Source organism: Streptomyces sp. 7R007, from assembly GCF_054850255.1.
Map to the genome: position 1 here is coordinate 1 of NZ_JBTWMV010000018.1, position 57,671 is coordinate 57,671.

At 71.1% G+C, this 57,671-nt stretch carries 49 protein-coding genes and 1 tRNA gene (1 of these 50 running past the window's edge); 38 read left to right on the forward strand and 12 right to left on the reverse strand.

Going from position 1 to position 57,671, the window contains the following annotated elements:
* Positions 1-717 precede the first annotated feature (717 nt).
* The 5 genes from ACYF6T_RS23485 (at position 718) to ACYF6T_RS23505 (ending at position 7,321) form a co-directional block, all read left to right on the forward strand.
* Positions 718-2,007 (forward strand): ABC transporter substrate-binding protein, encoded by a 1,290-nt coding sequence (locus ACYF6T_RS23485; protein WP_461698786.1) that lies wholly within the window; start codon positions 718-720, stop codon positions 2,005-2,007.
* A 26-nt stretch (positions 2,008-2,033) separates the two neighbouring features.
* Positions 2,034-2,990 (forward strand): carbohydrate ABC transporter permease, encoded by a 957-nt coding sequence (locus tag ACYF6T_RS23490; RefSeq protein WP_461698787.1) that lies wholly within the window; start codon positions 2,034-2,036, stop codon positions 2,988-2,990.
* Positions 2,987-3,874: a carbohydrate ABC transporter permease gene (locus ACYF6T_RS23495; RefSeq protein ID WP_461698788.1), complete on the forward strand. Its 888-nt coding sequence runs from the start codon at positions 2,987-2,989 to the stop codon at positions 3,872-3,874. The genes ACYF6T_RS23490 and ACYF6T_RS23495 overlap by 4 nt, the downstream gene beginning before the upstream one ends.
* A gap of 10 nt (positions 3,875-3,884) precedes the next feature.
* Entirely contained in the window at positions 3,885-4,475 is a 591-nt protein-coding gene (locus tag ACYF6T_RS23500; RefSeq protein ID WP_461698789.1) for a hypothetical protein, read from the forward strand.
* A 110-nt stretch (positions 4,476-4,585) separates the two neighbouring features.
* The gene (locus ACYF6T_RS23505; protein ID WP_461698790.1) at positions 4,586-7,321 is read left to right on the forward strand and encodes an exo-rhamnogalacturonan lyase family protein; all 2,736 of its coding nucleotides are present in this window, start codon (positions 4,586-4,588) and stop codon (positions 7,319-7,321) included.
* A gap of 89 nt (positions 7,322-7,410) precedes the next feature.
* Here the strand turns inward: ACYF6T_RS23505 and ACYF6T_RS23510 are convergent, their stop codons facing one another.
* Entirely contained in the window at positions 7,411-9,789 is a 2,379-nt protein-coding gene (locus ACYF6T_RS23510; protein WP_461698791.1) for an SCO7613 C-terminal domain-containing membrane protein, read from the reverse strand.
* 83 nt (positions 9,790-9,872) lie between these two features.
* On the opposite strand from ACYF6T_RS23510, the gene ACYF6T_RS23515 reads away from it, so the two are divergent.
* Together ACYF6T_RS23515 and ACYF6T_RS23520 are read left to right on the forward strand one after the other, a co-directional pair.
* Positions 9,873-10,319: an SRPBCC family protein gene (locus ACYF6T_RS23515; RefSeq protein ID WP_461698792.1), complete on the forward strand. Its 447-nt coding sequence runs from the start codon at positions 9,873-9,875 to the stop codon at positions 10,317-10,319.
* Positions 10,320-10,358: 39 nt separating this feature from the next.
* Positions 10,359-10,430: transfer RNA gene (locus ACYF6T_RS23520), tRNA-Val, on the forward strand.
* A 39-nt stretch (positions 10,431-10,469) separates the two neighbouring features.
* Here the strand turns inward: ACYF6T_RS23520 and ACYF6T_RS23525 are convergent.
* Positions 10,470-11,195 (reverse strand): exonuclease domain-containing protein, encoded by a 726-nt coding sequence (locus ACYF6T_RS23525; protein WP_461698793.1) that lies wholly within the window; start codon positions 11,193-11,195, stop codon positions 10,470-10,472.
* Between the two features lie 169 nt (positions 11,196-11,364).
* Between ACYF6T_RS23525 and ACYF6T_RS23530 the strand changes: the two genes are divergently transcribed.
* From ACYF6T_RS23530 to thrS, 3 genes are all read left to right on the forward strand, one after another.
* Positions 11,365-11,931, forward strand: coding sequence for a DUF4365 domain-containing protein (locus tag ACYF6T_RS23530; protein ID WP_461698794.1), 567 nt, complete (start codon positions 11,365-11,367; stop codon positions 11,929-11,931).
* Entirely contained in the window at positions 11,928-13,145 is a 1,218-nt protein-coding gene (locus tag ACYF6T_RS23535) for a hypothetical protein (RefSeq protein WP_461698795.1), read from the forward strand. The genes ACYF6T_RS23530 and ACYF6T_RS23535 overlap by 4 nt, the downstream gene beginning before the upstream one ends.
* 102 nt (positions 13,146-13,247) lie before the next feature.
* On the forward strand, positions 13,248-15,224 hold the full coding sequence (thrS, locus tag ACYF6T_RS23540; RefSeq protein ID WP_461698796.1) for a threonine--tRNA ligase: 1,977 nt from the start codon (positions 13,248-13,250) through the stop codon (positions 15,222-15,224).
* A gap of 29 nt (positions 15,225-15,253) precedes the next feature.
* On the opposite strand, the gene ACYF6T_RS23545 is transcribed toward thrS, so the two are convergent.
* Complete coding sequence (locus ACYF6T_RS23545) at positions 15,254-15,910, reverse strand: potassium channel family protein (RefSeq protein ID WP_461698797.1); 657 nt, start codon at positions 15,908-15,910, stop codon at positions 15,254-15,256.
* Between the two features lie 67 nt (positions 15,911-15,977).
* Between ACYF6T_RS23545 and ACYF6T_RS23550 the strand changes: the two genes are divergently transcribed.
* Entirely contained in the window at positions 15,978-16,538 is a 561-nt protein-coding gene (locus ACYF6T_RS23550; protein ID WP_461698798.1) for an HIT family protein, read from the forward strand.
* Between the two features lie 103 nt (positions 16,539-16,641).
* Here ACYF6T_RS23550 and ACYF6T_RS23555 read toward each other — a convergent pair whose 3' ends face one another.
* Positions 16,642-18,303, reverse strand: coding sequence for a hypothetical protein (locus ACYF6T_RS23555; protein ID WP_461698799.1), 1,662 nt, complete (start codon positions 18,301-18,303; stop codon positions 16,642-16,644).
* A gap of 285 nt (positions 18,304-18,588) precedes the next feature.
* A complete protein-coding gene (locus tag ACYF6T_RS23560; RefSeq protein WP_461698800.1) occupies positions 18,589-20,787 on the reverse strand; it encodes an elongation factor G-like protein EF-G2 in 2,199 nt (732 codons plus the stop codon).
* 272 nt (positions 20,788-21,059) lie between these two features.
* Here ACYF6T_RS23560 and pgsA point away from each other — a divergent pair, with 272 nt between their 5' ends.
* From pgsA to relA, 15 genes are all read left to right on the forward strand, one after another.
* On the forward strand, positions 21,060-21,788 hold the full coding sequence (gene pgsA, locus ACYF6T_RS23565; protein ID WP_461698931.1) for a phosphatidylinositol phosphate synthase: 729 nt from the start codon (positions 21,060-21,062) through the stop codon (positions 21,786-21,788).
* Entirely contained in the window at positions 21,785-22,705 is a 921-nt protein-coding gene (locus tag ACYF6T_RS23570; RefSeq protein ID WP_461698801.1) for a phosphatidylinositol mannoside acyltransferase, read from the forward strand. Before pgsA ends, ACYF6T_RS23570 begins: the two co-directional genes overlap by 4 nt.
* On the forward strand, positions 22,702-23,871 hold the full coding sequence (locus ACYF6T_RS23575) for a glycosyltransferase family 4 protein (RefSeq protein WP_461698802.1): 1,170 nt from the start codon (positions 22,702-22,704) through the stop codon (positions 23,869-23,871). Before ACYF6T_RS23570 ends, ACYF6T_RS23575 begins: the two co-directional genes overlap by 4 nt.
* Before the next feature lie 450 nt (positions 23,872-24,321).
* Complete coding sequence (locus tag ACYF6T_RS23580) at positions 24,322-24,864, forward strand: LemA family protein (RefSeq protein ID WP_461698803.1); 543 nt, start codon at positions 24,322-24,324, stop codon at positions 24,862-24,864.
* A gap of 149 nt (positions 24,865-25,013) precedes the next feature.
* Positions 25,014-25,925, forward strand: a complete 912-nt coding sequence (pdxS, locus tag ACYF6T_RS23585) for a pyridoxal 5'-phosphate synthase lyase subunit PdxS (protein WP_461698804.1) — start codon at positions 25,014-25,016, stop codon at positions 25,923-25,925.
* Positions 25,926-25,932: 7 nt separating this feature from the next.
* Positions 25,933-26,532 carry a pyridoxal 5'-phosphate synthase glutaminase subunit PdxT gene (gene pdxT / locus ACYF6T_RS23590; protein WP_461698805.1) on the forward strand — a complete coding sequence of 200 codons (600 nt, stop codon included), beginning with the start codon at positions 25,933-25,935 and terminating at the stop codon, positions 26,530-26,532.
* Positions 26,533-26,588: 56 nt separating this feature from the next.
* Entirely contained in the window at positions 26,589-27,341 is a 753-nt protein-coding gene (locus tag ACYF6T_RS23595) for a YebC/PmpR family DNA-binding transcriptional regulator (protein WP_461698806.1), read from the forward strand.
* Positions 27,342-27,465: 124 nt separating this feature from the next.
* Positions 27,466-28,017 (forward strand): crossover junction endodeoxyribonuclease RuvC, encoded by a 552-nt coding sequence (gene ruvC / locus ACYF6T_RS23600; RefSeq protein WP_461698807.1) that lies wholly within the window; start codon positions 27,466-27,468, stop codon positions 28,015-28,017.
* 3 nt (positions 28,018-28,020) lie between these two features.
* Positions 28,021-28,629, forward strand: coding sequence for a Holliday junction branch migration protein RuvA (gene ruvA, locus ACYF6T_RS23605; protein ID WP_461698808.1), 609 nt, complete (start codon positions 28,021-28,023; stop codon positions 28,627-28,629).
* Positions 28,630-28,639: 10 nt separating this feature from the next.
* Positions 28,640-29,710, forward strand: a complete 1,071-nt coding sequence (gene ruvB / locus ACYF6T_RS23610) for a Holliday junction branch migration DNA helicase RuvB (RefSeq protein WP_461698809.1) — start codon at positions 28,640-28,642, stop codon at positions 29,708-29,710.
* 189 nt (positions 29,711-29,899) lie between these two features.
* A complete protein-coding gene (yajC, locus tag ACYF6T_RS23615) occupies positions 29,900-30,406 on the forward strand; it encodes a preprotein translocase subunit YajC (RefSeq protein WP_461698932.1) in 507 nt (168 codons plus the stop codon).
* Positions 30,407-30,541: 135 nt separating this feature from the next.
* The gene (gene secD / locus ACYF6T_RS23620; RefSeq protein WP_461698810.1) at positions 30,542-32,308 is read left to right on the forward strand and encodes a protein translocase subunit SecD; all 1,767 of its coding nucleotides are present in this window, start codon (positions 30,542-30,544) and stop codon (positions 32,306-32,308) included.
* A 1-nt stretch (position 32,309) separates the two neighbouring features.
* Positions 32,310-33,446 carry a protein translocase subunit SecF gene (gene secF, locus ACYF6T_RS23625; RefSeq protein WP_461698811.1) on the forward strand — a complete coding sequence of 379 codons (1,137 nt, stop codon included), beginning with the start codon at positions 32,310-32,312 and terminating at the stop codon, positions 33,444-33,446.
* Positions 33,443-33,982 carry an adenine phosphoribosyltransferase gene (locus tag ACYF6T_RS23630; RefSeq protein WP_461698812.1) on the forward strand — a complete coding sequence of 180 codons (540 nt, stop codon included), beginning with the start codon at positions 33,443-33,445 and terminating at the stop codon, positions 33,980-33,982. The genes secF and ACYF6T_RS23630 overlap by 4 nt, the downstream gene beginning before the upstream one ends.
* A 231-nt stretch (positions 33,983-34,213) precedes the next feature.
* Complete coding sequence (gene relA, locus ACYF6T_RS23635) at positions 34,214-36,748, forward strand: GTP pyrophosphokinase (protein WP_461698813.1); 2,535 nt, start codon at positions 34,214-34,216, stop codon at positions 36,746-36,748.
* Positions 36,749-36,828: 80 nt separating this feature from the next.
* Here the strand turns inward: relA and ACYF6T_RS23640 are convergent, their stop codons facing one another.
* Both ACYF6T_RS23640 and ACYF6T_RS23645 read right to left on the reverse strand, forming a co-directional pair.
* Positions 36,829-38,058, reverse strand: a complete 1,230-nt coding sequence (locus tag ACYF6T_RS23640; RefSeq protein WP_461698814.1) for a DUF349 domain-containing protein — start codon at positions 38,056-38,058, stop codon at positions 36,829-36,831.
* A gap of 157 nt (positions 38,059-38,215) precedes the next feature.
* Positions 38,216-39,034, reverse strand: coding sequence for a peptidylprolyl isomerase (locus tag ACYF6T_RS23645; RefSeq protein ID WP_461698815.1), 819 nt, complete (start codon positions 39,032-39,034; stop codon positions 38,216-38,218).
* 166 nt (positions 39,035-39,200) lie between these two features.
* On the opposite strand from ACYF6T_RS23645, the gene ACYF6T_RS23650 reads away from it, so the two are divergent.
* Entirely contained in the window at positions 39,201-39,908 is a 708-nt protein-coding gene (locus ACYF6T_RS23650; RefSeq protein ID WP_461698816.1) for an MBL fold metallo-hydrolase, read from the forward strand.
* Between the two features lie 11 nt (positions 39,909-39,919).
* The gene (hisS, locus tag ACYF6T_RS23655; protein WP_461698817.1) at positions 39,920-41,182 is read left to right on the forward strand and encodes a histidine--tRNA ligase; all 1,263 of its coding nucleotides are present in this window, start codon (positions 39,920-39,922) and stop codon (positions 41,180-41,182) included.
* A gap of 43 nt (positions 41,183-41,225) precedes the next feature.
* On the opposite strand, the gene ACYF6T_RS23660 is transcribed toward hisS, so the two are convergent.
* The 4 genes from ACYF6T_RS23660 to ACYF6T_RS23675 are packed head-to-tail and all read right to left on the reverse strand — an operon-like array spanning position 41,226 to position 44,753.
* Positions 41,226-41,852: a response regulator gene (locus tag ACYF6T_RS23660; RefSeq protein WP_461698818.1), complete on the reverse strand. Its 627-nt coding sequence runs from the start codon at positions 41,850-41,852 to the stop codon at positions 41,226-41,228.
* A complete protein-coding gene (locus tag ACYF6T_RS23665; RefSeq protein ID WP_461698819.1) occupies positions 41,849-43,087 on the reverse strand; it encodes a sensor histidine kinase in 1,239 nt (412 codons plus the stop codon). Before ACYF6T_RS23665 ends, ACYF6T_RS23660 begins: the two co-directional genes overlap by 4 nt.
* The gene (locus ACYF6T_RS23670) at positions 43,045-43,890 is read right to left on the reverse strand and encodes an ABC transporter permease (RefSeq protein WP_461698820.1); all 846 of its coding nucleotides are present in this window, start codon (positions 43,888-43,890) and stop codon (positions 43,045-43,047) included. The genes ACYF6T_RS23665 and ACYF6T_RS23670 overlap by 43 nt, the downstream gene beginning before the upstream one ends.
* A complete protein-coding gene (locus tag ACYF6T_RS23675; protein ID WP_461698821.1) occupies positions 43,887-44,753 on the reverse strand; it encodes an ABC transporter ATP-binding protein in 867 nt (288 codons plus the stop codon). The genes ACYF6T_RS23670 and ACYF6T_RS23675 overlap by 4 nt, the downstream gene beginning before the upstream one ends.
* Before the next feature lie 146 nt (positions 44,754-44,899).
* Between ACYF6T_RS23675 and ACYF6T_RS23680 the strand changes: the two genes are divergently transcribed.
* The 3 genes from ACYF6T_RS23680 to rpsD all read left to right on the forward strand — a co-directional run bounded on the left by ACYF6T_RS23680 (position 44,900) and on the right by rpsD (position 47,865).
* Positions 44,900-45,556: a vitamin K epoxide reductase family protein gene (locus ACYF6T_RS23680; RefSeq protein WP_461698822.1), complete on the forward strand. Its 657-nt coding sequence runs from the start codon at positions 44,900-44,902 to the stop codon at positions 45,554-45,556.
* Between the two features lie 43 nt (positions 45,557-45,599).
* Complete coding sequence (locus tag ACYF6T_RS23685; protein WP_461698823.1) at positions 45,600-46,955, forward strand: replication-associated recombination protein A; 1,356 nt, start codon at positions 45,600-45,602, stop codon at positions 46,953-46,955.
* A gap of 295 nt (positions 46,956-47,250) precedes the next feature.
* Positions 47,251-47,865 carry a 30S ribosomal protein S4 gene (gene rpsD / locus ACYF6T_RS23690; RefSeq protein ID WP_461698824.1) on the forward strand — a complete coding sequence of 205 codons (615 nt, stop codon included), beginning with the start codon at positions 47,251-47,253 and terminating at the stop codon, positions 47,863-47,865.
* Between the two features lie 24 nt (positions 47,866-47,889).
* Here the strand turns inward: rpsD and ACYF6T_RS23695 are convergent, their stop codons facing one another.
* Positions 47,890-50,028 (reverse strand): ATP-binding protein, encoded by a 2,139-nt coding sequence (locus ACYF6T_RS23695; RefSeq protein WP_461698825.1) that lies wholly within the window; start codon positions 50,026-50,028, stop codon positions 47,890-47,892.
* Positions 50,029-50,180: 152 nt separating this feature from the next.
* Here ACYF6T_RS23695 and ACYF6T_RS23700 point away from each other — a divergent pair, with 152 nt between their 5' ends.
* The 7 genes from ACYF6T_RS23700 to aroC all read left to right on the forward strand — a co-directional run.
* Positions 50,181-50,615, forward strand: a complete 435-nt coding sequence (locus tag ACYF6T_RS23700) for a DUF948 domain-containing protein (protein WP_461698826.1) — start codon at positions 50,181-50,183, stop codon at positions 50,613-50,615.
* A 16-nt stretch (positions 50,616-50,631) separates the two neighbouring features.
* Positions 50,632-50,985 carry a hypothetical protein gene (locus ACYF6T_RS23705; protein WP_461698827.1) on the forward strand — a complete coding sequence of 118 codons (354 nt, stop codon included), beginning with the start codon at positions 50,632-50,634 and terminating at the stop codon, positions 50,983-50,985.
* Complete coding sequence (gene alaS / locus ACYF6T_RS23710; protein WP_461698828.1) at positions 50,985-53,657, forward strand: alanine--tRNA ligase; 2,673 nt, start codon at positions 50,985-50,987, stop codon at positions 53,655-53,657. The genes ACYF6T_RS23705 and alaS overlap by 1 nt, the downstream gene beginning before the upstream one ends.
* 2 nt (positions 53,658-53,659) lie before the next feature.
* On the forward strand, positions 53,660-54,124 hold the full coding sequence (gene ruvX, locus ACYF6T_RS23715) for a Holliday junction resolvase RuvX (protein WP_461698933.1): 465 nt from the start codon (positions 53,660-53,662) through the stop codon (positions 54,122-54,124).
* A 123-nt stretch (positions 54,125-54,247) separates the two neighbouring features.
* Positions 54,248-55,909, forward strand: a complete 1,662-nt coding sequence (gene mltG, locus ACYF6T_RS23720) for an endolytic transglycosylase MltG (RefSeq protein ID WP_461698829.1) — start codon at positions 54,248-54,250, stop codon at positions 55,907-55,909.
* A complete protein-coding gene (locus ACYF6T_RS23725; RefSeq protein ID WP_461698830.1) occupies positions 55,890-56,729 on the forward strand; it encodes a shikimate dehydrogenase in 840 nt (279 codons plus the stop codon). Before mltG ends, ACYF6T_RS23725 begins: the two co-directional genes overlap by 20 nt.
* A gap of 664 nt (positions 56,730-57,393) precedes the next feature.
* Positions 57,394-57,671: the 5' portion of a chorismate synthase gene (gene aroC, locus ACYF6T_RS23730; RefSeq protein WP_461698831.1), read on the forward strand. Its footprint extends 907 nt past the window's final position; the window shows 278 of its 1,185 coding nt (coding positions 1-278); the start codon lies at positions 57,394-57,396; its stop codon lies beyond the right edge, outside the window.

The following is a 57,671-nucleotide window of genomic DNA, read 5'->3' on the forward strand; positions in this document are numbered from 1 at the left end:
GCATCACAGCAGGTGGGCCGCCGTCGTGTACGCGGACCGTGTTCGCCGGCGCAGGCTCCCTGAGATGCCGGCGGACCCCGGCCATCCGCACCGCCCGCGACCGCACCCTTCGCCGTCCGCCACCGCGACCGTCACCGCGCGCGACAGCGACTCCCGCCGTTTCCCACCTCGCCCTTCACTGTCCGCCACCCCGACCCTCACCGTCCGCGACAGCGACCCTGGGCGTCTCCCGCCGCGCCCCTCACCGTCCGCGACAGCGACCCTGGCCGTCTCCCGCCGCGCCCCTTACCGGGCGCGACAGCGACCCCGGCCGTCTCCCGCCGCGCCCCTTACCGGGCGCGACAGCGACCCTGGCCGTTTCCCGCCGCGCCCCTTACCGGGCGCGACAGCGACCCCGGCCGTTTCCCGCCGCGCCCCTCACCGTCCGCGACCACGTCCAGCGGCGACCTGCCGCACCGCGACAACTTTCGGCCGAAAGTCGCTCGTGACCGGTCGGCCACCTCCCGTTCGGCCAGCCGGTCGGACGCCTCCCACCTGCACGGTCGCCTCGACGATCGCGACGGCGTGTCCGTCGGCCCGGCCCGGGCGCCGGACCCGTCCGCAAGAAATTCCTGTCCGAATCATTGACGCACCCCGAGCCCCTCCGTAACTTGTGCCAGCAAGCGCTTACTTGAAACGATTCATGCATGCGGCGAAGAAGCCGGGGAGGGCCCGACTGTGGGAACCAGCAGGAATGTTGAGAGGCGTACGATCCTCAAGGCGGCGGGGGCGACGGCGGCCACGCTGGGGCTCGCCGCCACCACCGGGTGCGGGGGTGACAGCGGAACGTCGGCCGACGGGACGGTGACGATCCGTTACTCCTGGTGGGGTGCCGACGAGCGAGCCAAGAAGATCAACCAGACCATCAAGCTCTTCGAGAAGAAGTATCCGAAGATCAAGGTCAAGACGGACTTCCAGGACTATGTGTCTTTCTGGGAGAAGTTCCAGACGCAGGCCTCCGGCGGAAATCCCCCGGACGTTTTCCAAAACGCCGTCACATTCCTTAGGAAGTACGACAAGAGAGGTGTTCTGCTCGATCTCAAGTCGCAGATCGACGCGGGCAACCTGAGCCTCGACAACTTCCGCGCCGGGGTCACCAAGGTCGGCGAGGTCGACGGCAAGCAGCTCGGCGTCCCGGTCGGCTCCAACACCATGGCGCTGGTCATCGACAAGAAGGTCTTCCAGAAGGCGGGCGTCGAGCCGCAGACCGGCTGGACCTGGGACGAGTACTTCAAGGCCCTGAAGACCATCCACGACAAGACCAAGGTCCCCGGGGACACGGGCTACTTCAGCATCATGTACCTGTACGACCTGTACCTGCGTCAGAACGGAAAGGCGTTCTACACCAAGGACGGACTCGGCTTCGACAAGGCCGACCTGACGGAGTGGTGGCAGGACGGCTACAACCGGACGAAGGCCGGGCTCGTCACCAGCCCCAAGATCGTCGCCCAGGACCGCCCCAAGTCCTCGCTCTCCGCCGGGCACGGCGCCTCCGAGTTCACCTGGGACAACTTCACCGTCCGCTACAGCGCCGAAGGCGACAGCGAGTACGGCCTCGCGCCCATCCCCACCACCAACGGCAAGGACACCGGCCAGTACCTCGCCTCCCTGATGCTGAGCGCCTCCGCACGCACCTCGCACCCCAAGGAAGTCGCCCAGTTCATCAACTTCATGGTGCACGACCCCGAGGTCGGCAAGATCATGGGCTACGACCGCGGCATCCTCGCCTCGACCGAGCAGTACGAGGCGTTCAAGCCGACCGACGCGGTCAACAAGGAGATCGCGCAGTACGAGGCCGACACCGCCAAGGCCGGCGTCCTCGGCACGATCACCCCGCACCCCTCCGGCGCCGACACCATCGAGGCCGCCTTCCTGCGCATCGGCGGCGACCTCGCCCTGGGCAAGTCCTCGGTCTCCGCCTCGGTGAAGCAGTTCTTCGACGAGTCGCAGGCCGCCTTCCAGGCCTGACCCGACCGGAACGATTGGGAAGCACCGTGACGCTCGTCAAGGACTCACCGCCCGTCACCCGGAAGGCCCGCTCCGCCGCCCCCGCCGCCGTCAAGCGGCGGGGCCGCCGGGAGAACCTCGCCGGCTACCTCTTCATGTCCCCGTGGATCGCGGGCTTCCTGCTCCTGACCGCGGGCCCCATGGTCGCCTCGCTCTACTTCGCGTTCACCGACTACAACCTCTTCAACGCCCCCAAGTGGGTCGGTCTCGACAACTTCACCAAGATGTTCGACGACCCGCGCTGGCAGAAGTCCGTCGAGGTCACCGCGAAATACGTGATCATCGGCACCCCGCTGAAGCTGCTGCTCGCCCTCGGGGTCGCCCTGCTGCTCGCGCAGAGCCGGCGCGGACAGGCTTTCTACCGGGCCGCGTTCTACGCCCCCTCGCTCATCGGCGCCAGCGTGTCCGTCGCCTTCGTGTGGCGGTCGATCTTCTCCGACGACGCCATCGTCGACCGCGCCCTGTCCGCCGTCGGCATCCACGCCGGCGGCTGGGTCGGCAACCCCGACTGGATCCTCTACTGCCTGGTCGCGCTCACCGTCTGGCAGTTCGGCGCGCCCATGGTCATCTTCCTGGCCGGACTCAAGCAGGTGCCGAAGGAACTGTACGAGGCCGCCGAACTGGACGGTGCCGGGGCCTTCCGCAAGTTCTGGAGCATCACGCTGCCGATGATCTCCCCGGTGCTCTTCTTCAACGTCCTGCTGGAGACCATCCACTCCTTCCAGATCTTCGGCTCGGCCTACGTCGTCTCCAACACCTACTGCGGCCCGGCCGACGCCACCCTCGTCTACACCTGCTACCTCTACCAACAGGGCTTCAAGAACGCCCAGATGGGCTTCGCCTCCGCGATGGCCTGGATGCTGCTGCTCGCCGTCGCCCTGGTGACCGCCGTCCTGTTCTGGTCGCAGAAGAAGTGGGTGCACTACGCGGAGGACGCCCGATGAGCGCGATCACCACCAAGCCGACGGCGACGAAGTCCCCGGCCCCGAGCCGCAGGCGGACCGGCTCGCTCGCCTGGCACCTCGGCGCCCTGCTGCTCCTCGCCGTCATCCTCTACCCGGTCCTGTGGGTCATCGGCGCCTCGTTCAAGCCCAGCAAGGACATCATCAACAGCCTCCAGCTCTTCCCGGCCCACCCGATCCTCGCCAACTTCAAGGGCCTCGCGGACGGCATCGCCGACATCTCCATCTGGACCTTCTTCCAGAACTCCCTGCTGTACGCGGGCGGTTCGGTCGTCGGCATCCTGATCTCCTGCTCGCTGACCGCGTACGCCTTCGCCAAGATCAGGTTCGCCGGCCGGAACGTCCTGTTCACCCTGATGATCGGCACGCTCCTGCTGCCGTACCACGTGCTGCTCATCCCGCAGTACGTGATGTTCCAGAAGATGGAACTCATCAACACCTACGTGCCGTTGCTGCTCGGCAAGTACCTGGCGACGGAGGCGTTCTTCGTCTTCCTCATGGTGCAGTTCATGCGCAACCTGCCGAGGGAGCTGGACGAGGCCGCCCGCATCGACGGCTGCGGTCACCTGCGCACCTACTGGTCGATCGTGCTGCCGCTGTGCCGGCCCGCGCTGATCACCAGCGCCATCTTCACCTTCATCAACGCCTGGAACGACTTCATGGGCCCGCTGATCTACCTCAACGAACCCGGGAAGTACACCGTCTCCCTCGGCATGATGATGTTCCGCGACTCCGACGGCGTCGCCGCCAACTACGGCGGCCTGATCGCGATGTCGCTGGTGGCGCTGCTGCCCGTGCTGCTCTTCTTCCTCGCCTTCCAGCGCTATCTGATCGACGGCATGGCGACCTCCGGACTGAAGGGCTGAGGCGGTCGGCATGGCCCAGGCACGTGTGAAGGCACGCAAGGAGTCCCTGCTCGCCGAGCGGTTCGCCCTCTTCGCCGAGACCCTGCTGACCGGGGTGTGGATCGCCGTGGCCTCGCTGGGCGTGGTCACCTACCCGGCCGCGTTCGCCGCCGGCGCCCGCCACCTGCGCCGCCGCCTGGCCCACCAGGGCGGCGGCTGGCGGGAGTTCGTGAGCGACTTCCGTACGGCGGTGCGCGGCGGCTGGCTCGTCGGCGCCGCCGGCTGGGGCACGGCCGGCGTGGCCTGGGTCGACGTCCAGGCCGGCCGGGCCGGGCTGCCCGGCGGGTCGCTCGTCGGGGCCGTCGGCCTGTTCGCGGTGCTCGGCGCGCTCGTCGCCGGGCTGCGGGCGGCCGCGGTCTGGGAGCCGGGGGCCGCCTGGCGGAGCCTGCTCGCCCGGGCCGGCCGGCGCACCGTCCTCGATCCGGCCGGTTCCTTCCTGCTCGTCGGCGGACTGGCCCTGGTGGCCCTGTCCGGCTGGTTCACCGCCCCGCTGGCGGTGCCCGTCCTGGGCGCCGTCACGGCAGCGGCCGTCGCCGTGGAGGAGCGGTACCGGCACCGCTGAACGCACCAGGTCGGCGCCCTTCCCCCGGAGGCGCCGCACCTTCCCCTGTCATGCCCCTGACCACCGTATGGAACGACGCTTCCCGCACGGACAAGGAAAGGCTGCATCCCATGTCTCCCATCCCCCGCAGGTCCCTCCTCAAGGCGGCCGCCGTCGCCGGTGCCGCCGCACAGTTCAGCTGGGCCCTCGGCGCCGCGGACGCGCAGGCCGCGCCCAGAGCCGAGGCCGCCGCCGACGACCCCGTCACCCTGGACTGGCTGGAGGACGGCGGCCTGGGCGCCGCACCCGGCTCCACCGTCGGCGTCCCGTGGCCGATGGGCGTCCACGACGCCGACCAGACCTTCGCGCTGACGGACGCCGACGGCAAGGCCGTCCCCGTGCAGACCTGGCCGCTCGCCTACTGGCCGGACGGCTCCCTGAAGTGGACCGCGCACGCGGTGAGTTCGGGCTCCGGCAAGCTCACGCTGACGGCCGGCACCGCCGCGGCCCCCGACAAGAAGGTCACCGTCGACAACAGCGGCGGCACCATCGACGTGTCGACCGGCGTCATCACCGCGAAGATCGGCAAGTCGGGGGCGACCCTGATCAAGTCGGTCACCCGCGGCTCCACCGAGATCGCCAGGAACGGCCGGCTGGTCCTCATCCGCCAGCCCGAGATCGAGGACGAGGACCAGGGCACGGTCAAGACCGAACGCTTCGAGGGCGCCATCGACGAGGTCACCGTCGAGCAGGACGGACCCGTCCGCGCCGTCGTCCGCATCGACGGCAAGCACCGCAAGGGCGACCGCAGTTGGCTGCCGTTCTCCATCCGCCTCTACTTCTACGCCGGCGCCGACTCCTTCCGCATGGTCCACACGATCACCTACGACGGCACCCAGGAGCCGGGCAAGCCGAGCGGCGACTTCATCCGCGGCCTCGGCGTCCGCTTCAGCGTGCCCATGCGTGACGCGTCCTACGACCGGCACATCCGCATCGGCGGCGAGGGCACCGGCCTGCTGCGCGAGGCGGTCAAGGGCATCACCGGACTGCGCCGCGACCCTGGCGCCGCCGTGCAGGCCGCGCAGTTCGCCGGCCAGAAGCTGCCCGACCCGTCCACCTGGGACCAGCGGGTGACCACCCGGCTCCAGTACATCCCCGAATGGGGCGACTACACGCTCTCCCAGCTCTCCGCCGACGGCTTCACCCTGCGCAAGCGCACCAAGAAGGGCTACGGCTGGATCGGCGCCGGCGGCGGCAAGCGGGCCTCCGGCTTCGGGTACGTTGGCGGCGCGAGCGGCGGACTCTCCTTCGGCCTCAGGGACTTCTGGGAGAAGTACCCCGCCCAGCTCGACATCCGCGACGCCCACACCGACGTGGCCGAGGTCACCCTCTGGCTCTGGTCACCCGAGGCCCAGCCCATGGACCTGCGCTTCTACCACGACGGCATGGGCCAGGACACGTACGCCGAACAGCTCGAAGGCCTCAACATCACCTACGAGGACTACGAACCCGGCTTCGGCACCCCCTACGGCATCGCCCGCACCTCGGAACTGCTGTTCTGGGCCAACGAGTCGACGCCGTCGGCCGAGACCCTGGCCCAGCAGGTCGAAGCCGTACGGGTGCTGCCGCAGCTCGCCGCCCCGCCCAAGCAGCTCATCAAGGCCAAGGTATTCGGCCCGGGCCTGTACTCCGAACCCGACCGCTCCACGCCCGCCAAGGCCAAGATCGAGGACCACCTCGACTTCCTGTTCACCTACTACAAGGGCCAGGTGGAGCAACGCCGTTGGTACGGCTTCTGGGACTACGGCGACATCATGCACACGTACGACACCGTGCGGCACGTGTGGCGCTACGACATCGGCGGGTACGCCTGGGACAACTCCGAGCTCTCGCCCGACCTGTGGCTGTGGTACGCGTACCTCCGAAGCGGCCGCTCCGACATCTTCCGCTTCGCCGAGGCGATGACCCGGCACACCGGCGAGGTCGACGTCTACCACCTCGGCAAGTGGGCGGGCCTGGGCACCCGGCACGGCGTGCAGCACTACGCCGACAGCGCCAAGCAGCAGCGCATCGCCAACACCACGTACCGGCGCTTCTACTACTTCCTCACCGCCGACGAACGCGTGGGCGACCTCATGCACGCCAACGTCGACTCCGACGAGACGTTCCTCGTGCTCGACCCCCAGCGCAAGGTCCGCACCGACCCCTACACCCCGGACCGGCACGCCCTGTCCATCGGCTTCGGCACCGACTGGAGCGGCCTGGTGTCGGCGTGGCTGACCGAGTGGGAGCGCAAGGGCCCCAAGTGGGAGAAGGCCAGGGCGCGCGTGCTGTCCACGATGGAGGGCATCGCCGCCCAGCCCAACGGCTTCGTCCAGGGCAGCGGGCTGTACGACCTCGACACGGGCAAGTTCGCGGTCGCGGACACGCCGGTCGTCTCCGTCTCGCACCTCTCGGCGGTCTTCGGCCTCAACGAGCTGTGCGCCGAGCTGATCCACCTCGTCGACATGCCGAAGTTCAAGGAGGTGTACCTGGACTACTGCCGCTACTTCAACGCCACCAAGGCCGAGCAGAAGGCCCGTTACGGCTCCGACTTCGGCACGCTGCTGCTCTTCCAGGGGCACTCGCGCCTCGACGCGTACGCCGCCGTGCAGACCCGGGACGCGGCGCTGGCCGCGCGGGCGTGGGCGAAGTTCTACAACTCCGACGGGTACACGGAGTCCTCGCCCTGGAAGACCGAGGAGTTGAGCGGGCCCGTCGCCCTGGTGCCGGGGAACGAGGCGAGTTGGGTGTCGACGAACGACACCGCGCTCTACGGCCTCGCCGCGATCGAGGACCTGGCCCTGCTCGGGGACAAGATGCCGTAGCGCGTGGGGGAGTGGGGGAGTGGGAGAGTGGGGAACCGCGGGCCGGTGGGGGCTGGTCGCGCAGTTCCCCGCACCCCTTCCGGGGCGCCTCAGTGGAGCCTGGTGAGGATGTCCCGGACGCGGCGGGCGTCTCGGATGCGTTGTTCGTACGTGGCGCCCAGGGCCAGCAGGAGGAGGCCCGCCAGCGCCGGAGGCGCCCAGCGGGGGAGCGCACCGGTCAACTGGACCAGGTACGGCGCCAGTTCGTGCAGGGCGTCCAGGACGAGGGTCGCGCCGCCCAGGGCCAGGGGGGCCTGGAGGCGGTGGCGGGCGCCGAGCAGGGTGGTCAGCAGGGCCGCTGCGCCCAGCAGGAGCGGGCGGGTCCAGTGAGGGTCGCCCCAGGCGGCGGCGAGGCTCGGCAGCAGGGTCGCGGCCAGTCCGGGGCCGTACGCCGTCCAGGACGAGGCCAGCGGGTCGCGGTGCCGGCGCCAGGCGCCGACGAGCAGCGCCGGGACGGTGACCGGGAGGGTGTAGGCCTCGGGCGCCGCGACACCCCAGGCCGCCAGGCGTACCCAGGCGGCCAGGACGAACAGGGCGGTGGCCGCGTAGCCGGCGGCGCGACGGTCGGGGCGGGCCGCGGTGGCCGCCGCGATGACTCCGCAGAGGGCGAGGACGAGGGCCAGCGGCGCGGGGTCCGGGACGGCCAGGGCGACGGCGAGCAGCACGGTCGCGCAGGCGGCGGCCTCCAGGGCGACGGGCGCCGGGAGGCGGGCCGCGAGCAGGGCGGCGGTCGCGGGCACGACGAGCACGAGCAGCGCCGTGTGCTGCGGCGGCCAGCCGGCGGCGGCGCCGGTCGCGCAGGCCAGCGCTGCGGCGTACGCGTGCGCCGCCGGGGCGGTGACGGGCCGGAGGCCGGACCACCAGGAGGCCCCGGCGAACACGGCGGTCAGCGCCGCGAGCGTGGCCAGGGTGGCAGTCTGGGAGGCCAGCGCCTGGCAGGCGAGCGTGAGCGACGAGACCAGGGCGAGGACTGTGGCGGTGATCCGCGCGGGTGCGTAGGAGCGGGCGGTGACCAGCGCCGCGAGCGTGGCGAGCATGGTGGTCACGAGCCCTGCGGTGTACGGGAGTTGGAGCACGGCCGGCAGGGTGAGTACGGCGGCCCAGCCCAGCAACAGAGCGGCGTTGACCGCCCTCGGACGCCAGGTCGCGTCCCGCACCGCCGCCGGCAGTACGACCGCGACGGCCACCGGCACCCACGGCACCGCCCCCGCGTGCACCGGCCACGGCACGTCCACCGCGACCGCGGCCCGTGCGTCGGACGGGGCCCCGGACCAGGCCCGCCCCGCCCAGGAGACGGGACCCAGCAGCGTGACGGCGACGACCGGGAGGGTCCACAGGAGCGCCAGCGCCTGAACGCAGACGGAGGCATCGACGAGCCCCCGCCGCACGGCCTCGGGCAGCGCGGCCCGTACGGCCGCCAACAGGGCGACGCCGCACAGCAGATACCCGGGAACCGTCCAGTCGTCCGGCAGCATCACGCGCAGCGCCCCACCGCACGCGGCGACCACCAGCAGGCCCCCGAGCAGGGCGTTGACCGTGTCGAGGACGGGCGACCGGCCGCCGTCCGCCTCCGCGACGGGTGTCTGCGGTGCCGTCCGCGCCCGGTGCCAGGAGGCGGTCAGGGCCGTCGTCGCCGCGAGAGTGAGGAGCGCCGCCGCACGGGCGGCGGCGCTCGGGCCCGCTGCGCTCCAGGAGAGCCAGCCGGCCGCCAGAACGCCCCAGCCGCCCATGCCGTACGCGCCGAGAACGGCGGTGAGACGTACGGACCCGGCGGTCGCCCGGAGCGCCATGCCTGTGTCGAACCCCGCCGTCAGCAGCAGCGCGGCCGTGATGCCGTAGGGCCCCGCCGACACCGCCACCGCCCAGAGCAGGAGCGGGAGTTGAGCGGCGAGCAGCGCGGCCGGACGCGGCAGGCGCAGCCCGTCGACGCCCGGCAGCAGTCCGTACGCCGCCCACAGCCCCGCCAGGACCGCCGACGCGAGCGCCGCGTACCCCGTGCCGTCCGACCCGCCGAACGCCACCTCGTGCAGCGCGTACGCGTCCAGCACCGTCAGCGCGAGCCCCAGGCCGGCCACCGCCTCGGCCGTCGAGCGCAGCCCTCGCCCGAGCAGCACCGCCGGTGCCGCGAGCGCGCCCGCCGTCACCGCGCCGAGTACCGCGGCCCGCCCGGCGATGCCCAGATGCCCCCAGCCGACCAGCGTGAACGCGATCGCCGCGATGGTCAGCAGCGCACCGCCCAGGACCAGCAGCACGTTCTGGACACGCGGCGCGGTGGTCTCCGGCCGGGGCGCGGCCGGGGGTGCCACCGGCCGCAGCGAGGCCAGCAGCCAGGCGCGGCGGGTCAGCAACTGGGCCCGGCGGGCGTCGAGTCGCCGCAGCTCGGCGTCGAGGAGCCGCAACTCCTCGGCCGGGGGCGGAAGGTTCGTCATGCTGTGGAGTGTGGTCCGGGTCACGTCGTACGACATGAGTGCGGGTACTCAGGACGTACTCAGACAGCGGGCAGACTGCCCCCATGGACTGGACGCACTACCGCTTCCGCACCCTGTGGCGCCTGCCCGCGCCGACCGCCACCGTGTACGAGGCGCTGGAGCGGGCCGAGGACTACCCCCGCTGGTGGCCCCAGATCCGCGAGGTCACCAAGCTCGACGACAGCACCGGCGTGATCCGCGTCCGGTCCGTCCTGCCCTACGAGCTGACCTTCACCGCGCGCGAGGTACGGCGCGACGCCGGGGCCGGCGTCCTGGAGATCGCCATGTCCGGCGACCTCGACGGCTGGGCGCGCTGGACCCTCGCCCCGCACGGCACCGGCACCCTCGCCCGCTACGACCAGGTCGTCGACGTGCACAAGCCGCTGCTGAGGCGGCTGGCCGTGCCCGGACGGCCGGTGTTCCGGCTCAACCACCGGCTGATGATGCGCGCCGGACGGCGCGGACTGGTGGCGTACCTCGAAGCGGTTTGAAGGAAGGCGCCGGGGACCTGTATTGTTCACTGCGTTCCCGGGCGATTAGCTCAGTGGGAGAGCGCTTCGTTCACACCGAAGAGGTCACTGGTTCGAACCCAGTATCGCCCACCGGGAAAGGCCGGTCCGCCCCGTGCGGACCGGCTTTCTTCATGCCGCCGCCGGCAGCTCCGGGCGTAGTGGCCATTCCGTGCTCACCACTTCGTCCGTGCCGCTGCGCGCGAACCACGCCTGCAGGCCGCGTGCCTGCGCCGCGTGCCACGTCGTCTGCAGCGAGTGCAGCTCGGCCGGCGAGAGGCGCTCCAGCCGGGCCGCGAAACGGCGGCCCAGGGCCCGTACGACGTCCAGGGCCGCCAGTGCGTCCGCCCCCGCGTCGTGCGCGCCCTCCAGATCGACGCCGTAGTGCGCGCACAGGTCGGTGAGGGTGCGGCGGCCCTTGCGATAGCGGTCCAGGTGCTTGTCGAGGACCCGCGGGTCCAGCACCCGCAGCGGTGTCGACTCGAACCACCGGTCGAGCGAGGAGGCGCGATGGCGGCGCAGCTCGCGGTCCAGCAGCGTCAGGTCGAACGGCGCGTTCATCACCACCAACGGCCGTGCCATGGCCGCCTGTTCGGCCAGCTGCTCCGCTATCTCGTACATCACCGGCGCCGGCCAGCGGCCGTTGCGCTGGAGGTGTTCCTCCGTCAGCCCGTGCACCGCGGTCGCCGACTCCGGCACCGGCACACCCGGGTTGACCAGCCAGCGGGTCACCCGGGGCCGGGTGCCCGGGGCGTCCTGGACGACGACGGCTGCCGACACGATCCGGTCGGTCTCGACGTCAACGCCCGTGGTCTCCGTGTCGAAGGCGGCCAGGGGCCCCTCGTACCAGCACGTCATGCCTACCCAACTCCTCGTTCACCCACGGCAGCTGACGTTCCGTCTTCTGCCTGTTTGGTGATACCCGGGCTGTTTGCGCACTACGCCGGGAGGACACAACAGGAGTACGGGTCTTTGCAGTTCAGCGGCCCGCAGCGGGGATTCACTTGGCTTGGAAGGCTGTTTGGTCATGGCGATAGCGCAGCCCGAGCGGGGCGGGCTGCTGCCCGAACGCACGGGCCCCCATCGCGGCACACTCGCCACCACCGCCTGCATGGAGACACTGCAGGTGGGCTATCTGCACGCCGTCGCGGCGGCGGCCGGCTGCTCGCTGTCGCAGCCGTTCCCGGACAACGGCATCGACTGGCACGTCAGCCACGGCTCACCCGGGCACACCGTCGACGACGAGGTGACCATCAAGGTGCAGCTGAAGTGCACGTACCAGGTCGCGCCCAACCCACCGGGCCGCTTCTTCTCCTTCACGCTCGACAACGACCACCTGCGCAAGCTCGCGCGCACGCCCGTGTCGGTGCACAAGATCCTGGTGGTGATGCTCGTCCCGAGATCCCGGGACGACTGGCTCAGAGCCAGCCACGACCGCCTCGACCTCAGGCACTGCTGCTACTGGGTCAACCTGGCCGGCCACGCGATCACCGGCCGGAACCGCACCACCGTGCGCATACCGACTTCACGCATCTTCGACGACCGGGCGCTGTGCGAGATCATGACGCGGGTCGGGACGGGAGGCAGACCATGACGCACCGCCCCCTGGACGAGCCAGTGCGGCCGGTGCGGCCGCATCCCGTGGATGCCGCCTGGCACCGGCCCCCCGAGCCCCACCAGGTCGACCCGGCCGTACTGGGCGCCCTGCTGCGCCGGCACGGCTGGCAGCGCCGCGGCGGCGCCCCCGGACGCTACGGCCGCTGGACCCCGCCCGGCCCCGGCGGCACCGGCACCAGCCTGCTGGTCCCCGAGAGCCGCGCCTTCCCCGACAGCGACGACCTGCTCGGCGAGGCCCTCCTCGCGCTCAGCCGCAGTGCCATGCCCTCCGCCCGCGAGGTGCTGGTCGGGCTCGCCGTGCCCAGCGACGAGATCCGCTGGTGGCGGGACGTGCCGACCGGCCCCGCCGACACCGCCCCCTGGTCGGTGGAGGAGCAGCTGCGCTCCGCCGCCCGGCAGATGCTGCTCGCCGGCGCCCTCGCCACCCGCGCCCGCGCCGGCTACCACGGCGTCCGGCACCGCCGCTCCGCCGCCGCGCTGCTGGAGCACGTCCTCGTCGGCCCCGCCACCGGGGGCGACCGGCTGACCGCGTTCGTGCCCGTCGGCACCGGACGCCCGCTCGCCGTACGCCTCCACCAGGCCCTGTACGCCGCCCGCGAGGCCATCGACTACCAGCGGGCCACCGGCGGCATGGACGCCTTCGACGGCGCCGTCGAGGCGGGCGTCAGCCGCGAGCTCACCGAGGCCCTCGTCGCGCTCGTGCGCGGCACCGAGGGCGCCCGGATCGCCGTCGAGTGGGCGCCCGCCGCCGGGGTGCCCCAGGACTGCGCGGCCACCGCCGAGCCCGTCGAGTTCTCCCCCGGCGACCTGCCCGCGCTGCGCGAGGCCGGGGCCCGCTATCTGCGCGAGGAGCCGTCCGTGCCCGTGCGGATCACCGGCGCCGTGGTGCGCCTGCGCAGGTCGGGGCCACGCGGCGAGGGCAGCGTACGGCTGCGGGTGATCGCCGGGGCCGAGGTCCCGCACGTCCGGCTGACCCTGGACGAGGAGGACTACCGGATCGCCGGGCAGGCGCACCTGGTCGGACTGCCGGTGCGGGTGCAGGGACGGCTGGAGAGCCGCGGCGGCTTCCGGCGGCTGACCGGCGCCTCGGGCGTCGTACCCGTGCAGGTCGACGAGGCCGAACGGGACCGGCTGATGAAGTCCCTGCAGGAGAACCTGGACTTCTTCGAGGAGGCCTGCGGAGGGGACTGACGGCGGCACCGGTTTCGCTAAGGAGGGGCCGGGGTCGGTACGATCCCCTATTGCGCGCGCTCCTGGTATGGCGCCGCACCCACCTTCAGTCAGGAGAGACCGGTGTCAGACGTCCGTGTGATCATCCAACGCGATTCCGAGCGGGAAGAACGCGTGGTGACGACGGGCACTACGGCCGCCGAGCTCTTCGCCGGCGAGCGCTCGATCATCGCCGCGCGCGTGGACGGCGAGCTCAAGGACCTCGCCTACGAGGTCGGGGACGGCGAGACCGTCGAGGGTGTCGAGCTCTCCTCCGAGGACGGCCTCAACATCCTGCGCCACTCCACCGCCCACGTCATGGCGCAGGCCGTGCAGGAGCTCTTCCCCGAGGCCAAGCTGGGCATCGGCCCGCCCGTGAAGGACGGCTTCTACTACGACTTCGACGTGGACAGGCCGTTCACGCCCGAGGATCTCAAGGCCATCGAGAAGAAGATGCAGGAGATCCAGAAGCGCGGCCAGCGCTTCTCGCGCCGCGTGGTCACCGACGAGGCCGCCCGCGAGGAGCTCGCGAACGAGCCCTACAAGCTGGAGCTGATCGGCCTCAAGGGCTCCGCCTCCGCCGACGACGGCGCGGATGTCGAGGTCGGCGCCGGCGAGCTGACGATCTACGACAACCTCGACGCCAAGACCGGCGAGCTGTGCTGGAAGGACCTCTGCCGCGGTCCCCACCTGCCCTCCACCCGCCTCATCCCGGCGTTCAAGCTGATGCGCAACGCGGCCGCCTACTGGCGCGGCAGCGAGAAGAACCCCATGCTCCAGCGCATCTACGGCACCGCCTGGCCGTCCAAGGACGAGCTGAAGGCCTACCTGGACTTCCTCGCCGAGGCCGAGAAGCGCGACCACCGCAAGCTGGGCAGCGAGCTGGACCTGTTCTCCATCCCGGAGCAGATCGGCTCCGGCCTCGCGGTCTTCCACCCCAAGGGCGGCATCGTCCGCCGCGTGATGGAGGACTACTCGCGCCGCCGGCACGAGGAGGAGGGCTACGAGTTCGTCTACACCCCGCACGCGACGAAGGGGAAGCTCTTCGAGACGTCCGGGCACCTGGACTGGTACGCCGACGGCATGTACCCGCCCATGCAGCTGGACGAGGGCGTGGACTACTACCTCAAGCCCATGAACTGCCCGATGCACAACCTGATCTTCGACGCGCGCGGCCGCTCCTACCGCGAACTGCCGCTGCGCCTGTTCGAGTTCGGGACCGTGTACCGGTACGAGAAGTCGGGCGTCGTGCACGGCCTCACCCGCGCCCGCGGCTTCACCCAGGACGACGCGCACATCTACTGCACCCGTGAGCAGATGTCGGAGGAGCTCGACAAGACGCTCACCTTCGTCCTCGGCCTGCTGCGGGACTACGGCCTGACCGACTTCTACCTGGAGCTGTCCACCAAGGACCCGGAGAAGTTCGTCGGCACCGACGAGGTCTGGGAGGAGGCCACCGAGACCCTCCGCCAGGTCGCCGAGAAGCAGGGCCTGCCGCTGGTGCCCGACCCGGGCGGCGCGGCCTTCTACGGCCCCAAGATCTCCGTCCAGACGAAGGACGCGATCGGCCGCACCTGGCAGATGTCGACCATCCAGCTCGACTTCAACCTGCCCGAGCGCTTCGACCTGGAGTACACCGGCCCGGACGGCTCCAAGCAGCGCCCGGTCATGATCCACCGCGCGCTTTTCGGCTCGATCGAGCGGTTCTTCGCCGTCCTGCTGGAGCACTACGCGGGCGCGTTCCCGGCCTGGCTGGCCCCCGTCCAGGCGGTCGGCATCCCGATCGGCGACGCGCACGTGGAGTACCTGGAGAAGTTCGCCGCGGCGGCGAAGAAGCAGGGACTGCGCGTCGAGGTGGACTCCTCCTCCGACCGCATGCAGAAGAAGATCCGCAACGCCCAGAAGCAGAAGGTGCCCTTCATGGTCATCGCGGGCGACGAGGACATGTCGAACGGCTCGGTCTCCTTCCGCTACCGCGACGGCTCCCAGGAGAACGGCATCCCGTTCGACGAGGCCATCGCGAAGATCGTGAAGGTCGTCGAGGAGCGGGCTCAGGTCTGATCCGGTGCTGACGCGGGGCCCTCGGGAGGTCAGCCTCCCGGGGGCCTCTCGTCGTCCTCCCGGGCGAACACCTGCAGCAGCCAGGAGGCGAAGGTGCCGGTCACCGCGCCGATCAGGGCGAGCCCGATCGCCATCACGCCGACCGCGATCAGCCGGCCCAGCGGGGTCACCGGGGCGATGTCGCCGTAGCCGACGGTCGTCAGGGTCGCGCAGGTCCACCAGACGGCGTCCCCGAACGTCCGCATCGACGCGCCCGGCGCCCCGCGTTCTTGCTGGTAGACGGCGAGGGCACCGGCGAAACCGAGCAGTACCGTCGCCAGCCCCGAGTACGCGATCACGCGCGCGTGCAGCGCGAGCCGCGGCCTGCCGTGCCGGCGCTGCACGGCCTCGTACACCTTGACGACCCGCAGCGGCCGCAGCAGCGGCAGGATCAGCACCACCGTGTCCAGCCAGTGCTTCCGTACGAAGCGCAGCCCCTGTCCGCTCAGCCGCCAGCGCACCGCGTAGTCGACGGCGAACAGCGCCCAGGCGGCGAACAGCACCGCCAGGCACACGTCCGGCCAGACGTCCGCCAGATCCCGGGCCAGCACGCGGACCGCGTACGCCGCGAGGTAGACGAGCGACGCCAGCGCGAGGGGGATCTCGGTGCGCCGCTCCCAGCGGTCCTTACGACGGTCAGCGTCCACGCGCCCAGCTTCGCCCGGCGGGCCTTTCCCGCAACCCCGGCGACACGCCGCGAACGGGCGACGCCATATGCTGCACTGCATGACGAGTGAGCCGGAGCAGCAGTTGGGAGTGGGGACGCAGGACGCCTTCCAGCGTCTGTGGACGCCCCACCGGATGGCCTACATCCAGGGCGAGAACAAGCCGACCGGCCCGGGGGCCGACGACGGCTGCCCCTTCTGCTCGATCCCGGCCAAGTCCGACGAGGACGGGCTGATCGTCAAGCGGGGCGAGCAGGTGTACGCCGTGCTCAACCTCTACCCCTACAACGGCGGCCACCTCATGGTCGTGCCCTACCGTCACGTCGCCGACTACACCGACCTCACGGACGCCGAGACGGTCGAGCTGGCCGCGCTCACCAAGCAGGCGATGACCGCCCTGCGCACGGCCTCCGGCGCACACGGCTTCAACATCGGCATGAACCAGGGCACGGTCGCCGGTGCCGGCATCGCCGCCCACCTGCACCAGCACATCGTCCCCCGCTGGGGCGGCGACACGAACTTCATGCCGGTGGTGGGCCACACGCGGGTACTGCCGCAGCTCCTGGCCGACACCAGGAAGATGCTGGCGGAGGCGTGGCCGACGGCGTGATCGTTCCTCTCAGCGCGTCCGGCACGCTCAGCCCGTCTGGGGGCGCAGCTCCCAGGAACGCGCGCCCCCACCCGCACCGCACGACGGCCCAGGCGCCGCAGACCTACGCGTCGTAGACGTCGGCCTTCTTCGGTACCGGGTCCTGGACCTGCGTGCTGAGGAAGGCCGACCGCGAACCGAACTTCTCCGTGTCCACGCCGTTCTCCCGCAGCACCCGTATCGCCGCCGCGTGCACGACCCGCAGCACCGGCGTCGCCGCGCGCAGCGCGTCGTCGGCCATGAAGCGGTGGCGCCAGGGCTGGTCGGCCCAGGCGTGCCGCAGGCCGAAGGGCTCGGGCAGGGCTATGGTGCCGCCGAGCCAGTTGAGCAGGGGCGGGTACCAGGAGATCGGGGCGCGCACGGCCAGCCGTACCACCTCGTCGGTGTTGACCAGCGGAAGGGCCACCTTCCGGGTCTCCCACGGCTTGAAGGACTTCTGCACTTCCTTCGTCGGCGCCTCGGGCTTGCTGGTGAACAGCGGGTTCACCGGGCCCAGCGCATGTCCGGTGACCTCGATGCGCAGCGTCTTGTGCAGCACGGTGACCGTGATCATCATCGTGATGACCAGCTGCCCGTCCCACAGCGTCCACTGCACGCCCAGGTAGTGCCGGTCGCCCGCGCCGAACTGCTGGTTGTTGCAGATCTCCTGTATGGCGTGCTGCTTGACCTGGAACGCCTCCACGTCGGTGCCCTCGGGGCGGGACACCGCCTTCGCGCCCTCCCCGATCGGCGTGACGATCCAGTGCCGTACGGACGCGGTCGGGAAGCCGCCGGTGTTGATGGTGTTGCGCTCCAGCATGCGCAGGTCGTCGTGGATGGCCCGGATGACGTCCCAGCTGCGGAAGGGGTGGATCTCGCGGGTCGGGTCGGAGGGCTCCAGGTCCTCGGCGAGCTGCCAGCTGCCCCAGCGCGTGCCCATGCCGAGGATGCCCTTGGGGCCGGCGTAGAACACGGAGTTGGACTGCTGCTCGGCGCTGAGCCGGCCCAGGGCCTGGCGCAGCGTGTCGGCCTTGGTCTCGCCGGGGCTGGTCGGCACCGCCTCGGGCACCTTGGCGCCGACGCTGCTGCCCGCCAGCAGGCTGTCCCAGCGCTCCCGCAGGTCCTTCGCGGTGCGCTCGCATATCTGCTTGGCCCAGAACCAGCCGATGACGGGCAGGACGACGCACGCGCGCGCGTACCAGGCCCAGAACCCCGAGAACGGCATGCGGATCAGGAAGATCACCGCGAGCGCCCCCACCGCCACCAGCAGCGTGGTGGCCATGGCGCCGGCCCTCTTGTCCTCGCGCCTGGCGACCGTGGTGCGGATCTGGAAGACCAGCAGCCACACCAGGAGGCCGGGCAGGAACAGCAGACCGCAGAGCACCATCACGATGGCCAGCCGCTGGTCGCGGTCCTTGCGGATGTTGTTCGCGGCGAGGCAGTGCTCGACGACGACCTGCGGCTCGGCGCCGAAGGACTGGATGAGCGGTTTGCGGCCGGGCCCCACCATGCGGTCCACCACCGCCCGGGAGAAGGCCTCGCCCAGGTTGGGCCGGAATATCCTCGCCCAGGGCAGGCCGGGTTTGACGGTGGTCTGGTGCCACTCGTTGTCGGCCTTCTTGATGTCCGCCACCGGGTTGTCCCGGTAGGCGGCGGAGGCCAGCGCGAACGTCGCGGTCTGGCCCTCGTCGCCCGTGCGCGGCACCTGCGGACCGAAGATGTCCGCGTAACCGCTCTCAACGGTCATTCCCGCCCCCGATCGCCGCCGGATCCCGCTCCTGCGGCTCTTCCCGACTTCCTTGCTCCGCACACCTGTTGATCAGGTCGTCATCATGATCCCTTGCTCACACGACGACTTGATCGGCTGGTGATCAGCGTATCCCCAGCCACCGACATTCGTCGGCGGACGGCCGAAGCCGCCCGCCGACGCGGAGGGGAGCGTTCCGTACAGGCCACTTGGCGGCGCCCCGCGTCGACCACGAGACGCCGACCACGAGACGCCGACCACGAGACGCCGACCACGAGGCGTCGACTACGAGGCGTCCTTCGCCTCCTCGCGGATCCTTTCGGCGATCTGCGGCGGCATCGGCTCGTGCCGCGCGTACCGGCGGCTGAACCGTGCGGTGCCGTGGGAGAGGGAGCGCAGGTCGACCGCGTAGCGCCCGATCTCGATCTCGGGCACCTCGGCCTTGATCAGGGTGCGTCCCCCGCTGGTCTGTTCCGTGCCCAGCACCCGGCCGCGCCGCCCCGACAGGTCGCTCATCACGGCGCCCACGTAGTCGTCGCCGACCAGCACGCTGACCTCGGCCACCGGTTCCAGCAGATGGATCTTGGCGTCGGCCGCGGCCTCCCGCAGCGCGAGCGCGCCGGCCGTCTGGAAGGCGGCGTCCGAGGAGTCCACGGAGTGCGCCTTGCCGTCCAGCAGCGTCACCCGTACGTCGATGAGCGGGTACCCGGCGGCAACTCCCTTGGCCGCCTGGGCCCTTACACCCTTCTCCACCGACGGGATGAACTGCCGCGGCACCGCGCCGCCGACCACCTTGTCCACGAACTCGATGCCCGAGCCGCCCGGCAGCGGCTCGACCTCGATCTCGCAGATGGCGTACTGGCCGTGCCCGCCGGACTGCTTCACATGCCGCCCCCGCCCCGCCGACTTCCCGGCGAACGTCTCCCGCAGGGAGACCTTGTGCGGGACGACGTCGACCTGGACGCCGTAGCGGCTGCGCAGCCGCTCCAGCGCGACGTCCGCGTGCGCCTCGCCCAGGCACCACAGGACCACCTGGTGGGTGTCCTGGTTCTGCTCCAGCCGCATCGTCGGGTCCTCCGCGACCAGCCGGGACAGGCCCTGCGAGAGCTTGTCCTCGTCCGCCTTGCTGTGCGCCTGGATGGCGAGCGGCAGCAGCGGGTCGGGCATCTCCCAGGGCTCCATCAGGAGCGGGTCGTCCTTGGCCGAGAGGGTGTCCCCGGTCTCCGCGCGGCTGAGCTTGGCCACGCACACCAGGTCGCCGGCGATGGCATGGGTCACCGAGCGCTGCTGCTTGCCGAACGGCGTGGACAGCGCGCCGATGCGCTCGTCGACGTCGTGGTCCTCGTGCCCCCGGTCGGCGAGCCCGTGCCCGGAGACGTGCACCGTCTCGTCGGGGCGCAGCGTGCCGGAGAAGACCCGGACCAGGGAGACCCGGCCGACGTAGGGGTCGGACGCCGTCTTGACGACCTCGGCGACCAGCGGGCCTTCCGTGTCGCAGGGCTTGATCTCGCGCGGCTTGCCGTCGATCGTGGTCACCCCGGGCGTGGGGTGCTCGAACGGTGTCGGGAAACCGCCCGTGACCAGCTCCAGCAGCTCGACCGTGCCGAGCCCCTGCCGGGCGCCCTCGGCGGCGGGCGCGGCGGCCAGCACGGGGAAGAACACCCCGCGCGCGACGGCCCGTTCCAGGTCCTCCACGAGGGTCTTGTAGTCGATCTCCTCGCCGCCGAGATAGCGGTCCATGAGGGTCTCGTCCTCGCTCTCCGAGATGATTCCCTCGATCAGCCGGTTGCGGGCCTCCTCGATCTGCGGTAGCTGGTCCTCGCCCGGCTCGGACTCCTTGCGCTCCCCGGAGGAGTAGTCGAACAGCTTCTGCGACAGCAGTCCGATCAGTCCGGTCACGGGCGCGTGCCCGTCCGGTGCGGCCGGCCCGTGCAGCGGAAGGTACAGCGGGAGCACGGCGTCGGGGTCGTCGCCGCCGAAGGCCCCGGCGCAGATGCGCGTCATCTCCTCGAAGTCCGCGCGGGCCGCCTCCAGGTGCGTGACGACGATGGCCCGCGGCATGCCGACGGCCGCGCACTCGTCCCACACCATGCGGGTCGAGCCGTCCACGCCGTCCGAGGCGGAGACGACGAAAAGGGCCGCGTCCGCCGCTCGCAGACCGGCCCTCAGTTCTCCGACGAAGTCGGCGTATCCGGGGGTGTCGAGGAGGTTGACCTTGACGCCGGCCCATTCCACCGGCACCAGGGAGAGCTGCACCGAGCGCTGCTGCCGGTGCTCGATCTCGTCGTAGTCGGAGACGGTGCCGCCGTCCTCCACGCGGCCCGCCCGGTTCACCGCCCCCGCGGTCAGCGCGAGAGCCTCCACCAGAGTCGTCTTGCCCGATCCGGAGTGGCCGACCAGCACCACATTCCGTACGGACGCGGGGTGGTCGGCCGCCGTAGCCCTGCCGGCGGCCCCGGGGTGTGCGTTCGCCTTGTCGCCCATGATCCTGCCTCCCGTGCACGGTGAGGTCACTGTGGGCGCGGACATGCGGATCCGCGTGCGATGGCGGCTCCGGTGACGCCCGCGGTTCTTCGAGCTTTCCACTCCCGTCACGGTGCGTCCATACGACGGACGTGATCGTGCCACCCGGCCGTGCCCGAGGGGGCCGCCCGGCTGGGCCACAGGGCCCGCAACCGCGTCGTGACCGGTATGCCGTCAGCCCGTGACACGTGGGCCGGGTGCCCGACCGTCGCACACGCGCGCGCGTGGCTACGATGGGCCAGCCGGTGGCCAGCAGGGGCCGCGCGGCCACACCGACCCTCGGGAAGGCCATGCTGAACAAGTACGCGCGTGCATTCTTCACGCGTGTCCTCACGCCGTTCGCCGCATTCTTGATCAAGCGGGGCGTCAGCCCCGACACGGTCACACTCATCGGCACCGCCGGTGTGGTCGCGGGCGCGTTGGTCTTCTACCCCAGGGGCGAGTTCTTCTGGGGCACGGTCGTGATCACGCTGTTCGTGTTCTCCGACCTCGTCGACGGCAACATGGCCCGTCAGCTGGGCCGCTCCAGCCGCTGGGGCGCCTTCCTGGACTCCACGCTCGACCGGGTCGCCGACGGGGCGATCTTCGGCGGATTCGCCCTGTGGTACGCGGGCAGCGGCGACGACAACGTCCTGTGCGCGGTCTCCATCTTCTGCCTGGCCAGCGGCCAGGTGGTGTCGTACACCAAGGCGCGCGGCGAGTCGATCGGCCTGCCGGTCGCCGTCAACGGCCTGGTCGAGCGCGCCGAGCGGCTGGTGATCTCGCTGGTCGCGGCCGGCTTCGCCGGGCTGCACAAGTTCGGCGTGCCCGGCATCCAGTACCTGCTGCCCGTCGCCCTGTGGATCGTCGCCGTCGGCAGCCTGGTCACGCTGGTCCAGCGGGTCGTCACCGTCCGCCGCGAGTCCGCGGAGGCCGAAGCGCAGGCGGGCGCGGCCGAGCAGGAGAGCGGGGCGGCCAAGTGAGCACCCGGGACCAGCTGACGGACGCGCTGTACGGCCTCGGCTGGGGCGTGGTCAAGAAGCTCCCGGAACCCGTCGCCGTACGCCTCGGCCGCACCATCGCCGACCTGGCCTGGAAGCAGCGAGGCAAGGGCGTCAGGCGGCTGGAGAGCAACTACGCGCGCGTGGTGCCCGACGCGAGCCCCGAGCGCCTGGCCGAGCTCTCGCGCGCGGGCATGCGCTCGTACCTGCGCTACTGGATGGAGTCCTTCCGGCTGCCCGCCTGGAGCAAGGAGCGCATCAAGGGCGGGTTCGACCCCAAGGACGTGCACTACCTGACCGACGGGCTCGCCGCCGGCCGGGGCGTCATCCTCGCGCTGCCGCACATGGCCAACTGGGACCTCGCCGGCGCCTGGGTCACCACCAAGCTGGAGACGCCGTTCACCACGGTCGCCGAGCGCCTCAAGCCCGAGACGCTCTACGACCGTTTCGTGGCCTACCGCGAGGGCCTCGGCATGGAGGTCCTGCCGCACACCGGCGGCACCGCCTTCGGCGCCCTGGCCCGGCGGCTGCGGGACGGCGGCCTGGTCTGCCTCGTCGCCGAGCGCGACCTGTCGTCCTCCGGGGTCGAGGTCGAGTTCTTCGGCGAGACGACCCGCATGCCGGCCGGCCCCGCGCTGCTCGCCCAGCAGACCGGTGCCCTGCTGCTGCCCGTCACCCTCTGGTACGACGACTCGCCCGTCATGCAGGGACGCGTGCACCCGCCGATCGAGGTGCCCGAGTCAGGCAACCGGGCCGAGAAGACGTCTGTCATGACACAGGCGCTGGCCGACGCCTTCGCCACGGGGATCGCCGACCATCCGGAGGACTGGCACATGCTGCAGCGCTTGTGGCTCAAGGATCTCGATCCCGCGCGAGATCCCTCCGGGGGGACTTCGTGAGGATCGGCATCGTCTGCCCCTACTCCTGGGACGTGCCCGGCGGCGTCCAGTTCCACATCCGCGACCTCGCCGAGTACTTCATCCGCCTGGGCCACGAGGTCTCCGTCCTCGCCCCCGCCGACGACGACACCCCGCTGCCGCCGTACGTCGTCTCGGCCGGCCGCGCGGTCCCGGTGCCGTACAACGGCTCGGTCGCCCGCCTCAACTTCGGCTTCCTCTCGGCCGCCCGGGTCCGCCGCTGGCTGCACGACGGCCACTTCGACGTGGTCCACATCCACGAGCCCACCTCGCCCTCCCTGGGCCTGCTGACCTGCTGGGCGGCGCAGGGGCCGATGGTGGCCACCTTCCACACCTCCAACCCGCGCTCCAAGGCGATGATCGCCGCGTACGCCATCCTCCAGGCGGCCCTGGAGAAGATCAGCGCGCGGATCGCGGTGAGCGAGTACGCGCGGCGCACGCTGGTCGAGCACCTGGGCGGCGACGCGGTCGTCATCCCCAACGGCGTCGACGTCGCCTTCTTCGCCGAGGCCGAGCCGAACCCCGCGTGGCAGGGCGACACGATCGGCTTCATCGGCCGCATCGACGAACCGCGCAAGGGGCTGCCGGTGCTGATGCGCGCCCTGCCGAAGATCCTCGCCGCCCGCCCGCAGACGCGGCTGCTGGTCGCGGGGCGCGGCGACGAGGAGGAGGCCGTGGAGTCGCTGCCGGCCGAACTCCGCTCCCGCGTGGAGTTCCTGGGCATGGTCAGCGACGAGGACAAGGCGCGCCTGCTGCGCAGCATCGACCTGTACGTCGCTCCCAACACCGGTGGCGAGAGCTTCGGCATCATCCTGGTCGAGGCGATGTCGGCGGGTGCGCCGGTGCTCGCCTCCGACCTGGACGCCTTCGCCCAGGTCCTGGACCAGGGCGCCGCGGGCGAACTCTTCGCCAACGAGGACTCCGACGCCCTCGCGGAGGCGGCCCTGCGCCTGCTGGCGGACCCGGAACGCCGGGCGGTACTGCGGGAGCGGGGCAGCGCGCACGTACGGCGCTTCGACTGGTCGACCGTCGGCGCGGACATCCTGTCCGTTTACGAGACGGTCACGGCCGGCGCGGCGGCGGTGGCGGCGGCGGACGAGGACCGGGCACCGGGCCTGCGCGCACGGTTCGGACTGGCGCGGGACTGACAGGGGCTGGGGTCCGGGACCGGATCGGTCCCCACCGGAAGACGGCGCGGTCCGAGCCGGATCGGATGTGACAGCGGGCCGGATCGGGGCCGGAGCGGCCTGGCTGCGGGAACCACCGGAGTGTGGGTGGTGACCGGGGTGCGGGCCGCGGTCCGGGATCGCGTCCCGCGACGTGGTGGTGGGCTGCGGAGTTCGCGGCTCCGCAGCTCAGTGGGGCGGTGTAGTCGCTTCCGCGCTGGATGGCGGTGACGACGCCCGTGAGCGGCGCCGAGAACCGGAGAGGCGGGCCGGCCGGCGCTTGCGCCACGGCGCTGAACGGAGCCACACGGTCCGGACGGCTACACCACTCGGCGGGTACCACCCGGTCCGGGCGGCGGGGGAAGGCGACGTCGGCTGCGGGTCCGGGACTGGCGGGAGTCGTGGTCCGGCGGACCGGTAACGTGACCGGCCGTGACCGCAACCCTGATCTGGACCCTCGTCGTTCTCGTCGCGATCGGCCTGTACCTGAGCTGGACGGCGGGCCGCCTGGACCGGCTGCACTCCCGGATCGACGCGGCCCGCGCCGCGCTCGACGCCCAGTTGCTGCGCCGGGCCTCGGTGACCCAGGAGCTCGCCACCTCCGGCGTTCTCGACCCGGCCGCCTCGATCGTCCTGTACGAGGCCGCGCACGCCGCCCGGCAGGCCGAGGAGGAGCAGCGGGAGGTCGCCGAGAGCGAGCTCAGCCAGGCGCTGCGGGCGGTGTTCGCGGAGCCGTACCAGGTGGAGGCGGTCCGCGAGGCGCCCGGGGGAGAGGCGGCCGCACACGAGCTCACGGAGGCGGTCCGCCGGGTCCCGATGGCCCGCCGCTTCCACAACGACGCCGTCGGCGCGGCCCGCAGACTGCGCCAGCACCGCAAGGTCCGCTGGTTCCGCCTGGCCGGTCACGCCCCCTTCCCGATGGCCTTCGAGATGGACGACGAGCCGCCGGCGGCCCTGGCCGACCGGGCCGCGTAGGCTCCCCGCCCGCGCACGGAGACCGGACCCCCGCGCACCCCGGAGCCGAAAAGGGTCCACCGGCTTCCCATTGGCCCTTGCTGTGGACTGGCCCAATCCCGTTTCCTCGGTGACTGCAGAAACCCTCTTTCACTTCAGTGAGGTCATCCGTGTCCAGCACGCTCTCCGAAAACCAGGCCCCCGAGACCGGCACCGCGCGCGTGAAGCGCGGCATGGCCGAGCAGCTCAAGGGCGGCGTGATCATGGACGTCGTCACGCCGGAGCAGGCGAAGATCGCCGAGGACGCGGGCGCCGTCGCCGTCATGGCCCTGGAGCGGGTCCCGGCCGACATCCGCAAGGACGGCGGCGTGGCCCGCATGTCCGACCCGGACATGATCGAGGGCATCATCAACGCCGTCTCCATCCCGGTCATGGCCAAGTCCCGCATCGGCCACTTCGTCGAGGCCCAGGTGCTGCAGTCCCTCGGGGTCGACTACATCGACGAGTCCGAGGTCCTGACCCCGGCCGACGAGGTCAACCACTCCGACAAGTGGGCCTTCACCACCCCGTTCGTGTGTGGCGCCACCAACCTGGGCGAGGCCCTGCGCCGCATCGCCGAGGGTGCCGCGATGATCCGCTCCAAGGGCGAGGCCGGCACCGGCAACGTCGTCGAGGCCGTCCGCCACCTGCGCCAGATCAAGGGCGAGATCGCCAAGTTGCGCGGCTGCGACAACAACGAGCTGTACGCCGCCGCCAAGGAGCTGCGCGCCCCCTACGAGCTGGTCAAGGAAGTCGCCGAGCTCGGCAAGCTGCCGGTCGTGCTGTTCTCCGCCGGCGGTGTCGCCACCCCCGCCGACGCCGCCCTGATGCGCCAGCTCGGCGCCGAGGGCGTCTTCGTCGGCTCCGGCATCTTCAAGTCCGGCGACCCGGCCAAGCGCGCCGCCGCCATCGTCAAGGCGACCACCTTCTACGACGACCCCAAGATCATCGCGGACGCGTCCCGCAACCTCGGGGAGGCCATGGTCGGCATCAACTGCGACACCCTCCCCGAGACCGAGCGCTACGCCAACCGCGGCTGGTAAGGAACCCATGACCGACGCACCTGTCATAGGCGTCCTGGCCCTCCAGGGCGACGTACGGGAGCACCTCATCGCCCTGGCCGCGGCCGACGCCGTGGCCAGGCCGGTCCGGCGCCCCGAGGAGCTCGCCGAGGTCGACGGCCTCGTCATCCCCGGCGGCGAGTCCACGACCATCTCCAAGCTGGCCCATCTCTTCGGCGTGATGGAGCCCCTCCGCGCGCGCGTGCGCGACGGCATGCCGGTCTACGGCACCTGCGCCGGCATGATCATGCTCGCCGACAAGATCCTCGACCCGCGCTCGGGCCAGGAGACGGTCGGCGGCATCGACATGATCGTGCGCCGCAACGCCTTCGGGCGTCAGAACGAGTCCTTCGAGGCCGCGCTCGACGTGCGGGGCGTTCCGGGCGACCCTGTGGAGGGCGTCTTCATCCGCGCCCCCTGGGTGGAGTCCGTCGGCGCCGAGGTCGAGGTGCTCGCCGAGCACGACGGCCACATCGTCGCGGTCCGCCAGGGCAACGCGCTCGCCACGTCGTTCCACCCGGAGCTGACCGGCGACCACCGCGTCCACTCGCTGTTCGTCGACATGGTGCGCGCGTACCGGACGCCGTAGTCCTTGTAGGATTCCAGCGTTCGTACGGAGATTGGTTACGCGAAGGAGACAGGCAGATGTCCGGCCACTCTAAATGGGCCACGACGAAGCACAAGAAGGCCGTGATCGATGCCAAGCGCGGCAAGCTCTTCGCGAAGCTGATCAAGAACATCGAGGTCGCGGCGCGCATGGGCGGCGCGGACCCCGAGGGCAACCCGACGCTGTACGACGCCATCCAGAAGGCGAAGAAGTCGTCGGTCCCCAACAAGAACATCGACTCCGCGGTCAAGCGAGGCGCCGGCCTGGAGGCCGGTGGCGCCGACTACGAGACGATCATGTACGAGGGCTACGGCCCGAACGGCGTCGCGGTGCTCATCGAGTGCCTCACCGACAACCGCAACCGCGCCGCCTCCGAGGTCCGCGTCGCCATGACCCGCAACGGCGGCTCCATGGCCGACCCGGGCTCGGTGTCGTACCTGTTCAACCGCAAGGGCGTCGTCATCGTCCCCAAGGGCGAGCTGACCGAGGACGACGTCCTGGGCGCGGTCCTGGACGCGGGGGCCGAGGAGGTCAACGACCTCGGCGAGAGCTTCGAGGTCATCAGCGAGGCCACCGACCTGGTCGCGGTCCGCACCGCCCTCCAGGACGCCGGCATCGACTACGACTCCGCCGAGGCCAACTTCGTCCCGACCATGCAGGTCGAGCTGGACGAGGAGGGCGCCAAGAAGATCTTCAAGCTGATCGACGCGCTGGAGGACAGCGACGACGTGCAGAACGTCTTCGCCAACTTCGACGTCAGCGACGAGGTCATGGAGAAGGTCGACGCGTAGCGCCGCCGCGAACCGAGCGGTTTCCGCGGGCCGGTGGGACAACACGTCCCACCGGCCCGCCGCCGTTGTCGGTGGCAGCGGATAGCCTGGCGGGAAGTCGAAAGATCACCGAGGGGAGGGGCGCGTGCGCGTACTGGGGGTGGACCCCGGCCTCACGCGATGCGGCGTGGGCGTCGTCGAGGGGGTCGCGGGCCGGCCGCTCACCATGGTGGGCGTGGGCGTCGTGCGCACACCCGTGGACGCCGACCTCGGCCACCGCCTCGTCGCGATCGAGCAGGGCATCGAGACCTGGCTGGACGAGCACCGGCCCGAGTTCGTCGCCGTCGAGCGCGTCTTCAGCCAGCACAACGTACGGACGGTCATGGGCACCGCCCAGGCCAGCGCCGTCGCCATGCTCTGCGCCGCCCGCCGCGGCATCCCCGTCGCCCTGCACACCCCCAGCGAGGTCAAGGCCGCCGTCACCGGCTCCGGCCGCGCCGAGAAGGCCCAGGTCGGCGCCATGGTCACCCGCCTGCTCCGGCTCGACGCGCCACCGAAGCCCGCCGACGCCGCCGACGCCCTCGCGCTCGCCATCTGCCACATCTGGCGCGCCCCCGCGCAGAACCGCCTCCAGCAGGCCGTGGCCCTGCACGCATCGACAGCGGGCCGTGGCCCCGCACGCATCGAAAGGCCGTAGGGCATGATCGCCTTCGTCAGCGGCACCGTCGCCGCACTCGCTCCCGACGCCGCGGTGGTCGAGGTGGGCGGTGTCGGCATGGCCGTCCAGTGCACGCCGAACACGCTCTCCACGCTCCGCCTCGGCCAGCCCGCCAAGCTGGCCACCTCGCTCGTCGTACGGGAGGACTCCCTCACCCTGTACGGCTTCGTGGACGACGACGAACGCCAGGTCTTCGAGCTGCTCCAGACCGCGAGCGGCGTCGGCCCCCGGCTCGCGCAGGCGATGCTCGCGGTGCACACCCCGGACGCCCTGCGCCGGGCGGTGGCCACGGGCGACGAGAAGGCGCTCATCGCGGTTCCCGGTATCGGCAAGAAGGGCGCGCAGAAGCTGCTGCTGGAGCTGAAGGACCGCCTGGGCGAGCCGGTCGGGACGGCGCCCGCGGTCGGCGCGCCCGTCACCCAGGGCTGGCGCGACCAGCTGCACGCCGCCCTGATCGGCCTCGGATACGCCACCCGGGAGGCCGACGAGGCGGTGGCCGCCGTGGCACCGCAGGCGGAGGCGGCCGAGGGCACCCCCCAGGTCGGCCACCTGCTGAAGGCCGCCCTGCAGACCCTGAACCGCGCCCGCTAGGAGAACGTCAGTGAACTGGGACGACACCACCGAAGAGACCGCCCCCGAGCGGCTCGTCGGTGCGTCCGCCGACCGTGAGGACCAGGCCGTCGAGGCCGCCCTGCGCCCCAAGGACCTGGGCGAGTTCATCGGCCAGGAGAAGGTCCGCGAGCAGCTCGACCTGGTCCTGCGCGCTGCCCGCGCGCGGGGCGCCACCGCCGACCACGTGCTGCTGTCCGGCGCCCCCGGCCTCGGCAAGACCACCCTCTCCATGATCATCGCCGCCGAGATGGGCGCCCCCATCCGCATCACCTCCGGTCCCGCCATCCAGCACGCGGGCGACCTCGCCGCGATCCTCTCCTCGCTCCAGGAGGGCGAGGTGCTCTTCCTGGACGAGATCCACCGCATGTCCCGGCCCGCCGAGGAGATGCTGTACATGGCGATGGAGGACTTCCGCGTCGACGTCATCGTCGGCAAGGGCCCGGGCGCCACCGCCATCCCGCTGGAACTGCCCCCGTTCACCCTGGTCGGCGCCACCACGCGCGCGGGCCTGCTGCCGCCGCCGCTGCGCGACCGCTTCGGGTTCACCGCGCACATGGAGTTCTACGAGCCCGCCGAGCTGGAACGGGTCATCCACCGCTCGGCCAACCTGCTCGACGTCGAGATCGACGCCGACGGCGCCGCCGAGATCGCCGGCCGCTCCCGCGGCACGCCCCGCATCGCCAACCGGCTGCTGCGCCGGGTGCGCGACTACGCCCAGGTCAAGGCCGACGGCCTGATCACGCGGGACATCGCCGCGGCGGCCCTCGCCGTCTACGAGGTCGACGCCCGCGGCCTGGACCGGCTCGACCGGGCCGTCCTGGAGGCGCTGCTGAAGCTGTTCGGCGGCGGACCCGTGGGCCTGTCCACCCTCGCCGTCGCCGTGGGCGAGGAGCGCGAGACCGTCGAGGAGGTCGCCGAGCCCTTCCTGGTGCGCGAGGGCCTGCTGGCCCGCACCCCCCGCGGCCGCGTCGCCACCCCGGCCGCCTGGGCGCACCTCGGCCTCACCCCGCCCCGCTCGGCCGTTGCAGGAAACGGACAACAGGACCTGTTCGGGACGTGATGGCATCGTGACGGCGGGGCATTGGCCGGGTCAGGAACCCAGGTGCCATGCTGAGCGTTGTTCCATGCGCGCGGACTCGCTTAGACTCCGCCGATGCCGCCTTTGTCGGCGGCATACATACCCCCATCCAACAGGCCGCTGTCCGCCGCGGTCGTGCGAAGGAAATTCCGTCCCGTGAATAACATCGGCATGCTCCTCCCGTTCATCGTGCTCATCGGGGCCATGTTCCTCATGACCCGCTCGGCCAAGCGCAAGCAGCAGCAGGCCGCGCAGATGCGCAACGAGATGCAGCCCGGCAGCGGCGTCCGCACGATCGGGGGCATGTACGCGACGGTCAAGGAGGTCAACGAGGACACGGTCCTCCTCGACGCCGGCCCGGGCGTCGAGCTCCTCTTCGCGAAGAACGCCATCGGTGCCGTCCTGACGGACGACGAGTACAACCGCATCGTGCACGGCATCGAGCACGACCTGAAGTCCGACACCGACGTCGTCCCGGACGACGCCTCCTCCCTCACCGAGACCGACGACTCCGCCGACGAAGCTGCCGCCGCCTCCGACGACAAGTCCGTCGACCTCGGCAAGAAGGACGCGCCCGAGGAGCCGGCCGACGAGACCCCGGCCAAGGGGACCGTGGCCGCCGAGGCGAAGTCGGACGAAGAGCCGAAGAAGACCGACGGCGACTCCGAGGCGAAGTAGTCCATGTCCCGGGGCGCGCGGCCGACTCCGCGCGCCCCGGGACGTGCGCATCTCGCACACGGGGATCCCGACACCATGGCATGGCCGACGCCGCGCTGACCCGGCGCGGAGCGGCCCGAGAGGGAGTACGAGAAGGTGGCAGCACCTAAGAGGGGCCGGAGCGCGAGCGCCCAGAGCAAGCCAGGGCGCTCGCTGGCCCTCATTCTGATCGCCATCGTGGCGCTCACCGGAGGGATGTTCGCCTCCGGGCACACCACTCCGCGTCTCGGCATCGACCTGGCCGGCGGCACGAGCATCACGCTGCGCGCGGTCGCAGAGCCGGGCCAGGAGTCCGCGATCAACAAGACCAACATGGACACCGCGGTCGACATCATGAACCGCCGTGTCAACGGTCTCGGTGTCTCGGAGGCGGAGGTCCAGACCCAGGGCGACCGGAACATCATCGTCAACATCCCCAAGGGCACCAACTCCAAGGAGGCCAGGCAGCAGGTCGGCACCACCGCCAAGCTGTACTTCCGGCCGGTGCTCGCCACCGAGGTCTCCGGCAGCTCCGCCACGGCCAGCCCCTCGCCGAGCGCCTCCAGCAGCGCGTCGGGCAAGGCGACCGACAAGGCCACGGACAAGTCGTCCGCGTCCGCCACCCCCTCGGCCACCGCGACCTCGCAGGGCCGCGCGGTGACCGACGCGCTGAAGGCCGACGCCACGCCGAGCGCCACGGCCTCCGCCGACGCCTCGGCCAGCGCGTCCCCCTCCGCGAGCAGCAGCTCGTCGTCGAGTGACGCCACCAGCAAGCTGGAGGCGCAGTACGCCGCGCTCGACTGCACGAAGAAGTCGCAGCGCGCCGAAGCCGGCAAGGGCGCCAAGCCGACCGACTCCACCGTCGCCTGCGGCCAGAACTCCCAGGGCCAGTGGCAGAAGTACATCCTCGGCCCCGCCGCCGTGGACGGCACCGACGTCAAGAAGGCCCAGGCCGTCTTCAACACGCAGACCGCCGCCGGCTGGACCGTCACCATGGACTTCACGTCCAAGGGCACCAAGAAGTTCGCCGACATCACCGGCCAGCTCGCGAAGAACCAGTCGCCGCAGAACCAGTTCGCGATCGTCCTCGACGGCGACGTCGTCTCCGACCCGTACGTCAGCCAGGCGCTGACCGGCGGCAGCGCGGAGATCTCCGGCAGCTTCACGCAGGAGGAGGCCCAGAGCCTCGCCAACATGCTGTCGTACGGCGCCCTGCCGCTGTCCTTCAAGGAGGACAGCGTCACCACGGTGACCGCCGCGCTGGGCGGCGAGCAGCTGCACGCCGGTCTGATCGCGGGCGCGATCGGCCTCGGCCTGGTCGTGATCTACCTGCTGGTCTTCTACCGCGGCCTGTCGATGATCGCGATCCCCTCGCTGCTGGTCTCCGCGATCCTCACCTACGTGATCATGGCTCTGCTGGGCCCGGCCATCGGCTTCGCGCTGAACCTGCCGGCCGTCTGCGGCGCGATCGTCGCCATCGGCATCACCGCGGACTCGTTCATCGTGTTCTTCGAACGCATCCGGGACGAGATCCGCGAGGGCCGCTCGCTGCGCCCCGCCGTCGAGCGGGCCTGGCCGCGCGCCCGGCGCACCATCCTGGTCTCCGACTTCGTGTCCTTCCTCGCCGCCGCGGTGCTGTTCATCGTCACCGTCGGCAAGGTCCAGGGCTTCGCCTTCACGCTCGGTCTGACCACCGTGCTCGACGTGGTCGTGGTGTTCCTGTTCACCAAGCCGCTGATGACGATCCTCGCCCGCCGGAAGTTCTTCGCGAGCGGTCACAAGTGGTCCGGCCTCGACCCCAAGGCGCTGGGCGCGAAGCCGCCGCTGCGCAGCACCCGCCGCACCGCCCGTCCCACCGCCCCCGTCGACCCGAAGGAGGCGTGAGATGTCGAAACTCGGCAGCCTCGGCGCCCGACTGCACCGCGGCGAGGTCGGTTACGACTTCGTCGGCAACCGCAAGATCTGGTACGGCATCTCGATCCTGATCACCATCACGGCCATCCTCGGCCTGGCGGTGCGCGGCCTGAACATGGGCATCGAGTTCCAGGGCGGTGCCGTCTTCACCACCCCGAAGCACATGAGCGTCTCCGTCGCCCAGGCCGAGACGTACGCGGAGGACGCCTCCGGGCACGACGCGGTCGTGCAGAAGCTCGGTGACGGCAGCCTGCGCATCCAGATCGCCGGCATCGACACCGACAAGTCGGACGCGATCAAGGACAAGCTCGCCACCGACCTCAAGGTCAATGCGGAGAACATCAACGCGGACCTGGTCGGCCCGAGCTGGGGCGACCAGATCGCCAACAAGGCCTGGGAGGGCCTGGCGATCTTCATGGTCCTCGTCGTGATCTACCTGGCGATCGCGTTCGAGTGGCGCATGGCGCTCGCCGCGCTCGTCGCCCTGATCCACGACATCACCATCACCACCGGCATCTACGCCCTCGTCGGCTTCGAGGTCACGCCGGGCACGGTGATCGGTCTGCTCACCATCCTCGGTTACTCGCTCTACGACACGGTCGTCGTCTTCGACAGCCTCAAGGAGCAGACGAGGGACATCACCAAGCAGACCCGCTGGACCTACAGCGACGTCGCCAACCGCTCGATCAACAGCACCCTGATGCGGTCCATCAACACCACGGTGGTCGCGCTGCTGCCGGTGGGCGGCCTGCTGTTCATCGGTGGCGGCATCCTCGGCGCCGGCATGCTCAACGACATCTCGCTGTCGCTGTTCGTCGGCCTCGCGGCCGGTGCGTACTCCTCGATCTTCATCGCCACCCCGCTCGTCGCCGACCTCAAGGAGCGCGAGCCGCAGATGAAGGCCCTGCGCAAGCGCGTCCTGGCCAAGCGGGCGCAGGCGGCCACCGAGGACGAGCTCACGGGCGCCCGCGGCGCCGACACGGTGCACGACGACGAGCCCGAGGACGCCGCCCCGGCGGTCGTCGGCCCGCGCAACCAGACCGCGTCCCGCAACCAGAGCGCCTCCCGCAACCGCGGCCGCGGCCGCCCCTCGGGGAAGCGCCGATGACCGACATCAAGGAGCTGCTGCTCAGCCGTATCCGTGACGTGGCGGACTACCCGGAGCCGGGCGTGATGTTCAAGGACATCACCCCGCTCCTGGCGGACCCGGCGGCCTTCTCGGCGCTCACCGACGCGCTCGCCCAGGTCGCCACGGACACGGGCGCGACCAAGGTCGTCGGCCTGGAGGCCCGCGGCTTCATCCTCGGCGCCCCGGTCGCCGTCCGCGCCGGTCTCGGCTTCATCCCCGTCCGCAAGGCGGGCAAGCTCCCCGGGGCCACGCTGGGGCAGACCTACGACCTGGAGTACGGCTCGGCGGAGATCGAGATCCACGCGGAGGACCTCTCGGCGGAGGACCGCATCCTCATCGTCGACGACGTCCTCGCCACGGGCGGCACGGCGGAGGCGTCCATCCAGCTGATCCGCCGCGCGGGCGCCGAGGTGGCCGGCCTCGCGGTCCTGATGGAACTGGGCTTCCTGAACGGCCGGGCCCGGCTGGAACCGGCCCTGGCGGACGCTCCCCTGGAAGCGCTGCTGGTGGTCTGACCGCCTTCCCCGAAAACGGCCGCCCCAGGAGAAGACGGGGGCGGCCTTTTCGCGCCCCTTCACGGGGATGCGGGGCCGTACCCACTCCCGGCGGAATCCGGCGGCAGCGCACCGCGTTACCCGTGCAGACCGTCCTCAGATCGGCCTGAAGGCGATCCTGGAGCGCAGGATCGCTACCATGGGGTCTCCGGAGCCTGACCGGGGGACCCGGATCGCGCACGAGGAGTCCTCTTGCCAGACGAGGCCCAGCACCTGACCGCCGCCAAGCCCGAGTCCGCCTCGGCAGCCGCGGCCAAGCCCGCGCCGAGCGCGCCGCACCCGAAGAACGACAGCGCCGGGCCGGTCGAGCACGCCCAGTCCGCCCCCGTCGACAAGTCGGCCGAGCAGTCCCGCCCCAAGCCGGCCCCGCCCGAGCGCCCCCAGGCCCCCGCGGTCCGCCCGAACGCCGGTCAGCCCGCACGCTCCGGCTCCTCCAACCGCGTCCGTGCCCGCCTCGCCCGCCTCGGCGTCCAGCGCTCCAACCCGTACAACCCGGTCCTGGAGCCCCTGCTGCGGATAGTGCGCAGCAACGACCCGAAGATCGAGACGGCCACGCTCCGCCAGATCGAGAACGCCTACCAGGTCGCCGAGCGCTGGCACCGCGGCCAGAAGCGCAAGAGCGGCGACCCGTACATCACGCACCCCCTCGCGGTGACGACGATCCTGGCCGAGCTGGGCATGGATCCGGCCACCCTCATGGCCGGCCTGCTGCACGACACCGTCGAGGACACCGAGTACGGCCTCGACCAGCTGCGCCGCGACTTCGGCGACGCCGTCGCCCTGCTCGTCGACGGCGTCACCAAGCTGGACAAGGTCAAGTTCGGCGAGGCCGCGCAGGCCGAGACCGTGCGCAAGATGGTCGTCGCCATGGCCAAGGACCCGCGCGTCCTGGTCATCAAGCTCGCCGACCGCCTGCACAACATGCGCACCATGCGCTACCTCAAGCGCGAGAAGCAGGAGAAGAAGGCGCGCGAGACCCTGGAGATCTACGCGCCGCTCGCCCACCGCCTGGGCATGAACACCATCAAGTGGGAACTGGAGGACCTCGCCTTCGCGATCCTCTACCCCAAGATGTACGACGAGATCGTCCGGCTGGTGGCCGAGCGGGCACCGAAGCGTGACGAGTACCTGGCCATAGTGACCGACGAGGTCCAGCAGGACCTGCGCGCCGCCCGCATCAAGGCGACCGTCACCGGCCGCCCGAAGCACTACTACAGCGTCTACCAGAAGATGATCGTCCGCGGCCGTGACTTCGCGGAGATCTACGACCTGGTGGGCATCCGCGTCCTGGTCGACACCGTCCGCGACTGCTACGCCGCCCTCGGCACCGTGCACGCGCGATGGAACCCGGTCCCCGGCCGGTTCAAGGACTACATCGCGATGCCCAAGTTCAACATGTACCAGTCGCTGCACACGACGGTCATCGGCCCCAACGGCAAGCCGGTCGAGCTGCAGATCCGCACCTTCGACATGCACCGCCGCGCCGAGTACGGCATCGCCGCGCACTGGAAGTACAAGCAGGAGGCCGTCGCCGGCGCCTCCAAGGTGCGCACCGACGCGCCCAAGTCGTCCGGGAAGAAGGACGACCACCTCAACGACATGGCGTGGCTGCGCCAGCTGCTGGACTGGCAGAAGGAGACGGAGGACCCGGGGGAGTTCCTGGAGTCCCTGCGCTTCGACCTGTCCCGCAACGAGGTCTTCGTCTTCACCCCCAAGGGCGACGTCATAGCGCTCCCGGCCGGGGCCACCCCGGTGGACTTCGCGTACGCGGTCCACACGGAGGTCGGCCACCGGACGATAGGAGCACGGGTCAACGGCAGGCTCGTACCGCTGGAGTCGACGCTCGACAACGGCGACCTGGTGGAGGTCTTCACCTCCAAGGCGCCCGGCGCGGGCCCCTCCCGCGACTGGCTCGGCTTCGTCAAGTCGCCGCGCGCCCGCAACAAGATCCGGGCCTGGTTCTCCAAGGAGCGCCGCGACGAGGCGATCGAGCAGGGCAAGGACGCCATCGTCCGCGCCATGCGCAAGCAGAACCTGCCGATCCAGCGCATCCTCACCGGCGACTCGCTGGTCACCCTCGCGCACGAGATGCGCTACTCCGACATCTCCGCCCTGTACGCGGCGATCGGCGAGGGGCACGTCTCCGCGCAGAACATCGTGCAGAAGCTCGTCCAGGCACTCGGCGGCGAGGAGGCGGCCACCGAGGAGATCGACGAGGCGGTCCCGCCGACCCGCAGCCGCAGCCGCAAGCGCCGCTCCAGCGCCGACCCGGGCGTCATCGTCAAGGGCGTCGAGGACGTGTGGGTGAAACTGGCCCGCTGCTGTACGCCCGTACCCGGCGACCCGATCATCGGTTTCGTCACGCGCGGTAGCGGCGTATCGGTTCACCGCAGCGACTGCGTCAACGTGGAGTCACTGTCCCGCGAGCCCGAGCGCATCCTCGAGGTCGAGTGGGCGCCCACCCAGTCCTCGGTGTTCCTGGTCGCCATCCAGGTCGAGGCCCTGGACCGCTCCCGGCTGCTGTCGGACGTCACCCGCGTCCTGTCCGACCAGCACGTCAACATCCTCTCGGCGGCCGTCCAGACCTCCCGTGACCGCGTCGCCACCTCGCGCTTCACCTTCGAGATGGGCGACCCCAAGCACCTGGGGCACGTCCTGAAGGCCGTACGGGGCGTGGAGGGCGTGTACGACGTGTACCGGGTGACCTCGGCGCGCAACCGCACCTAGGCGAGGGCACAGCACACGAGAGGGGCCCCGTACGCGGCGTACGGGGCCCCTCTCGTCATGGCTGCCTCGGTTAGCCTCGGTCAGCCGCCGAACTCCTGCAGACCCTTCAGCGCCTGGTCCAGCAGCGCCTGGCGGCCCTCCAGCTCGCGCTCCAGCTTGTCGGCCTTCGCGGTGTTGCCCTGGGCGCGCGCCTGCTCGATCTGGCTCCTGAGCTTGTCCACCGCGGCCTGGAGCTGGCCGGTCAGACCCTCGGCACGCGCGCGTGCCTCCGGGTTGGTCCGGCGCCACTCGGCCTCCTCGGCCTCCTGGATGGCCCGCTCGACGGCGTGCATCCGGCCCTCGACCTTGGGGCGCGCGTCGCGCGGGACGTGGCCGATGGCCTCCCAGCGCTCGTTGATCGAGCGGAAGGCGGCACGGGCGGCCTTCAGGTCCGTCACCGGGAGGATCTTCTCGGCCTCCTCGGCCAGCTCCTCCTTCAGCTTCAGGTTCTCCGACTGCTCGGCGTCCCGTTCGGCGAAGACCGAGCTGCGGGCGGCGAAGAAGACGTCCTGGGCGCCGCGGAAGCGGTTCCACAGGTCGTCCTCGTGCTCGCGCTGGGCGCGGCCCGCCGCCTTCCACTCCGCCATCAGCTCGCGGTAGCGCGCGGCGGTCGGCCCCCAGTCCGTCGAACCGGACAGCGCCTCGGCCTCGGCGACCAGCCGCTCCTTGGTCCTGCGGGCCTCCTCGCGCTGCGCGTCGAGCTGCGCGAAGTGCGCCTTGCGCCGCTTGGAGAACGCCGAGCGGGCGTGCGAGAAGCGGTGCCACAGCTCGTCGTCCGACTTGCGGTCCAGCCGCGGCAGACCCTTCCAGGTGTCCACCAGCGCCCGCAGCCGCTCGCCGGCCGCCCGCCACTGGTCGGACTGCGCCAGCTGCTCGGCCTCGGCGACCAGCTCCTCCTTGGCGTGCCGCGCCTCGTCGGACTGCTTCGCCCGCTGCTGCTTGCGCTCCTCGCGGCGCGCCTCGACCGTCTCGACCAGCTTGTCCAGCCGCTGCCGCAGCGCGTCCAGGTCGCCGACCGCGTGGTGTGCGTCGACCTGCTCCCGGATGTGGTCGATGGCGGCCTGCGCGTCCTTCGCGGACAGGTCGGTGGTCTTCACTCGCTTCTCGAGGAGGCCGATCTCGACAACCAGGCCCTCGTACTTGCGCTCGAAGTAGGCCAGCGCCTCCTCAGGGGAGCCGGCCTGCCAGGAACCGACGACCTGCTCGCCGTCGGCCGTACGCACGTACACGGTCCCCGTCTCGTCGACGCGGCCCCACGGGTCGCTGCTCACAGCGCCTCCTCCACATGATGCCTGCGGAGGGCTTCAGCACCCCCGGGCATCGTCCACAGTTTCGTCACGGCCAACATAGGCGACCGGCGGGTTGCCTGTCCGCATCCCGCGCGACCGAAATTTCGCACCTCGGCGTCCCGATCGGCTCGGGAAGCGCTCAGGATTTCGTGACCGTGGCCTTGTTGATCACGACCGTCGCGTTCGGTGCTCCGTCGCCCGCGCCCGTGCTCTCGCCCGCCGCGGCGATCTTCTTCAGCACCTTCATGCCCGCGCTGGAAATCGTGCCGAACGGCGTGTAGCTGGCCGGGAGCTGACTGTCCTGGTAGACGAGGAAGAACTGGCTGCCGCCGGTGTGCTTCTGCCCGGTGTTCGCCATGGCGACCGTGCCCGCCGGGTAGATGCCGCCCTTCAGGCTTTTGTCCTTGAGGTTCTCGTCCGGGATGGTGTAGCCGGGACCGCCGCTGCCGGAGCCGGTCGGGTCGCCGCACTGCAGCACGTAGATGCCGCTGGTGGTGAGCCGGTGGCACTTCGTGTGGTCGAAGAAGCCCTTGCCCGCGAGGAAGTCGAAGGAGTTCACGGTGTGCGGGGCGGCCGACGTCTTCAGGGCGATGTCTATCTCACCGCACGTCGTGGAGAGCTTCATCGTGTACTTGGCCGACTTGTCGATGGTCATCGCCGGCTCCTTCTTCCAGCTCATCTTCTCCACCGACCCCTTGGCCGCCTTCTCGCACGGGTCCGGGAGCTTGGTGGCCGAGGCGCTCGGGGTGGTCTCCGAGCTGGCGTTGGCCTTGTCGTCGTCGTTCTTGAGGACGCCGGTCGTGTACAGGGCGACACTGCCGATGACGACGACACCGAGCACCGAAGCGATCACGGAGTTGCGCATGCGTGCCCTGCGTCGCGCCTGGGTACGCCGCTGCTGCTGCCGCAAGAACTTCTCCCGGGCGAGCTGACGCTTCCGCTGTTCCTGGCTGACCACCGGTTTTCTCCTCATGCGTCTCGTACGTCGACTGGGACGCGTGCGTCTTGTGAGCCGACCGCCTGTGTGTGCCCCGTACCGTATATGGGTTCGCTGAGGAATCGGCAGCGCCGGTAGGCTCTGACAGCAGATGTAGCCGCCCGTATCGACACAACGAAGGACGATCGTGCTCATTGCCGGGTTCCCCGCCGGGGCCTGGGGGACGAACTGTTATCTCGTCGCCCCCGCCGCCGGTGAGGAGTGCGTGATCATCGACCCCGGCCACCAGGCCGCCGAAGGCGTCGAGGAAGCACTGAGGAAGCATCGGCTCAAGCCCGTCGCCGTCGTCCTCACCCACGGCCACATCGACCATGTGGCCTCGGTCGTCCCGGTCTGCGGCGCGCACGACGTGCCGGCCTGGATCCACCCCGAGGACCGGTTCATGATGAGCGACCCCGAGAAGGCGCTCGGCCGTTCCATCGGCATGCCGCTCATGGGCGAGCTGACCGTGGGGGAGCCGGACGACGTCAGGGAGCTCACGGACGGGTCGCGGCTGGAGCTCGCGGGGGTGGAGTTCTCCGTCGCGCACGCGCCGGGCCATACCAAGGGGTCGGTGACCTTCCGGATGCCCGAGACGGCCGACGTCCCGTCGGTCTTCTTCTCCGGGGATCTGCTCTTCGCCGGCTCCATCGGACGCACCGACCTGCCCGGCGGTGACATGGCCGAGATGCTCGACTCGCTGGCCCGCGTGTGCCTGCCGCTCGACGACTCGACCGTGGTGCTGTCCGGCCACGGCCCCCAGACGACCATCGGCCAGGAGCGCGCCACCAACCCCTATCTGCGGCAGGTGGCGGCCGGCCAGGGAGCCGCCGAGGCTCCCCGACGAGGAATGTGACGAGAGACTTCGTGAGCACCTTCAAGGCCCCCAAGGGCACGTACGACCTCATCCCGCCGGACTCCGCGAAGTTCCTGGCGGTCCGCGAGGCGATCGCCGCGCCCCTGCGCGCTGCCGGCTACGGCTACATCGAGACCCCCGGCTTCGAGAACGTCGAGCTCTTCGCGCGCGGGGTCGGCGAGTCCACCGACATCGTGACGAAGGAGATGTACGCCTTCGAGACCAAGGGCGGCGACAGGCTCGCCCTGCGTCCCGAGGGCACGGCCTCCGTGCTGCGCGCGGCGCTGGAGGCCAACCTGCACAAGACGGGCAACCTCCCGGTCAAGCTCTGGTACTCCGGCTCGTACTACCGCTACGAGCGTCCGCAGAAGGGCCGCTACCGGCACTTCTCGCAGGTCGGTGCCGAGGCGATCGGCGCGGAGGACCCGGCGCTGGACGCCGAGCTGATCATCCTGGCCGACCAGGCGTACCGCTCGCTGGGCCTGAGCGACTTCCGCATCCTGCTCAACAGCCTGGGCGACAAGGAGTGCCGTCCGGTGTACCGGGCCGCGCTGCAGGACTTCCTGCGCGGCCTCGACCTCGACGAGGACACCCTGCGCCGGGCCGAGATCAACCCGCTGCGCGTCCTGGACGACAAGCGCGAGTCGGTGCAGAAGCAGCTGGGCGACGCCCCTCTCCTGCGGGACTACCTGTGCGACGCGTGCAAGGCGTACCACGAGGAGGTCCGCGAGCTGATCACCGCGGCGGGCGTCGCCTTCGAGGACGACCCGAAGCTGGTGCGCGGCCTGGACTACTACACGCGTACGACCTTCGAGTTCGTGCACGACGGTCTGGGCTCCCAGTCCGCGGTGGGCGGCGGCGGTCGGTACGACGGCCTGTCGGAGATGATCGGCGGCCCCGCGCTGCCGTCCGTCGGCTGGGCGCTCGGCGTCGACCGCACCGTCCTGGCCCTGGAGGCGGAGGGCGTCGAGCTGCAACTGCCCTCCACGACCAGTGTGTTCGCGGTGCCGCTCGGCGAGGAGGCGCGCCGCGTGCTGTTCGCCAAGGTCACCGAGTTGCGCAAGGTCGGCATCGCGGCGGACTTCTCCTACGGCGCCAAGGGCCTCAAGGGCGCCATGAAGAACGCCAACCGCAGCGGCGCCCGCTACACGATCGTCGCCGGCGAACGCGACCTCGCCGAGGGCGTCGTCCAGCTCAAGGACATGGAGTCCGGCGAGCAGACGGCGATCGGCGTCAACGAGATCGTGGCGGAGCTGGAGTCGAAGCTGGGCTAGCGCGTGCCCGAGGACGCCGGGAGAGCACCTCCCGGCGCCCTCGTCACTCCTCCAGCAGCCCGTGACGCATCGCGCGGGTCACCGCCGCCGTCCGGTCGTCGACGCCCAACTTGGCGAAGGCGCGCAGCAGATGGGTCTTCACCGTCGACTCGCCTATGAACAGCCGGCGGCCGATCTCCGCGTTCGTGCAGCCCTCCGCCACCAGGCGCAGTACCGCGGTTTCGCGTTCCGACAGGCGGGGGCGTTCCGGTCTGGCGCGTAGGCGGTCGACGAGGCGGGCCGCCACGGAGGGGGCCAGGACCGTCTCACCGCGGGCCGCAGCCCGTACCGCGTCGGCGAGTTGGGCGCGGGGCATGTCCTTGAGGAGGTAGCCTGCCGCGCCGGCCTCCACCGCCCGCAGGATGTCCCGGTCCGTCTCGTAGGTGGTCAGGACGATCACCCGGCAGGCCAGCCCCGCCTCGGTCATCCGCACGATGGAGTCGACGCCCCCGCCGCCCGGCATGCGCAGGTCCATCAGCACGATGTCGGGCCGGAGTTCGGCGGCCAGCGCCTCCGCCTGGGGCCCGGCGGACGCGTCGGCGACCACCTCCAGGTCGGGCTCGGCGCTGAGCATCGCCCGCAGCCCCTCGCGTACCACGGGATGGTCGTCGGCCAGGATGATCCGGATCACGACGCACTCCGCGCGGGCACCACGGGCAGGCTGACCGTCACCGTCGTCCCGGCCCCCGGCACGCTGCACACCCGCGCCGTCCCGCCCACCTCGCCGGCCCGCGCCCGCAGCCCCGCGAGCCCGTAACCGGCACAGGGGACGCCCGGATCGAAGCCGCACCCGTCGTCGCGTACCGACACGGTGAGCGTGTCGTCGGAGTACGCCAGCTCGATCCCCACCGCCGCCGAACTCCCCGCGTGCTTGCGGGCGTTGGCCAGCGCCTCCTGGCAGGAGCGCAGGGCCACGACCTCGGGGCCGGCCGGCAGCGGCCGTACCGGACCGCTGACCTCCAGCGTCGCCGCGTGACGGGCGGCCAGGCGGCGCAGCGCGTCCGGGAGGGAGGCGCCGTCGAGGTCGGCGGGGGCCGTCCCGGCGACCAGGGCGCGCGCCTCGGCGAGGTTCTGCCGGGCGGTCTCGTCCATCAGGGCGAGATGGCGGCGGGCCTGCGGCAGGTCGTCGTCGAGCTCGGCCTCCACCGCCTGGATCAGCATCAGCAGACTCGTGAAGCCCTGCGCGAGCGTGTCGTGGATCTCCCGGGCCATGCGCTCCCGCTCGGCCAGCGCGCCGTGCGCCGCCGACAGCCGCGAGACCTCATGGCGGCTGGCGTCCAGTTCGGCGATCAACTCGGCTCGCTCCACGCTCTGTTCGATGATGCGGATGATCCAACTGCCGATCACCACCGAGAAGACCAGCATCATCCCGGAGAACAGGAAGTTGGCGAAGACCAGTTCGCCGCTCGGCCGCCGCAGCAGGGCCCAGCCCACCACCGGCGCCAGGTTGATGAACGAGACGGTGACCAGGGCCCAGCGCATCCGCAGGGTCATGAAGCACTGCGGGATGAGCGCGAACGCCATCAGCCGCGTCTCGTCGACCAGGATCGCCGACGGCAGGAACAGTGCCGACACGGCGGCCAGATAGCGCAACGCCCGCTTCTGCGGCGGCGGATCCTCCTGGATCAGCGCCCGGCCCGCCCCCACGTACAGCGGCACCAGCGGGACCAGCAGCCCGGCCGCGACCACGCGCACGGCCCAGCTCTGCTGCGCCGCGCCCAGCACGAAGGCGACCGTGGCCACCCAGGCGACCGCGAAGTACAGGTCCCACAGCCGCACCGAACGGTCCCAGGCGTGCGCCCCGGGCGCCGCACCCGCCGGGGTCACCCCGAGCGCCGGTCCTTCCAGCGGAACGTCAGCAGACACAGCACCAATCCTCCGAGGCACCAGGCGGCCAGCACCAGCGCGGTCTTCCCGAACTCCCAGCTCCCCGCCTGCTCCAGGACCTGCGCGGAGTCCGGCAGGAAGACCCCCCGCAGACCCTGGCACAGCCACTTCAGCGGGAACAGGGCGCCGATGGTCAGCATCCAGTCCGGGATGGTGTCGACGGAGATGTACACCCCCGAGATGAACTGCACGACCAGGAACGGCAGCACGACCACGGAACTGGCGCTCTTCGCCGACTTCGGCACCGAGCTGATCGCGATGCCGAGCAGGGCGCAGCCCGTCAGCCCCAGTAGGAAGATCCAGCCGAAGTCGGCCCAGCGGGAGGCGTCCGACGGCAGGTCGACGCCGTACAGGGTGGTGCCGACGAGCAGCAGGATCGCCGTCTCCACCACCCCGGTGAACAGAACCAGCCAGATCTTGCCCAGGAAGTACGCGGCCGGCGGCATCGGCGTCCCGCGCAGCCGGCGCAGCACCTTCTCGTCCCGCTCCACGGCGATCGAGATGCCCAGCGACTGGAAGCTCGTCGACATGATCCCGGAGGCCATCATCGCGGGCACGTACAGCTGCGAGGCCGTGACACCGCTGCCGCGCACGTCGTCGTGGAAGATCGACGCGAACAGGAACAGGAAGACGACCGGGAAGGCGAAGCTGAACACCACCTGGTCGCGCTGGCGGAAGAACTGCCGGATCTCCAGCAGGCCCCGCCGGCGCCCCAGTGCCCACGCCCCGGGCAGCCGCCCCGCGCTCGCCCGTGCCCGGGCCCGTACGGCGGTCGTGGTCATCGCGCCCTCTCCTGTCCGGTCAGCCGGAGGTAGACGTCCTCCAGGGTGGGGCGGCCGACCAGCAGCCCCGGGATCTCGCCGTCGAAGCGGCGCATCAGCTCGGCGACCGTCCGGGTCGGGGTGTCCGTCCGTTCGCTGCGCGGGGTGCCGTCGGGCTCGGTCCACCGGACGGTGGCCCCGGTGCCGTAGCGCTCGCGCAGGGCGCCCGGCTCACCCGTGGCGACGACCCGCCCCCTGGCGACGACGGCGAGCCGGTCGGCGAGCGCCTCGGCCTCCTCCAGGTAGTGCGTGGTGAGCAGGATCGTCGTGCCCTCGTCGGCCAGCCGGCGGATCAGGTCCCAGAACTGCCGCCGGGCCGCCGGGTCGAAACCGGTCGTCGGCTCGTCCAGGAGCAGCAGCTCCGGGTCGCCGATCACCCCCAGGGCCACGTCCAGACGCCGGCGCTGACCGCCCGAGAGCGCCCTGATCCGGCTGTCCGCCTTGGCGGCGAGACCGACGAGACCGATGACCTCCTCGGGGTCGCGCGGCCTCGGGTAGTAGTGCGCGAAATGCCGTACCGTCTCGCGGACCGTCAACTCCGCGGGCGCCGATTCGTCCTGCCAGACGATTCCCACACGGGACCTCCACGCACGCGTGCCGTGCGCCGGGTCCGCGCCGAGCACCGCCACCTCGCCCGCGTCCCGGCAGCGGTTGCCCTGGAGGATCTCCACCGTGGTGCTCTTGCCCGCCCCGTTGGGCCCGAGCAGGCCGAACACCTCACCGCGCGCGATGCTCAGGTCGATGCCGTCGACGGCGGTCACGTCCCCGTAGCGCTTGCGCAGCCCCCGAACGTCCACCGCGAGTTCGTTCGCGTGTGCTGTCATGCCGACGAGCCTCGTCCGGAACCGAACGCTCGGGGACGACCGTGCGTACTTCCTTATGTCCACCGAACGGTGGACAACGGTGTTCGTGCGGCACAATGGCCCCTGCCCGAAGAAGGTCCAACTCTCAAGCAGACGGAATCGGCGTGATGAGCAAGACGACAGTCAAGGACGTCTCCACCGAGCCCGAGCCGAACAGCGCGGCACCCGGGACGCGGTCGGTGGGCGGCAGCCGCGCCTTCGCGCTGCTGCTGATCATCACCGGCGCGGCCGGTCTGCTCGCGGCGTGGGTCATCACGATCGACAAGTTCAAGCTGCTCGAGGCCAAGGTCGAGGGCAAGACGTTCACCCCCGGCTGCAGCCTCAACCCGGTGGTCTCCTGCGGCAGCGTGATGGAGTCCAAGCAGGCCGCAGCCTTCGGCTTCCCCAACCCGATGCTCGGCCTGGTCTGCTACGGCATCGTCATCTGCGTCGGCATGAGCCTGCTGGCCCGCGCCCGCTTCCCGCGCTGGTACTGGCTGACCTTCAACTTCGGCACGCTCTTCGGCGTGGGCTTCTGCACCTGGCTGCAGTTCCAGTCGCTGTACCGGATCAACGCGCTGTGCCTGTGGTGCTCGCTGGCCTGGGTCGCGACGATCACCATGTTCTGGTACGTCACCTCGTTCAACGTGCGCAACGGCTTCCTGCCGGCCCCGCGCTGGCTGAAGAGCTTCTTCGGCGAGTTCACCTGGGTCCTGCCCGTGCTGCACATCGGCATCATCGGCATGCTGGTGCTGACCCGCTGGTGGGACTTCTGGACCAGCTGACAGCGCCCGCCGCGTTGTCAGTGCCGTGATTTAGGGTTTCAGCGTGGAGCCCGACCTGTTCACCGCCGCCGCAGAAGACCGCCAGGAGAAGGATCCGGCATCAAGCCCCCTGGCGGTGCGGATGCGCCCGCGCACCCTCGACGAGGTGGTGGGCCAGCAGCACCTGCTCAAGCCCGGCTCGCCCCTGCGCCGCCTGGTGGGCGAAGGAGCGGGCGGCCCGGCGGGCCCCTCCTCGGTGATCCTGTGGGGTCCGCCCGGCACCGGCAAGACGACCCTCGCGTACGTCGTCTCCAAGGCCACCAACAAGCGCTTCGTGGAGCTGTCGGCGATCACCGCGGGCGTCAAGGAGGTCCGCGCGGTCATCGACGGCGCCCGCCGCGCCACCGGCGGCTACGGCAAGGAGACCGTCCTCTTCCTGGACGAGATCCACCGCTTCAGCAAGGCCCAGCAGGACTCCCTGCTGCCCGCCGTCGAGAACCGCTGGGTGACCCTGATCGCGGCGACCACGGAGAACCCGTACTTCTCGGTGATCTCCCCGCTGCTGTCCCGCTCCCTGCTGCTCACCCTCGAACCCCTCACCGACGACGACATTCGCGGCCTGCTGAAGCGGGCGCTCGCCGACGAGCGCGGTCTGAAGGACGCCGTCACCCTCCCCGAGGACACCGAGGACCACCTCCTGCGCATCGCCGGCGGCGACGCCCGCCGCGCCCTGACCGCCCTGGAGGCCGCCGCCGGCGCCGCCCTCGACAAGGGCGAGACGGAGATCGCGCTGACCACCCTGGAGGAGGTCGTCGACCGGGCCGCCGTCAAGTACGACCGCGACGGCGACCAGCACTACGACGTCGCCAGCGCCCTCATCAAGTCCATCAGGGGCTCGGACGTCGACGCCGCCCTGCACTACCTGGCCCGCATGATCGAGGCCGGCGAGGACCCCCGCTTCATCGCCCGCCGCCTGATGATCTCCGCGAGCGAGGACATCGGCCTGGCCGACCCGAACGCCCTGCCGATCGCCGTGGCCGCCGCCCAGGCCGTCGCCATGATCGGCTTCCCCGAGGCCGCCCTCACCCTCAGCCACGCCACCATCGCCCTCGCCCTGGCCCCCAAGTCCAACTCCGCGACGACCGCGATCGGCGCCGCCCTGGACGACGTACGCAAAGGGCTGGCGGGTCCGGTCCCACCGCATCTCCGCGACGGGCACTACAAGGGCGCCGCCAAGCTCGGGCACGCCCAGGGGTACGTGTACCCGCACGACCTGGCCGAGGGCATCGCCGAGCAGCAGTACGCGCCGGACGCCCTCAGGGACCGCGAGTACTACACCCCGACCCGGCACGGCGCGGAGGCGCGGTACGCGGACGCCGTCGAGTGGACCAGGAAGCACCTCGGTCGCAAGCGGCCGTGAGCACCCTGTAGACTCGCCCGGAGTGCCGAGTCCCGTGCCGTCAGAGCGGGACAGCCGGCCGGAACCCCCAGCGGGTTCCAGGAGCGTCGCGCACCGTCGAACGGTGTCGCGGGCAGCCCACCACCACCCGTCGCAGGACGGGACAGGTCGGTGGGCCACTCGCGTGCTGCACGTATGTGCCCAGACCAGGGGAGCGGCTGCCCACCGAGTCCACCAGGACGAGGCGGGATTCCCCGGCTGCGGATTGCGACCTCCCTCAACACTGACAAGCCGGAAAACTAGGAAAAGAGAGACAGTGGCGAACCAGTCCCGCCCCAAGGTCAAGAAGTCGCGTGCCCTCGGCATCGCGCTGACCCCGAAGGCCGTCAAGTACTTCGAGGCCCGCCCCTACCCGCCGGGTGAGCACGGCCGTGGCCGCAAGCAGAACTCGGACTACAAGGTCCGTCTGCTGGAGAAGCAGCGTCTGCGCGCGCAGTACGACATCTCCGAGCGCCAGCTGGTCCGTGCCTACGAGCGCGCCTCCAAGGTGCAGGGCAAGACCGGTGAGGCCCTGATCGTGGAGCTGGAGCGCCGTCTCGACGCCCTGGTGCTGCGTTCGGGCATCGCCCGCACGATCTACCAGGCCCGCCAGATGGTCGTGCACGGCCACATCGAGGTCAACGGCCAGAAGGTCGACAAGCCGTCGTTCCGCGTCCGTCCCGACGACGTCGTGATGGTCCGCGAGCGCAGCCGCGAGAAGACCCTCTTCCAGATCGCCCGTGAGGGCGGCTTCGCCCCCGAGGGCGAGACCCCGCGCTACCTGCAGGTGAACCTCAAGGCCCTGGCGTTCCGCCTGGACCGCGAGCCGAACCGCAAGGAAGTCCCGGTCATCTGCGACGAGCAGCTGGTCGTCGAGTACTACGCCCGCTGATCACCGGCCGGCGGTAGCACCACCTCAGCCCGCCGTCTCCCCGCCCTTCCGGGTGCGGGAGGCGGCGGGTTCGTGCATGTCCGCCCGCGCCCCCGCCCGCACCGGCCCGCGCGGCGACGGCACCGCCTCCAGCGCCCGGGACACCGCCGCCTCCCGTACCAGCCGCGTCCCTTCCCGTACGCACTCCTCGTACCGCTCGTCGCCCAGGCGTTCGCGGGCCGTCGCCTCGCACAGCTCGTGCGGGGTGTTGTAGTACGCCGAGCCGAACAGCGGCAGCCCCACCGACGGCCACATCCGGGCCGCGGCCCCCTGAAGCACCGCGGCCTCCGCCGCGTCGCCCTCCGCGGCCGTGACCAGGGCCAGCAGCTCGACCGACAGCACCGAGCCGAGCAGGTCGTGGAAGGCGTGGGCGCCGGTCAGGCAGTCGGTGAGCAGGGCCCGCGCCCGCGTCAGGTCGCCGTCCGCCCAGGCCGCGTAGGCCAGGACGTACAGCGCGTAGGAGCGGGTCCACCGCTCGCCGTGGTCCTCGCACACCCGGCGCACGTCCTCGCACAGGCGCACCGCGTCCGGCAGATCGCCCTGGAAGGCCCGCGTCATCGCCAGCTCCACCTGGCCCATCAGCACGTTGCTGTTGAGCTCGCCGATCTCCTGGTAGCGGGCGAGCGCCGAACGCAGCAGCGTCTCCGCCCGCGCCATGTCGTCCGCGACCAGCGCCAGACAGCCCGTGCGGTGCTCGGCGTACGCCACCGCCGTCGGATCGGCGAAGCGCTCCGCCTCCTCCCGGCACTCCTGCAGGGCGGCCAGCGCGGGCACCGTGTCGCCCTGCAGGATCGCCACGTAGCCGAGCACCCACAGGGCCTTCAGCCGGGACCGCTCGTGCCCCGAGTCGAGGCGGACCACCTGTTCCAGCCAGTGCCGGCCCTCCGACAGCCGTCCGCAGCCGGCCCAGTAGAACCACAGCGAGGCGGCCAGGTACTGCCCCAGGTGCGCCTCCTCCGGGTCGGCCAGGCACTGCTCCAGCGCGCACCGCAGATTCGGCAGCTCCGCCTCCACCCGCGCCGCCACCTCGGGCTGGCGCGGTGAGAACCAGTCCAGCTCGCACCAGGTCGCCAGCCCCAGGTACCAGTCGCGGTGCCGGCGCCGCAGCCGCAGCTCGTCCCCGATCGCCGCCAGCCAGTCGGCGCCGTAGGCCCGGACCGTGTCCAGCATGCGGTAGCGCACGCCCGCCGGGGTCTCCTCGCGGGTGAGGACGGACTGCGCGAGCAGCTCGGTGAGCACGTCCAGGACGTCGTCGGCGGGCAGACCGTGGCCGCCGCAGACGTACTCCGCCGCCTCCAGGTCGAAGGGCCCGGCGAACACCGACAGCCGCGACCACAGCAACCGCTCGCGGGGCGTGCACAGTTCGTGGCTCCAGCCGATCGCCGTGCGCAGCGTCTGGTGGCGCGGCAGAAAGTCCCGCCCGCCGCCGGTCAGCAGCCGGAAGCGGTCGTCGAGGCGCTCCAGCACCTGCCCGGGCGACAGCGCCCGCAGCCGCCCGGCCGCCAGCTCGATCGCCAGCGGGATCCCGTCCAGGCGCCGGCACACCTCCCGTACCTCCGGACCGTCCGGCACGGTCACGCCCTGCCGGGCCGCCCGCTCGGTGAACAGGCGCGCCGCCTCGTCCTCGCCCAGCGGCGGCAGCGGGAACACCCGCTCGCCCGCCACCGCCAGCGGCCGCCGGCCCACGGCGAGCACCCGCAGTCCCGGCGCCCGGCGCAGCAGGTCGCCGACGAGACCCGCGCACGCCTCCACCACATGCTCGACCCCGTCCAGCACCAGCAGCAGCCGCCGCTCGGCGAGGTGCGCCAGCAGCGTCTCGCGCGGCAGCCGCGTGGTGTGGTCGGTCAGCCCCAGCGCCTCGACGACGGCGTAGTCGACGAACTCCGCGTCCCGCACCGGCGCCAGCTCCACCCGCCACACCCCGTCCGGCGGCGCGCACCGGCCCGCCGCCCGGGCCGCCAGCCGGGACTTGCCCACCCCGCCCGCGCCGGTCACCGTCACCAGCCGCGCGTCCTCCAGCGCCCGCGCCAGTCCCGCCAGTTCGGCCTCACGGCCGACGAAGGCGTCGACCTCCGCGGGGAGATTGCCGGTCGGGGAGCCCTCGTAGCGCTGATGATGCCGCATGGAACACGGAGCGTACTCAACCATATTCACTCCGTACAATCGCTTCGCACCACCGCGCAGCGCGCGGGCGGAATCCGGTACGGAGTCCCACCCCCGGCGCGATAGGCTCGGTCTCGACTTTTCTCGATGTTCAGGCACGTTTCAGGGAGCGGGTGCACGTGGTGTCCGGTGGAGAGGTGGCCGGGATCCTGGTGGCCGTCTTCTGGGCGATCCTGGTCTCCTTCCTCGCCGTCGCACTGGTGAGGCTGGCCCAGACGCTCAAGGCGACCACCAAGCTCGTGGCGGACGTGACCGACCAGGCCGTCCCGCTGCTGGCCGACGCCTCCGCGGCGGTGCGTTCCGCGCAGACCCAGATCGACCGGGTCGACGCGATCGCCTCCGACGTCCAGGAGGTCACGTCCAACGCGTCGGCGCTGTCGACGACGGTCGCCTCGACCTTCGGCGGCCCCCTGGTCAAGGTCGCCGCCTTCGGCTACGGCGTGCGCCGGGCGCTCGGCGGACGCAAGGACGACGTGCCCGCGAAGTCGCCCCGGCGTACCGTGATCGTGGGCCGCACGGTTCCTGCCGCACGCCGCAAGCGGAAGTAAGGACTGAGACCCAGCGATGTTCCGCCGTACGTTCTGGTTCAGCACGGGCGTCGCCGCCGGTGTGTGGGCCACCACCAAGGTCAACCGCAAGCTGAGGCAGCTGACCCCCGAGAACCTCGCCGCCACGGCCGCGAACAAGGCGATCGAGGCCGGTCACCGCATCAAGGACCGCGCGGTCGGCTTCGCGCTCGACGTCCGCGACAACATGGCCCGGCGGGAGGAGGAGCTCGGGGAGGCCCTCGGCCTCAACGCGAACCCCGAACTCCCCGCGCCCCGGCGGTTCGCCGCCATCGAGAACCGCAACAACCCGAAGTACGTCGAGGGTTCGACGTACCAGACGTACTCGTACAACCGGAATGAGGACCACTGATGGAGTCGGCCGAGATCCGCCGCCGCTGGCTGAGCTTCTTCGAGGAGCGCGGGCACACCGTCGTCCCTTCGGCGTCGCTCATCGCGGACGACCCGACTCTGCTCCTCGTCCCCGCCGGCATGGTGCCCTTCAAGCCCTACTTCCTCGGTGAGGTCAAGCCGCCCTTCCCGCGCGCCACCAGCGTGCAGAAGTGCGTGCGCACGCCCGACATCGAGGAGGTCGGCAAGACCACCCGGCACGGCACCTTCTTCCAGATGTGCGGCAACTTCTCCTTCGGCGACTACTTCAAAGAGGGCGCCATCAAGCTCGCCTGGGAGCTGCTCACCAGCCCCCAGGACAAGGGCGGTTACGGCCTGGAGCCGGAGAAGCTCTGGATCACCGTCTACAAGGACGATGACGAGGCCGAGCGCATCTGGCACGAGGTCGTCGGCGTGCCCATGGAGCGCATCCAGCGCCTGGGCATGAAGGACAACTTCTGGTCCATGGGCGTCCCCGGACCCTGCGGCCCCTGCTCCGAGATCAACTACGACCGCGGCCCCGAGTTCGGCGCCGAGGGCGGCCCCGCCGTCAACGACGAGCGGTACGTGGAGATCTGGAACCTCGTCTTCATGCAGTTCGAGCGCGGCGAGGGCACCGGCAAGGACAACTTCGAGATCCTCGGCGACCTGCCGAGCAAGAACATCGACACCGGCCTCGGCCTGGAGCGCCTCGCCATGATTCTGCAGGGCGTGCAGAACATGTACGAGATCGACACCTCCATGGCCGTCATCAACAAGGCCACCGAGCTGACCGGTGTCGCCTACGGCGACGCGCACGCCTCCGACGTCTCCCTGCGCGTGGTCACCGACCACATGCGCACCGCCACCATGCTGATCGGCGACGGCGTCACCCCCGGCAACGAGGGCCGCGGCTACGTCCTGCGCCGCATCATGCGCCGCGCCATCCGCAACATGCGCCTGCTCGGCGCCACCGGCCCGGTCGTCCTCGACCTGATCGACACCGTGATCCGGATGATGGGCCAGCAGTACCCGGAGCTGGTCACCGACCGCGAGCGCATCGAGAAGGTCGCCCTCGCCGAGGAGAACGCCTTCCTCAAGACGCTGAAGGCCGGCACCAACATCCTCGACACCGCCGTGACGGAGACGAAGGCCGCCGGCTCCTCCGTCCTCCCCGGCGACAAGGCGTTCCTGCTCCACGACACCTGGGGCTTCCCGATCGACCTCACCCTGGAGATGGCCGCCGAGCAGGGGCTGTCCGTGGACGAGGAGGGCTTCCGCCGCCTGATGAAGGAGCAGCGGGAGCGCGCCAAGGCCGACGCCCAGGCCAAGAAGACCGGCCACGCCGACCTGGGCGCCTACCGCGAGATCGCCGACAGCGCCGGCGAGACCGAGTTCATCGGCTACACCGACACCGAGGGCGAGTCCACGATCGTCGGCATCCTCGTCGACGGCCTGTCCTCGCCGGCCGCCACCGAGGGCGACGAGGTCGAGATCGTCCTGGACCGCACGCCGTTCTACGCCGAGGGCGGCGGCCAGATCGGCGACACCGGCCGGATCAAGGTCGACTCCGGTGCCGTCATCGAGGTCCGCGACTGCCAGAAGCCGGTGCCCGGGGTCTACGTCCACAAGGGCGTCGTCCAGGTCGGCGAGGTCACCGTCGGCGCCAAGGCGCAGGCCAGCATCGACGCCCGCCGCCGCAAGGCCATCGCCCGCGCCCACTCGGCCACCCACCTCACCCACCAGGCGCTGCGCGACGCGCTCGGCCCGACGGCCGCGCAGGCGGGTTCCGAGAACCAGCCCGGCCGCTTCCGCTTCGACTTCGGCTCGCCGTCCGCCGTGCCCACGGCCGTGATGACCGACGTCGAGCAGAAGATCAACGAGGTCCTCGCCCGCGACCTCGACGTCCGCGCCGACGTCATGGGCATCGACGAGGCCAAGAAGCAGGGCGCCATCGCCGAGTTCGGCGAGAAGTACGGCGAGCGGGTCCGCGTCGTCACCATCGGCGACTTCTCCAAGGAGCTGTGCGGCGGCACGCACGTGCACAACACCGCCCAGCTGGGCCTGGTGAAGCTGCTCGGCGAGTCCTCCATCGGCTCGGGCGTCCGCCGCATCGAGGCCCTGGTCGGTGTGGACGCCTACCACTTCCTCGCCCGTGAGCACACGGTCGTCAACCAGCTGACCGAGCTGCTCAAGGGCCGCCCGGAGGAGCTGCCGGAGAAGGTCTCCGCGATGCTCGGCAAGCTGAAGGACGCCGAGAAGGAGATCGAGAAGTTCCGCGCCGAGAAGGTGCTCCAGGCCGCCGCCGGTCTCGCCGAGTCCGCCAAGGACGTCAGGGGCGTCGCACTGGTCACCGGTCAGGTGCCGGACGGCACCACCCCCGACGACCTGCGCAAGCTGGTCCTCGACGTGCGCGGCCGCATCCAGGGCGGCCGGGCCGCCGTCGTCGCCCTCTTCACGGTCAACAACGGCAAGCCGCTGACCGTCATCGCCACCAACGAGGCCGCCCGCGAGCGCGGTCTCAAGGCCGGTGACCTGGTCCGCGCCGCCGCCAAGACCCTCGGCGGCGGCGGGGGCGGCAAGCCGGACGTGGCCCAGGGCGGCGGCCAGAACCCGGCCGCGGTCGGCGAGGCCGTGGACGCGGTCGAGCGGCTGGTCACGGACACCGCGAAGTGACCATGCGCAGAGGCCGCCGGCTGGCGATCGACGTCGGGGACGCCCGCATCGGGGTCGCCTCGTGCGACCCCGACGGGATCCTCGCCACCCCGGTCGAGACGGTCCCCGGCCGGGACGTCCCCGCAGCTCACCGGCGCCTTCGCCAGCTGGTCGAGGAGTACGAGCCGATCGAGGTGCTCGTCGGTCTCCCGCGTTCCCTCAGGGGCGGCGAGGGGCCGGCCGCGGTCAAGGTCCGGGCCTTCGCGCAGGAGCTGGCCAGGGGCATCAAGCCCGTCCCGGTCCGGCTGGTCGACGAGCGGATGACCACGGTGACGGCCACTCAGGGACTGCGCGCCTCGGGGGTGAAGTCGAAGAAGGGCCGCGCGGTGATCGACCAGGCAGCCGCCGTGATCATCCTGCAGCAGGCGCTGGAAGCCGAACGGGTGTCAGGTAAAGCACCCGGCGAAGGCGTCGAAGTGGTCATCTGATCGCGATACGGTAACGTTCCGCGCGATGTCGGCGTTCGAACAGGCGCCGCACAGAATGAGGCGGAACGGTGGCAGGGCCCGCAAAAGGCCGCGTGATCACCGCCTCGCGGCTCTAGGGGATCGATGACTGAGTATGGCCGGGGCCCAGGCTCCGAACCGTGGCATCCCGAGGACCCGTTGTACGGGGACGGCGGATGGGAAGGGCAGCAGGCCCACGCGGGTCAGCAAGCTGCCTACGGCGGCCAGCCGCAGCAGTATCCGGAGCAGCCGCAGCAGCCGTACTACGGCAACTGGGGCGACGGCCAGCAGGCCTACGGTCAGGCGCAGCAGTACCAGCAGTACGACCAGCAGTACTACGACGGCCAGGCCCAGCAGCCCTACGACCAGGGCGGCTGGGGCGCGGGCAGCCATACGCATGTCCAGTACACCGATCCCGCGGACCCGTACTACGCCCAGCAGTCCGCCGCGTACGGCGGCGACCAGCCCGACTACTACGGCACCCCCGACGCCTACCCGCCGCCGGAGCCGCCCGCCCGCAGGCAGGCCGAGCCCGAAGCGGAGCCGGCGCCGCAGACCGACTGGGACCCCGGCCCCGACCAGGGCGAACACGCCTTCTTCGCGGGCGGCGACGACACCGGCGACGAGGACGAGGACGACGAGCCGCGCGGCCGCAGGGGGCGCGGCGGCAAGGAGAAACCCGGCAAGAAGCGCCGCAACGGCTGCGCCTGCCTGGTGGTCCTGCTGGTGTTCGGCGGCGGGATCGGCGGTGTCGGCTACTTCGGGTACCAGTTCTACCAGGATCGTTTCGGCGCCGCCCCGGACTACGCCGGTGACGGTACGAGCCAGCAGGTGACCGTCCAGATCCCCAAGGGCGCCGGCGGCTACGAGATCGGCCGGCGGCTGAAGGAGGCCGGCGTCGTCAAGAGCGTCGACGCCTTCGTCACCGCGCAGCAGCACAATCCCGACGGGAACAAGATCCAGGCCGGCGCCTATCTGCTGCGCAAGCAGATGTCCGCCGAGAGCGCCGTCGCGATGATGCTCGACCCGAAGAGCCAGAACAACGTGATGGTCACCCCGGGTGAGCGCAACGCCGCCGTCTACAAGACGATCGACGAGAAACTCCAACTGGCCTCGGGCACCACCAAGAAGATCGCCAAGGAGAAATACAGGAGCCTCGGGCTGCCGGGCTGGGCGCACGACAACAGCGAGATCAAGGACCCGCTGGAGGGATTCCTCTACCCGGGCACGTATCCCGCCGCGAAGGGCATGAAGCCCGAGACGGTCCTCAAGGACATGGTCGGCCAGGCCACCTCGACGTACGACACGTACGACCTCGAGGCGAAGGCCAGGGCGCTCAAGCTGGAGAACCCGCTGCAGGTCATCACCGTCGCCAGCCTCGTGCAGGCCGAGGGCAAGACCGAGGACGACTACCGCAAGATGGCGGAAGTGGTCTACAACCGGCTGAACCGCTCCAACCCCGAGACGTACGGCCTGCTGCAGTTCGACTCGACCTTCAACTACCTGAAGGGCCAGAGCAACATCAAGATCAGTGAGTCGGAGATCAAGAGCAACCAGGACCCGTACAACACGTACACGCAGAAGGGTCTGCCGCCCGGTCCGATCGACAATCCGGGTGTGGGCGCGCTGAAGGCGACACTGAATCCGACGCACGACGGCTGGTACTACTTCGTGGCGACCGACGGACTGAACAAGACCGAATTCGCCAAGACCCACCAGGAATTCCTCAGGCTCAAGGAAAAGTTCAATGAGAGCACGGGCAACTGACGCCCGCCGGGCCGCGGTGCTCGGCTCGCCCATCGCCCACTCCCTCTCCCCGGTGCTGCACCGCACCGCGTACGAGCAACTGGGTCTCGCGGGCTGGTCCTACGACCGGTTCGAGGTCGACGAGGCCACGCTGCCCGGCTTCGTCGACAATCTCGGGCCGGAGTGGGCGGGGCTGTCCCTGACCATGCCGCTGAAACGGGCCGTCATCCCGCTGCTCGACGAGATCAGCGAGACGGCCGCGTCCGTGGAGGCCGTCAACACGGTCGTGTTCACCGAGGACGGGCGCCGCCTGGGGGACAACACCGACATCCCCGGCATGGTCGCCGCCCTGCGCGAGCGCGGCATCGAACAGGTCGACTCCGCCGCCATCCTGGGCGCCGGCGCCACCGCCTCCTCCGCGCTGGCCGCGCTCGCGCGCGTCTGCACCGGCGAGGTCGTCGTCTACGTGCGCAGCGAGGCCCGCGCCGCCGAGATGCGGCAGTGGGGCGAGCGGCTCGACGTCGAGGTGCGCACCGAGGACTGGGCGGACGCGGCCGGGGCACTGCGGGCGCCGCTGGTCGTCGCGACCACGCCGGCCGGTACGACCGACGCCCTCGCCAGCGCCGTCCCCGAACGGCCGGCCACCCTCTTCGACGTCCTCTACGAGCCCTGGCCGACCGAACTCGCGGCCCGCTGGTCGGCATACGGCGGCGCGGTCGTCAGCGGCCTCGACCTGCTGGTCCACCAGGCGGTCCTCCAGGTGGAACAGATGACGGGCCACTCCCCGGCCCCCCTGGAGGCGATGCGTAAGGCGGGGGAGCACGCCCTCGCCGACCGGTAGGGCGCGGGCCCCGTCGATCCGGGAACCAGGCCCGGCCCCTTGGAGGCGATGCGCATGGCGGGGGAGCACGCTCTCGCCGACCGCTAGGCCCGCGGGTCCCTGTCGATCCGGGAACCAGGCCCGGTCGCCTTGGAGGCGATGCGCAAGGCGGGGGAACACGCTTTCGCCGACCGGTAGGGCGCGGGTCCCCGTCGATCCGGAACCAGGCCCGGTCGCCTTGGAGGCGATGCGCAAGGCGGGCGAGCACGCTTTCGCCGACCGGTAGGGCGCGGGTCCCCGTCGATCCGGGAACCAGGCCCGGCCCCCCTGGAGGCCATGCGTAAGGCGGGGGAGCACGCTCTCGCCGACCGCTAGGCCCGCGGGTCCCTGTCGATCCGGGAACCAGGCCCGGTCGCCTTGGAGGCGATGCGCAAGGCGGGGGAGCACGCCCTCGCCGACCGGTAGGGCGTGGGTCCCCGTCGATCCGGGAACCAGGCTCGCCCCCCTGCCGGGCGGTCCGACCTGACCGTCTCGCGTCCGCTTTGTGGACCGTCGGCCGGGGGGAGGGTGGGGACGTGGGAGGATCGGAGGTGGCGGGCCGGGGCCGCGCACCCGGTCGCGCCGTCGCCGTACGCGAGGACGCGCGTGCGCAGCAGGACCAGGGCGCGAGTACTGAGGAGCATCGTTGAGCAGGCTGCGTTGGCTGACCGCGGGGGAGTCCCACGGTCCCGCACTTGTCGCGACGCTGGAGGGCCTTCCCGCCGGCGTGCCGATCACCACGGAGATGGTCGCCGACCACCTCGCGCGGCGGCGGCTCGGCTACGGACGCGGTGCCCGGATGAAGTTCGAGCGCGACGAGGTCACCTTCCTCGGCGGCGTCCGGCACGGCCTCACCCTGGGTTCCCCGGTCGCCATCATGGTGGGCAACACCGAGTGGCCCAAGTGGGAGCAGGTCATGGCCGC

Excerpts from the sequence above, each read along its gene's own strand:
- ACYF6T_RS23550 (WP_461698798.1), top strand. The coding sequence starts at position 15,978 with ATGCTGCACTGCATGACGAGTGAGCCGGAGCAGCAGTTGGGAGTGGGG.
- ACYF6T_RS23680 (WP_461698822.1), top strand. The coding sequence starts at position 44,900 with ATGAGCAAGACGACAGTCAAGGACGTCTCCACCGAGCCCGAGCCGAAC.
- secF (WP_461698811.1), top strand. The coding sequence starts at position 32,310 with ATGTCGAAACTCGGCAGCCTCGGCGCCCGACTGCACCGCGGCGAGGTC.
- ACYF6T_RS23500 (WP_461698789.1), top strand. The coding sequence starts at position 3,885 with ATGGCCCAGGCACGTGTGAAGGCACGCAAGGAGTCCCTGCTCGCCGAG.
- ACYF6T_RS23675 (WP_461698821.1), bottom strand. The coding sequence starts at position 44,753 with ATGACAGCACACGCGAACGAACTCGCGGTGGACGTTCGGGGGCTGCGC.
- ACYF6T_RS23555 (WP_461698799.1), bottom strand. The coding sequence starts at position 18,303 with ATGACCGTTGAGAGCGGTTACGCGGACATCTTCGGTCCGCAGGTGCCG.
- ruvX (WP_461698933.1), top strand. The coding sequence starts at position 53,660 with ATGCGCAGAGGCCGCCGGCTGGCGATCGACGTCGGGGACGCCCGCATC.
- ACYF6T_RS23725 (WP_461698830.1), top strand. The coding sequence starts at position 55,890 with ATGAGAGCACGGGCAACTGACGCCCGCCGGGCCGCGGTGCTCGGCTCG.
- ACYF6T_RS23670 (WP_461698820.1), bottom strand. The coding sequence starts at position 43,890 with ATGACCACGACCGCCGTACGGGCCCGGGCACGGGCGAGCGCGGGGCGG.
- ACYF6T_RS23510 (WP_461698791.1), bottom strand. The coding sequence starts at position 9,789 with ATGACGAACCTTCCGCCCCCGGCCGAGGAGTTGCGGCTCCTCGACGCC.
- mltG (WP_461698829.1), top strand. The coding sequence starts at position 54,248 with ATGACTGAGTATGGCCGGGGCCCAGGCTCCGAACCGTGGCATCCCGAG.
- ACYF6T_RS23530 (WP_461698794.1), top strand. The coding sequence starts at position 11,365 with ATGGCGATAGCGCAGCCCGAGCGGGGCGGGCTGCTGCCCGAACGCACG.
- alaS (WP_461698828.1), top strand. The coding sequence starts at position 50,985 with ATGGAGTCGGCCGAGATCCGCCGCCGCTGGCTGAGCTTCTTCGAGGAG.
- ACYF6T_RS23535 (WP_461698795.1), top strand. The coding sequence starts at position 11,928 with ATGACGCACCGCCCCCTGGACGAGCCAGTGCGGCCGGTGCGGCCGCAT.
- pgsA (WP_461698931.1), top strand. The coding sequence starts at position 21,060 with ATGGGCCAGCCGGTGGCCAGCAGGGGCCGCGCGGCCACACCGACCCTC.
- yajC (WP_461698932.1), top strand. The coding sequence starts at position 29,900 with ATGCTCCTCCCGTTCATCGTGCTCATCGGGGCCATGTTCCTCATGACC.
- ACYF6T_RS23560 (WP_461698800.1), bottom strand. The coding sequence starts at position 20,787 with ATGGGCGACAAGGCGAACGCACACCCCGGGGCCGCCGGCAGGGCTACG.
- ACYF6T_RS23630 (WP_461698812.1), top strand. The coding sequence starts at position 33,443 with ATGACCGACATCAAGGAGCTGCTGCTCAGCCGTATCCGTGACGTGGCG.
- ACYF6T_RS23695 (WP_461698825.1), bottom strand. The coding sequence starts at position 50,028 with ATGCGGCATCATCAGCGCTACGAGGGCTCCCCGACCGGCAATCTCCCC.
- ACYF6T_RS23515 (WP_461698792.1), top strand. The coding sequence starts at position 9,873 with ATGGACTGGACGCACTACCGCTTCCGCACCCTGTGGCGCCTGCCCGCG.
- ACYF6T_RS23595 (WP_461698806.1), top strand. The coding sequence starts at position 26,589 with ATGTCCGGCCACTCTAAATGGGCCACGACGAAGCACAAGAAGGCCGTG.
- ACYF6T_RS23705 (WP_461698827.1), top strand. The coding sequence starts at position 50,632 with ATGTTCCGCCGTACGTTCTGGTTCAGCACGGGCGTCGCCGCCGGTGTG.
- ACYF6T_RS23525 (WP_461698793.1), bottom strand. The coding sequence starts at position 11,195 with ATGACGTGCTGGTACGAGGGGCCCCTGGCCGCCTTCGACACGGAGACC.
- ACYF6T_RS23505 (WP_461698790.1), top strand. The coding sequence starts at position 4,586 with ATGTCTCCCATCCCCCGCAGGTCCCTCCTCAAGGCGGCCGCCGTCGCC.
- ACYF6T_RS23495 (WP_461698788.1), top strand. The coding sequence starts at position 2,987 with ATGAGCGCGATCACCACCAAGCCGACGGCGACGAAGTCCCCGGCCCCG.
- pdxT (WP_461698805.1), top strand. The coding sequence starts at position 25,933 with ATGACCGACGCACCTGTCATAGGCGTCCTGGCCCTCCAGGGCGACGTA.
- ruvA (WP_461698808.1), top strand. The coding sequence starts at position 28,021 with ATGATCGCCTTCGTCAGCGGCACCGTCGCCGCACTCGCTCCCGACGCC.